General features: G+C 72.3%; 54 protein-coding genes and 1 pseudogene (1 of these 55 cut by a window edge). 27 read left to right on the top strand and 28 right to left on the bottom strand.

Annotation, left to right across the window (positions count from 1 at the left end):
* Positions 1-83 precede the first annotated feature (83 nt).
* The 4 genes from QJ852_04715 to QJ852_04700 all read right to left on the bottom strand — a co-directional run bounded on the left by QJ852_04715 (position 84) and on the right by QJ852_04700 (position 4,564).
* On the bottom strand, positions 84-608 hold the full coding sequence (locus tag QJ852_04715) for a hypothetical protein (GenBank protein WGX97740.1): 525 nt from the start codon (positions 606-608) through the stop codon (positions 84-86).
* Positions 605-2,614 (bottom strand): hypothetical protein, encoded by a 2,010-nt coding sequence (locus QJ852_04710; protein WGX97739.1) that lies wholly within the window; start codon positions 2,612-2,614, stop codon positions 605-607. The genes QJ852_04715 and QJ852_04710 overlap by 4 nt, the downstream gene beginning before the upstream one ends.
* A 69-nt stretch (positions 2,615-2,683) precedes the next feature.
* The gene (locus QJ852_04705; protein ID WGX97738.1) at positions 2,684-3,457 is read right to left on the bottom strand and encodes a DUF4143 domain-containing protein; all 774 of its coding nucleotides are present in this window, start codon (positions 3,455-3,457) and stop codon (positions 2,684-2,686) included.
* 24 nt (positions 3,458-3,481) lie between these two features.
* Positions 3,482-4,564, bottom strand: coding sequence for a glycosyltransferase (locus tag QJ852_04700; protein WGX97737.1), 1,083 nt, complete (start codon positions 4,562-4,564; stop codon positions 3,482-3,484).
* A gap of 200 nt (positions 4,565-4,764) precedes the next feature.
* On the opposite strand from QJ852_04700, the gene cysD reads away from it, so the two are divergent.
* Positions 4,765-5,679 carry a sulfate adenylyltransferase subunit CysD gene (gene cysD / locus QJ852_04695; GenBank protein WGX97736.1) on the top strand — a complete coding sequence of 305 codons (915 nt, stop codon included), beginning with the start codon at positions 4,765-4,767 and terminating at the stop codon, positions 5,677-5,679.
* Positions 5,679-6,938 (top strand): GTP-binding protein, encoded by a 1,260-nt coding sequence (locus tag QJ852_04690; protein WGX97735.1) that lies wholly within the window; start codon positions 5,679-5,681, stop codon positions 6,936-6,938. The genes cysD and QJ852_04690 overlap by 1 nt, the downstream gene beginning before the upstream one ends.
* Before the next feature lie 116 nt (positions 6,939-7,054).
* Here the strand turns inward: QJ852_04690 and QJ852_04685 are convergent, their stop codons facing one another.
* From QJ852_04685 to QJ852_04670, 4 genes and pseudogenes are all read right to left on the bottom strand, one after another.
* Positions 7,055-8,044, bottom strand: a complete 990-nt coding sequence (locus tag QJ852_04685) for a folate-binding protein (protein WGX97734.1) — start codon at positions 8,042-8,044, stop codon at positions 7,055-7,057.
* Positions 8,045-8,130: 86 nt separating this feature from the next.
* Positions 8,131-8,508: pseudogene (locus QJ852_04680) on the bottom strand (adenylyltransferase/cytidyltransferase family protein).
* The gene (locus QJ852_04675; GenBank protein WGX97733.1) at positions 8,505-8,948 is read right to left on the bottom strand and encodes a Fur family transcriptional regulator; all 444 of its coding nucleotides are present in this window, start codon (positions 8,946-8,948) and stop codon (positions 8,505-8,507) included. The pseudogene QJ852_04680 and the gene QJ852_04675 overlap by 4 nt, the downstream one beginning before the upstream one ends.
* Positions 8,941-9,435: an FABP family protein gene (locus tag QJ852_04670; protein WGX97732.1), complete on the bottom strand. Its 495-nt coding sequence runs from the start codon at positions 9,433-9,435 to the stop codon at positions 8,941-8,943. The genes QJ852_04675 and QJ852_04670 overlap by 8 nt, the downstream gene beginning before the upstream one ends.
* A gap of 89 nt (positions 9,436-9,524) precedes the next feature.
* Here QJ852_04670 and QJ852_04665 point away from each other — a divergent pair, with 89 nt between their 5' ends.
* The 4 genes from QJ852_04665 to QJ852_04650 all read left to right on the top strand — a co-directional run bounded on the left by QJ852_04665 (position 9,525) and on the right by QJ852_04650 (position 13,437).
* Entirely contained in the window at positions 9,525-11,402 is a 1,878-nt protein-coding gene (locus QJ852_04665) for a histidine kinase (GenBank protein WGX97731.1), read from the top strand.
* Positions 11,403-11,486: 84 nt separating this feature from the next.
* On the top strand, positions 11,487-11,849 hold the full coding sequence (locus QJ852_04660; protein ID WGX97730.1) for a DsrE family protein: 363 nt from the start codon (positions 11,487-11,489) through the stop codon (positions 11,847-11,849).
* Between the two features lies 1 nt (position 11,850).
* Positions 11,851-12,279: a D-aminoacyl-tRNA deacylase gene (gene dtd / locus QJ852_04655; GenBank protein ID WGX97729.1), complete on the top strand. Its 429-nt coding sequence runs from the start codon at positions 11,851-11,853 to the stop codon at positions 12,277-12,279.
* Positions 12,280-12,396: 117 nt separating this feature from the next.
* Positions 12,397-13,437, top strand: a complete 1,041-nt coding sequence (locus QJ852_04650) for a hypothetical protein (GenBank protein WGX97728.1) — start codon at positions 12,397-12,399, stop codon at positions 13,435-13,437.
* Between the two features lie 33 nt (positions 13,438-13,470).
* On the opposite strand, the gene QJ852_04645 is transcribed toward QJ852_04650, so the two are convergent.
* Positions 13,471-13,926: a DUF4395 domain-containing protein gene (locus QJ852_04645; GenBank protein ID WGX97727.1), complete on the bottom strand. Its 456-nt coding sequence runs from the start codon at positions 13,924-13,926 to the stop codon at positions 13,471-13,473.
* On the bottom strand, positions 13,926-14,354 hold the full coding sequence (locus QJ852_04640; protein ID WGX97726.1) for a thioredoxin family protein: 429 nt from the start codon (positions 14,352-14,354) through the stop codon (positions 13,926-13,928). Before QJ852_04640 ends, QJ852_04645 begins: the two co-directional genes overlap by 1 nt.
* A 245-nt stretch (positions 14,355-14,599) precedes the next feature.
* Between QJ852_04640 and QJ852_04635 the strand changes: the two genes are divergently transcribed.
* Genes QJ852_04635 through QJ852_04620 form a run of 4 tightly spaced genes read left to right on the top strand, consistent with a single transcriptional unit; the run spans position 14,600 to position 18,547 of the window.
* The gene (locus QJ852_04635; protein ID WGX97725.1) at positions 14,600-14,842 is read left to right on the top strand and encodes a hypothetical protein; all 243 of its coding nucleotides are present in this window, start codon (positions 14,600-14,602) and stop codon (positions 14,840-14,842) included.
* Complete coding sequence (locus tag QJ852_04630; GenBank protein ID WGX97724.1) at positions 14,842-16,365, top strand: sodium:solute symporter family protein; 1,524 nt, start codon at positions 14,842-14,844, stop codon at positions 16,363-16,365. Before QJ852_04635 ends, QJ852_04630 begins: the two co-directional genes overlap by 1 nt.
* Positions 16,366-16,404: 39 nt before the next feature.
* Entirely contained in the window at positions 16,405-17,730 is a 1,326-nt protein-coding gene (locus QJ852_04625; protein ID WGX97723.1) for an ArgE/DapE family deacylase, read from the top strand.
* A gap of 37 nt (positions 17,731-17,767) precedes the next feature.
* Positions 17,768-18,547, top strand: coding sequence for an SDR family NAD(P)-dependent oxidoreductase (locus QJ852_04620; GenBank protein ID WGX97722.1), 780 nt, complete (start codon positions 17,768-17,770; stop codon positions 18,545-18,547).
* A gap of 15 nt (positions 18,548-18,562) precedes the next feature.
* On the opposite strand, the gene QJ852_04615 is transcribed toward QJ852_04620, so the two are convergent.
* Positions 18,563-19,576, bottom strand: a complete 1,014-nt coding sequence (locus QJ852_04615; protein ID WGX97721.1) for a LuxR C-terminal-related transcriptional regulator — start codon at positions 19,574-19,576, stop codon at positions 18,563-18,565.
* A 114-nt stretch (positions 19,577-19,690) separates the two neighbouring features.
* Entirely contained in the window at positions 19,691-21,259 is a 1,569-nt protein-coding gene (locus QJ852_04610) for an APC family permease (protein ID WGX97720.1), read from the bottom strand.
* Between the two features lie 219 nt (positions 21,260-21,478).
* Here QJ852_04610 and QJ852_04605 point away from each other — a divergent pair, with 219 nt between their 5' ends.
* The 10 genes from QJ852_04605 to QJ852_04560 all read left to right on the top strand — a co-directional run bounded on the left by QJ852_04605 (position 21,479) and on the right by QJ852_04560 (position 29,368).
* On the top strand, positions 21,479-22,765 hold the full coding sequence (locus QJ852_04605) for an aminotransferase class III-fold pyridoxal phosphate-dependent enzyme (protein WGX97719.1): 1,287 nt from the start codon (positions 21,479-21,481) through the stop codon (positions 22,763-22,765).
* Positions 22,765-24,354: an aldehyde dehydrogenase family protein gene (locus QJ852_04600; protein WGX97718.1), complete on the top strand. Its 1,590-nt coding sequence runs from the start codon at positions 22,765-22,767 to the stop codon at positions 24,352-24,354. Before QJ852_04605 ends, QJ852_04600 begins: the two co-directional genes overlap by 1 nt.
* 3 nt (positions 24,355-24,357) lie before the next feature.
* Positions 24,358-24,960, top strand: a complete 603-nt coding sequence (locus QJ852_04595) for a BMC domain-containing protein (GenBank protein WGX97717.1) — start codon at positions 24,358-24,360, stop codon at positions 24,958-24,960.
* Positions 24,957-25,451 (top strand): hypothetical protein, encoded by a 495-nt coding sequence (locus tag QJ852_04590; protein WGX97716.1) that lies wholly within the window; start codon positions 24,957-24,959, stop codon positions 25,449-25,451. Before QJ852_04595 ends, QJ852_04590 begins: the two co-directional genes overlap by 4 nt.
* On the top strand, positions 25,451-25,699 hold the full coding sequence (locus QJ852_04585; GenBank protein WGX97715.1) for a EutN/CcmL family microcompartment protein: 249 nt from the start codon (positions 25,451-25,453) through the stop codon (positions 25,697-25,699). Before QJ852_04590 ends, QJ852_04585 begins: the two co-directional genes overlap by 1 nt.
* A gap of 43 nt (positions 25,700-25,742) precedes the next feature.
* On the top strand, positions 25,743-26,024 hold the full coding sequence (locus QJ852_04580) for a BMC domain-containing protein (protein ID WGX97714.1): 282 nt from the start codon (positions 25,743-25,745) through the stop codon (positions 26,022-26,024).
* Between the two features lie 45 nt (positions 26,025-26,069).
* Complete coding sequence (locus QJ852_04575) at positions 26,070-26,717, top strand: hypothetical protein (GenBank protein ID WGX97713.1); 648 nt, start codon at positions 26,070-26,072, stop codon at positions 26,715-26,717.
* Entirely contained in the window at positions 26,717-27,706 is a 990-nt protein-coding gene (locus QJ852_04570; GenBank protein ID WGX97712.1) for a phosphotransferase, read from the top strand. Before QJ852_04575 ends, QJ852_04570 begins: the two co-directional genes overlap by 1 nt.
* Positions 27,707-27,729: 23 nt before the next feature.
* Positions 27,730-28,500 carry a 3-oxoacyl-ACP reductase FabG gene (gene fabG, locus QJ852_04565; protein WGX97711.1) on the top strand — a complete coding sequence of 257 codons (771 nt, stop codon included), beginning with the start codon at positions 27,730-27,732 and terminating at the stop codon, positions 28,498-28,500.
* A gap of 79 nt (positions 28,501-28,579) precedes the next feature.
* Positions 28,580-29,368, top strand: a complete 789-nt coding sequence (locus QJ852_04560; protein WGX97710.1) for a GntR family transcriptional regulator — start codon at positions 28,580-28,582, stop codon at positions 29,366-29,368.
* Positions 29,369-29,436: 68 nt separating this feature from the next.
* Here the strand turns inward: QJ852_04560 and QJ852_04555 are convergent, their stop codons facing one another.
* The 6 genes from QJ852_04555 to QJ852_04530 all read right to left on the bottom strand — a co-directional run bounded on the left by QJ852_04555 (position 29,437) and on the right by QJ852_04530 (position 38,990).
* On the bottom strand, positions 29,437-29,745 hold the full coding sequence (locus tag QJ852_04555; protein ID WGX97709.1) for a DUF1416 domain-containing protein: 309 nt from the start codon (positions 29,743-29,745) through the stop codon (positions 29,437-29,439).
* Positions 29,745-30,608, bottom strand: coding sequence for a sulfurtransferase (locus tag QJ852_04550; protein ID WGX97708.1), 864 nt, complete (start codon positions 30,606-30,608; stop codon positions 29,745-29,747). Before QJ852_04550 ends, QJ852_04555 begins: the two co-directional genes overlap by 1 nt.
* A 467-nt stretch (positions 30,609-31,075) precedes the next feature.
* Positions 31,076-35,554 carry an Ig-like domain repeat protein gene (locus QJ852_04545; GenBank protein WGX97707.1) on the bottom strand — a complete coding sequence of 1,493 codons (4,479 nt, stop codon included), beginning with the start codon at positions 35,552-35,554 and terminating at the stop codon, positions 31,076-31,078.
* 11 nt (positions 35,555-35,565) lie between these two features.
* Positions 35,566-36,225 carry a hypothetical protein gene (locus tag QJ852_04540; protein WGX97706.1) on the bottom strand — a complete coding sequence of 220 codons (660 nt, stop codon included), beginning with the start codon at positions 36,223-36,225 and terminating at the stop codon, positions 35,566-35,568.
* Entirely contained in the window at positions 36,222-37,046 is an 825-nt protein-coding gene (locus QJ852_04535; GenBank protein ID WGX97705.1) for a cobalt transporter, read from the bottom strand. Before QJ852_04535 ends, QJ852_04540 begins: the two co-directional genes overlap by 4 nt.
* 105 nt (positions 37,047-37,151) lie before the next feature.
* Positions 37,152-38,990 carry a DUF4012 domain-containing protein gene (locus tag QJ852_04530; GenBank protein ID WGX97704.1) on the bottom strand — a complete coding sequence of 613 codons (1,839 nt, stop codon included), beginning with the start codon at positions 38,988-38,990 and terminating at the stop codon, positions 37,152-37,154.
* A gap of 35 nt (positions 38,991-39,025) precedes the next feature.
* On the opposite strand from QJ852_04530, the gene QJ852_04525 reads away from it, so the two are divergent.
* Positions 39,026-40,564: a polysaccharide biosynthesis tyrosine autokinase gene (locus QJ852_04525; protein ID WGX97703.1), complete on the top strand. Its 1,539-nt coding sequence runs from the start codon at positions 39,026-39,028 to the stop codon at positions 40,562-40,564.
* Between the two features lie 76 nt (positions 40,565-40,640).
* Here the strand turns inward: QJ852_04525 and QJ852_04520 are convergent, their stop codons facing one another.
* Together QJ852_04520 and QJ852_04515 are read right to left on the bottom strand one after the other, a co-directional pair.
* Positions 40,641-41,690 carry a class I SAM-dependent methyltransferase gene (locus QJ852_04520; protein ID WGX97702.1) on the bottom strand — a complete coding sequence of 350 codons (1,050 nt, stop codon included), beginning with the start codon at positions 41,688-41,690 and terminating at the stop codon, positions 40,641-40,643.
* A gap of 10 nt (positions 41,691-41,700) precedes the next feature.
* A complete protein-coding gene (locus QJ852_04515) occupies positions 41,701-43,029 on the bottom strand; it encodes a lipopolysaccharide biosynthesis protein (protein WGX97701.1) in 1,329 nt (442 codons plus the stop codon).
* Between the two features lie 100 nt (positions 43,030-43,129).
* Between QJ852_04515 and QJ852_04510 the strand changes: the two genes are divergently transcribed.
* A complete protein-coding gene (locus tag QJ852_04510; GenBank protein WGX97700.1) occupies positions 43,130-44,092 on the top strand; it encodes a hypothetical protein in 963 nt (320 codons plus the stop codon).
* 18 nt (positions 44,093-44,110) lie between these two features.
* Here QJ852_04510 and fabG (QJ852_04505) read toward each other — a convergent pair whose 3' ends face one another.
* Genes fabG (QJ852_04505) through QJ852_04495 form a run of 3 tightly spaced genes read right to left on the bottom strand, consistent with a single transcriptional unit; the run spans position 44,111 to position 46,478 of the window.
* On the bottom strand, positions 44,111-44,863 hold the full coding sequence (fabG, locus tag QJ852_04505; protein WGX97699.1) for a 3-oxoacyl-ACP reductase FabG: 753 nt from the start codon (positions 44,861-44,863) through the stop codon (positions 44,111-44,113).
* Complete coding sequence (locus QJ852_04500) at positions 44,860-46,230, bottom strand: class I adenylate-forming enzyme family protein (protein ID WGX97698.1); 1,371 nt, start codon at positions 46,228-46,230, stop codon at positions 44,860-44,862. Before QJ852_04500 ends, fabG (QJ852_04505) begins: the two co-directional genes overlap by 4 nt.
* Positions 46,231-46,247: 17 nt before the next feature.
* Positions 46,248-46,478, bottom strand: coding sequence for an acyl carrier protein (locus QJ852_04495; protein ID WGX97697.1), 231 nt, complete (start codon positions 46,476-46,478; stop codon positions 46,248-46,250).
* A 95-nt stretch (positions 46,479-46,573) separates the two neighbouring features.
* On the opposite strand from QJ852_04495, the gene QJ852_04490 reads away from it, so the two are divergent.
* Positions 46,574-47,251, top strand: coding sequence for a CatB-related O-acetyltransferase (locus QJ852_04490; protein ID WGX97696.1), 678 nt, complete (start codon positions 46,574-46,576; stop codon positions 47,249-47,251).
* A gap of 135 nt (positions 47,252-47,386) precedes the next feature.
* Here QJ852_04490 and QJ852_04485 read toward each other — a convergent pair whose 3' ends face one another.
* Genes QJ852_04485 through QJ852_04475 form a run of 3 tightly spaced genes read right to left on the bottom strand, consistent with a single transcriptional unit; the run spans position 47,387 to position 49,872 of the window.
* A complete protein-coding gene (locus QJ852_04485; protein ID WGX97695.1) occupies positions 47,387-48,007 on the bottom strand; it encodes a hypothetical protein in 621 nt (206 codons plus the stop codon).
* Positions 48,004-48,675, bottom strand: coding sequence for a methyltransferase domain-containing protein (locus QJ852_04480; GenBank protein ID WGX97694.1), 672 nt, complete (start codon positions 48,673-48,675; stop codon positions 48,004-48,006). The genes QJ852_04485 and QJ852_04480 overlap by 4 nt, the downstream gene beginning before the upstream one ends.
* Positions 48,676-48,717: 42 nt before the next feature.
* Complete coding sequence (locus QJ852_04475; protein ID WGX97693.1) at positions 48,718-49,872, bottom strand: hypothetical protein; 1,155 nt, start codon at positions 49,870-49,872, stop codon at positions 48,718-48,720.
* A gap of 90 nt (positions 49,873-49,962) precedes the next feature.
* Here QJ852_04475 and QJ852_04470 point away from each other — a divergent pair, with 90 nt between their 5' ends.
* A complete protein-coding gene (locus QJ852_04470; GenBank protein WGX97692.1) occupies positions 49,963-50,697 on the top strand; it encodes an FkbM family methyltransferase in 735 nt (244 codons plus the stop codon).
* Between the two features lie 167 nt (positions 50,698-50,864).
* Here the strand turns inward: QJ852_04470 and QJ852_04465 are convergent, their stop codons facing one another.
* Positions 50,865-51,956: a glycosyltransferase family 4 protein gene (locus QJ852_04465; GenBank protein ID WGX97691.1), complete on the bottom strand. Its 1,092-nt coding sequence runs from the start codon at positions 51,954-51,956 to the stop codon at positions 50,865-50,867.
* Position 51,957: 1 nt separating this feature from the next.
* Positions 51,958-53,241 (bottom strand): methyltransferase, encoded by a 1,284-nt coding sequence (locus tag QJ852_04460; protein WGX99529.1) that lies wholly within the window; start codon positions 53,239-53,241, stop codon positions 51,958-51,960.
* 192 nt (positions 53,242-53,433) lie between these two features.
* Here QJ852_04460 and QJ852_04455 point away from each other — a divergent pair, with 192 nt between their 5' ends.
* The 3 genes from QJ852_04455 to QJ852_04445 all read left to right on the top strand — a co-directional run.
* Entirely contained in the window at positions 53,434-54,336 is a 903-nt protein-coding gene (locus QJ852_04455; protein ID WGX97690.1) for an SGNH/GDSL hydrolase family protein, read from the top strand.
* Positions 54,337-54,526: 190 nt separating this feature from the next.
* Positions 54,527-55,369 (top strand): methyltransferase domain-containing protein, encoded by an 843-nt coding sequence (locus QJ852_04450; protein WGX97689.1) that lies wholly within the window; start codon positions 54,527-54,529, stop codon positions 55,367-55,369.
* Positions 55,370-55,431: 62 nt separating this feature from the next.
* Positions 55,432-56,289 carry the 5' portion of an SGNH/GDSL hydrolase family protein gene (locus tag QJ852_04445; protein WGX97688.1) on the top strand. It continues 54 nt past the right edge of the window, so the window shows 858 of its 912 coding nt (coding positions 1-858); the start codon lies at positions 55,432-55,434; its stop codon lies beyond the right edge, outside the window.

Here is a 56,289-nt window from a genome sequence, read left to right as displayed (position 1 = left end):
ACGGGCCACGACACACGGCGCCGTCACCGTGAGTCGACGGGTCCACCAACATCAGATTTCAGCTGGGCGAACGAGTCCACGGCTCATTCACCCGTCGGTTTCGAGACCGTCACCTCGATCGACGACGCGGGGCCGTACGCCTGGTCGTAGTCGCTGCTCAGCCTGAGGACCACTCCCGCAGACAGTCTCCGGACCAGACACTGGCCCCGTGACACCGGGGTCGGGCCGAGCGTGGTCCGACCGCCGGGAGTCCGGAGGTCGTGATCCCCGAGGTGGGCTGAGACCTTCCCGACGAGCCAGAGCTCACTCGTCACGTGGTTGAGGATCGCCGCCGAGACACGCCAGTCGGCACCCGCCGCCTGGCAGCGCCGGGTCGCGTCCGGGAAGTCCGCACTCCACCTGTCCAGCAGCGCGGTCAGGTCCGGGTCGCCATCCAGTCGGTGATGGAGGATCCCGGCCAGCATGAGCGCCGCCCTGCCACCGGCCGAGGGGGAGCATCCCTCGCAGGCGCAGAAGGCCGTCGGCGGGGCGGGGGCGATGACAGCAGCGAAGCGGTCCGTCCGCAGGACCAGGTCGTCCCGGCGGTCGCTGGACTCATCGGGGCTCATCGCGCACTCTTCTCTTCGTCCCTGAGGTTCGGCTTCGGCGCGGTCGGCTGCCGCGCGGCGGTCGCCGCCGACGCCGCGCCCCGCTCCGGCTCACAATCGCGGTCGAAGGCGTCGGCGCGGACGACGTGGCCCCAGGTGTTCTTCATCCATCTGTCGAAGATCTCCTCGTCCTCGAGCAGCGACCTCGGCTGCCTGCACACGCGCGACATCGACCCCGCCGCCTGCTCCGGCCAGGTCACCGTCCACAACGGCGAGCCATGGACCTGGGCCACGAACGCGTCCATCGTCGCCTGCGTCCCGAAGATCGTCGCCGACGCGTAGAGAGCAGCCACCAGCGCGGCCTGATCGAGGTTCCCCTGGATCGACTGCCGATCGCTCGGCACGGGGCGCTCGGTGGTCGCCGGGGCGGGCACCTCCTCCCCCACCACCTGCCAGGGCCTGGCCGCGCTCAGCGCCGCCGCATCATAGGTGCCCCACATCAGCGTCTCAGCGAAGGAGTCGGCCGACCGGCCCATCGGTACAAAGACGAGCCCCCGGGACTCGTAGAGACCGCGTCCCGGCGAGGCATCGAAGCGTCGTCGGGCGAAGTCCTCTGGCCCCAGGTGGGTGACGCCGACGGCGAGGACGGTCGCGACCAGCTCGCCGGTGTCGGGATCGAGACGTCCCGAACGGTCGGGACGTGGTCGCGTTCGCGAGGTGGCCAGGAAGACGGCTCGGGCGGCCGACTGCACCTCGGTCGTCCTGAGTCCGAGCTCCTCCCTGAGCTCGCGTCGGATGCCTGCCATGACGTCCACCGCACCGAATCTGTCCGCGTCCCGGGCGTCCCCCTCGACCGACAGCTCGACAACTCCTCCCGCGGCCGGTCCGAGACCCATCCGCCCGTTGGACACCTTGTCGGACCGCGCCATGAGGACGAAGAAGGGCTGGTCGTCGATGACGGAGATGATGCCGATCTTGCCGTTGAGGAGGACGGCTCGCCGCGGCCCGTCCTCGCGTGGGAGAGCCCGCGCTCCGACCGTTCGGCCATGGCCCGTCCCGTCCTCGGCGAGTCGGAATCTCTGCAGGTACGGGTCCTTGGCGGCCGGGAACAGCTTCTTGCACTGCCAGCCATCGGGTCGTTCCGGGGCCAGGGGCGGCTCCGTGCTCCGGTAGTCCGACTCGCCGGTCTCGAGGACGATGGCGACGCCGTCCGACCCCTCGAGCTGACAGACCTCGACGCCGATGAGAGTCGGTATGCGTCCGTTGTACTCGCCGAGCCGGGGAGCGTCAGCGGGATTCGCCGTCCCGTCCGACCGTCGCACTGCGAGGTCGTACGGGCGGCGCGCGCCCCGCGCACCTGCAGGCAGGCCCGCCCGCCCGTGCCATTCTCCCGTGTGCCAGGCCACGACCCGGTCGGCCGCATCCGTCTCCCCGGCGGCGAGGTCGGCCACGACGACGGCGCCCGTGACGGCCGACACGGCCTCGGCGAACCTCGCCTGGTCGGTTCGCTTCGGATAGCGCGCCTGGATCAGGTCCCGGAACTGATGGCAGTAGTCCCGGATGTCGATGAGCAACGCCCGGTTCTCCTGCCAGCGCTCGTTCAGCAGGTACCGGACGCGCAGGCCCTCGTGCCGGCGCTCGAGACCCTCGGCGACCAGGGCCCGGAGCGCCGAGTACTCCGTGGTCCGATAGGCGACCAGGTCACGACGGTCACTGCCACAGACGTACGCGACCACGAGCGCCACGTCATCGACCGCATCAGGATTCCTCATGATGAAGGTGAGCCTCCGGGCGACGGCATGACCGGTCCTGGCCTCGGCACTCCGCAACCGCTTCAGGCCGAGCGGGCCGAACAGCGCGCGTCGGGCGGACCGCCACGGCTGCAACGCATGCCGTCCGTCGAGGACGCGCGTGGCCACCACCACCCCAACGACCGCGAGACCGACCGGCTCAGCACTGACGACCTGCGCCGCCGCATCGCCGAGCGCCCCGAGCGCGCCGGACCAGTCGACCGACCTGCCCCACATAGGCGGTGATGCTAGTCCTCTGCCGGCGTCGCGACCTCCGAATCGAGAAGACACGACGACCTGTCCGGCTCACTCCCAGATCGTGGCGATCGGGAGGCTCCACAGCCGGGCGCCGTAGCGGTGTCCGCGCGGGGCCGTGTTGAGCACCACCCCGCCGCGGAACCGGCCGCCGGCGCGCCGGGCGAGCGCCTGCAGCGCGCTGAACTGGTGCGGTCGCAGGCTCGCGGCGGTGCGTACCTCGATGCCGAACAGGCTGTCGTCGGGGAGCTCGACGACGAGATCGACCTCGAGGCCGTTGCGCTCGCGCAGGTGGCTCACCCGGTGCTCGACCCGGCTGGTCCCGCGCTGACGCAGCAGCTCGGCCGCGACGGCGCCGCGCAGCAGGCCGGTGAGCAGGCGCCGGCCGCCGAGGTCCTCCAGCCCGGCGCTGGTGACGCCGGTGAGGTGGCGGGCCAGCGCCGGGTCCGCGAAGACCGCCGCGGGGCGGCCGATCGCCCGCTTGGCGACCGCCGCCCGGCAGCCGGGGAGCAGACGCAGCACGTCGAGGCGGACCAGCACGTCGACGTACGGCGAGAGGGTGGTGACGGGGAGACCGGCCGCCGTCGCGATGCGGGCCTTGTTGAGCTCGGCCGCCGGCGGGTCCGCGAGGGCCGCGAGGACGGCCTGCAGCCGGTCCGGGTCGAGGCGCCGGAGCCGGCCGGCCCGCCGGGTGATCGCGCTCGGCTCGTCGGCCAGCCCGGGCCGGTCGAGCAGGGCCAGGTAGTCGCCCAGCTCCCACGCGGACCGCACCTCGTCGGGCGCCGGGGCCCGGGAGCCCAGGCGGGCGACGAAGTCGGCGGACACGACGTGCAGCGTAGGAGATGCCGCTCAGGTGACCCGGCCGGGCGCCGGGCGCCGCGCCGCCTCCACCAGCACGCCCCGGATCCCGCGGGCCGTGTCGGCCCAGCTCGCGACCACGGCGGGCGGGCGCCTGCGCTCGGGCTCGGCGAGGAGCGCGGCCATCGCAGCGCCCAGGCCGTCGGGGGTCGCCGCGGCGGTCACGACGCGGTCGCCGTGGATCGCGGACAGGCCGCTGTCGTGCGTGGACAGGACCGGGATCCCGAAGTAGCGCGCCTCGGCGACCGGGAGCCCGAAACCCTCGTCGGACGACGCCAGGACCACGAGCCGCGAGCGCTGGATGAGCTCCTGGTAGACCGGCGTCGCGACGTAGCCGGGGAAGTCGATCGCGTCCTCCAGGCCGTGGGCCGCCGCGGTCCGGCGCAGCTGCTCGCGCAGTCCCCCGGCCGCACCCAGCACCACCAGGCGGGGCCGGGAGCCCAGCCGCTCGTGGGCCACCCGGAGCGCGCGAACGACCAGGTCGGGGCGCTTGTTGGGGTGGTGCCCGTAGGTCACCACGAAGGGGTCGGCGTCGGCCTCCGGACGCGCGACCGGCCAGGTCCGGGGGTGATCCTGGCCGTTCTCCACCGTCACCCGGCGCGCCCGCGGCGCGATCCGGGCGGTCTCGGCGTCGGTCTTGGAGGAGATCTGGATCGAGCGGGTCGCGTGGGTGGCTGACCATGCCCAGAGCCGGCGGTAGAGCCGCTGGTGCCGCGGGAACTCGTGCGGGTGCCTCACGTGGCGCCAGTCGTGCGCGATGCACACCTGCGGCCGCCTGCCCGCGAACGGGCTCACCAGCGGGCTGACCGACAGCAGCGCGTCCGCCCCGCACCGGCGCGCGACCAGGCCGGCGCGGACCCATTGCCCGAACGCCCGCGCCGCGAAGCCCTCGGGGACGACGTGCACGCTCGCCGACGGATGTCCGGCGAGGACCCCGGCCACCCAGGGGGCGCCGACGACGACGAGCTCGTCGTCGGGGGCGACCTGCTGCCAGGCGCGGAGCAGCTGCTCGGCGTACAGGCGCATGCCACCGGAGTCGGCGGGCGCGCCGAGCACGTCGATGACCAGCCTCACGCGCGGATCCCCACGCGCGGATCGTAGTGACGGCACGACCCCGGCGCAGGCGCTTTCGGCGTACCGAGGGGGACGACTCCGCGGCAAACTCGTCGATTTGTCTGAGAGGCGGCCACGAATGCCGCCGTACCCCGTCCGCCATGGCACGATGAGCGGGCCCTGAAGGCAGTGGAACCCCCGAAAGGACAGGTCGCCCAGGCATGACTCAGACGCACAGCGACTACCGCCTCAGCCAGCTGGACCAGCTGGAGGCGGAGTCGATCCACATCTTCCGCGAGGTCGCGGCCGAGTTCGAGAAGCCGGTGCTGATGTTCTCCGGCGGCAAGGACTCCATCGTGATGATGCGCCTCGCGGAGAAGGCGTTCTACCCCGCGAAGATCCCGTTCCCGGTGCTGCAGGTCGACACCGGCTACGACTTCCCGGAGGTCCTCGCCACCCGCGACAACTGGGTCGACCGCCTCGGGGTGAAGCTGATCGTGGCCAGCGTCGAGCAGGCCATCAAGGACGGCATCGTCGTCGACGACGGCAAGACCTCGCGCAACCGCCTGCAGATCGGCACCCTGCTCAACGCCATCGAGGAGAACGGCTTCACCGCCGCCTTCGGCGGCGGCCGCCGCGACGAGGAGAAGGCCCGCGCCAAGGAGCGCGTCTACTCCCACCGCGACGAGTTCGGCCAGTGGGACCCCAAGAACCAGCGCCCCGAGCTGTGGAGCCTCTACAACGGCCGCCTGCACGAGGGCGAGCACATGCGGATCTTCCCGATCTCCAACTGGACCGAGCTCGACATCTGGGACTACATCGGCCGTGAGGGCATCGAGATCCCCAGCATCTACTTCTCGCACCAGCGCCGCGTGTTCCAGCGCGACGGCATGCTGCTGACCGAGAGCGAGCACAACCCGCTGCGCGACGGCGAGGTCGCCGAGGAGCGCACCGTCCGGTTCCGCACCGTCGGCGACCTGACCCTGACCGGCTGCGTGGAGTCCGCCGCCAGCACGATCCCCGAGATCATCGAGGAGGTCGCGGTCGCCCGGGTCACCGAGCGCGGCGCGACCCGCGGTGACGACCGGTTCTCCGAGGCCGCCATGGAGGACCGCAAGAAGGAGGGCTACTTCTGATGTCCGCGACCAACATGGACCTCCTGCGCTTCGCCACCGCCGGCTCCGTCGACGACGGCAAGTCCACCCTCATCGGCCGCCTGCTGCTCGACTCGAAGTCGATCTTCGAGGACCAGCTCGAGGCGGTCGAGGCCACCAGCGAGGCGAAGGGATACGACTACACCGACCTCGCGCTGCTGACCGACGGCCTGCGCTCCGAGCGCGAGCAGGGCATCACCATCGACGTGGCCTATCGCTACTTCGCGACACCCAACCGCAAGTTCATCATCGCCGACACCCCCGGGCACGTGCAGTACACCCGGAACATGGTCACCGGCGCCTCCACCGCCGACCTCGGCCTGGTGCTGGTCGACGCCCGCCAGGGCCTCACCGAGCAGTCCCGCCGGCACGCGGTGATCCTCTCCCTGCTCCGCGTCCCGCACCTCGTGCTGGCCGTGAACAAGATGGACCTGGTCGGCTTCGACCAGGCGATCTACGAGAAGATCTACGCCGAGTTCACCCAGTTCGCGACCAAGCTGAACGTCCCCGATCTCGAGGTCATCCCGATCTCGGCGCTGCAGGGCGACAACGTGGTGACCCGCTCCGAGAACATGCCGTGGTACTCCGGCCCCACGCTCATGCACCACCTCGAGCACGTCCACGTCGCCTCCGACCGCGACCTGATCGACGCCCGCTTCCCGGTCCAGTACGTCATCCGGCCGAAGTCCGACGAGTTCCACGACTACCGCGGGTACGCCGGGCAGGTGGCCGGGGGCGTCCTCAAGCCGGGCGACGAGGTCGTCGTCCTCCCCTCGGGCATGACGTCGAAGATCGCCAAGATCGACCTCTTCGACACCGAGATCACCGAGGCGTTCCCGCCGATGAGCGTCACCGTCCACCTCGAGGACGACGTGGACGTGTCCCGCGGCGACATGATCGCCCGGGTCAAGAACGCCCCGTCGCCCAGCCAGGACATCGACGCGATGATCTGCTGGATGACCACCACCCCGCTGCAGCCGCGGCAGAAGCTGGCGATCAAGCACACGACCCGCACGGGCCGCGCGCTGGTGAAGGACATCCAGTACCGCCTCGACGTCAACACGCTGCACCGCGACCAGGGCACCAACGAGCTCGGCGTCAACGAGATCGGCCGGGTCACCCTGCGCACCACCGTGCCGCTGCTGTGCGACCCGTACTCCAAGAACCGCACCACCGGCTCGTTCGTGCTGATCGACGAGGCGACCGGCGTGACCGTCGGCGCCGGCATGATCAACGGCTGACCACCGACCCGGCGCATCTGAACGCCCAGATCGCATCGACCCGTCGCGTTTGAACGCGACGGGTCGATGCGTTGTGTGCGGGTCGAGTCCGTTGTGCGGGTCGAGTCCGCGGCGGGTCAGCGCTGGGGGCGGAAGTGCAGTCCGATCTCGGGGTCGACGAGGACCTCCTGGGCGGCGGGCAGGCCGTCGACGACCAGCGGGGCGGCCACGTCGGTGTTGCGCTTGACCAGGGCGAGGGCGATCGGGCCGAGCTCGTGGTGGCGCGCCGACGAGCCGACGACGCCGACCGCCCGGCCAGCGCCCTCGGGCAGCACCTCCGTGCCACGGGCGGGCAGCCGGTTCTCGGAGCCGTCGAGGTGGAGCAGGGTGAGCCGGCGCGGCGGACGGCCCAGGTTGTGCACCCGGGCGACCGTCTCCTGACCGCGGTAGCAGCCCTTGTCGAGATGGACGGCGGGCAGCCAGGCCTGGTCCGGGTCGGCGGTGAGGGCCAGCCAGCCGACCTCGTTGGGGATCGTCCGCTCGTCGGTGTCGAGGCCCAGGCGCGGCTCGCCCCGGGCGATGCGCAGCGCCTCGTAGGCCCACAGTCCGGCGGCCGGACCCGCCGCCTCGGCGTACGACGCCAACTGCTCGCGCGGCACCAGGTCGTGCTTGCCACCGGCGGCTGCCGGCCGCCAGGCCACGGCGAGCTCGGCGGTCACGTCGGCGACCTCGACCCGGAGCATGAACCGCATCCGGTCGAGGAAGTCGAGCAGCGCGGCCGCCCTGCCCGGCTCGGTGTGGGCGGTGAACGCCTCGCCGTCGTCGACGCCCGAGAAGGCGTGCTCGACCCGGCCCTGGGCGTCGAGCAGGAGGGCGGAGGTCCAGCGGCCGGGCTCCAGGCCCTCGAAGTACTGGGTCGTCATCGAGTGCAGCCAGCTCAGCCGGTCGGGGCCGCTGACCCGGATGACGTCGCGGTGCGAGAGGTCGACGAAGCCCTCGCCGGCCGCCAGGGCCCGCTGCTCGCCGTACAGGCTGCCGTAGTGGGCGGCCACGCCGGCGTCGATGCCCTCGCCGGCGACGGCGCCGGGGAGGGCGAGGAGGGGGCTGGTGCGCAGATCGGTGCTCATGTCAGGTCCCGGTAGTGCTCGAGGAGGCGGGTCAGGGTGCCGAGGGCTGTCTGCATCTCCTCGATGTGTGCCGGGTCGAGCGTGCGGAGCATCTCCTTGATCTCGGTGCTCGACACACCCGAGGTGCGTGGCAGGTACCTCACCTCGCAAACGTCGGACAGCTCGTCGAACTTCCCGGCCCAGTCGTCGCCCATCACGAACAGGTCGACGCCGTGCTCGACGATGTCGGCGCGCTTCTGCTCCCACGACCGCTCGGGGACGACCAGGTCGACCCCCTTGATCGCGGAGACGATGGCCGCCCGGTCGTCGTACGACACGACCGAGCGCTTGCCCTTGCCGGCGTTGAACTCGTCGGTCGAGACGCCCACGATCAGCCGGTCCCCCATGTCGGCGAGACGCTCGATGAGCCGGAGGTGGCCGATGTGGAACAGGTCGAAGGTGCCGTAGGTCAGCACGGTGGTCATCCGGTCTCTCCTTCGCACCGGGCGCAGCGCCCGAAGACGGTGAGGTGACCGAGGTCCGGCGTGAACCCCCGGTCGGCGAGGATCGCGACGAACGGCGCCGCCTCCGCGGCGTCGACGGAGATGATGTCGCCGCAGCCCCGGCACACCAGGTGGAAGTGCACGTGCCCCCGCGTCGAGTGGTACGTCGGGGAGCGGTCGCTGAGATGGGCGTGGCGGATCAGGCCCAGCTCCTCGAGCACCTCCAGGGTCCGGTAGACCGTGGAAGGGTTGACCGTGCTCACGGTCTGCTGGACGTGGGCCAGGACCTCGTCGGGCGTCGCGTGACCGAGCGCGTCGACCGCACCGAGGATCAGCTCCCGCTGGGGCGTCAGCCGGTAGCCCTTCTCACGCAGCGCCGCGCGCCAGTCGGGGTCGTGATCGTGATCGTGGTCGTCAGGCACGCTTGAGCCTCGCCCACAGGTGCGGCTGCAGGGCCTGGCCCATCGCGGCCATGTCGAAGGCGTAGAGCAGGTCGCCCTCGACGTTGCCGTAGAGGCGCTTGCCGGCGGCGTACTCCTTGGCGGTCTCGGTGCGCGCGACGGCGTCGGTGGTCCATTCGAACTTGCCGTTGTCGGCCTCGCCGTGCCAGATCTCCGCGATCCCCGTGTTGTGGGTCAGCAGGATCTCGAACCTCCCGTCGCCGACCCCGCGGATGAAGCCGGTCTCGATGGCGGCGTCCCGGACCTTCTCGCCCTGCTCGTCGACGATCCAGGCGCGCGCCATGTAGTGGAAGAACGGCCGTCCGTCGTGGGTGAAGATCAGCTCCTGGCCGAACTGGAACTTGTCGATGGTGGGGTAGTCGCCGTGGCCGTTGCCCCGCCAGGTGCCGAGCAGCCACGCGATGGGACCACAGTTGGGGTGCAGGTTGTCGGGGAGTTCGAAGGCCACGAGGGCCAAGTCTAGTTGGGCTCCGCGCGGACGTCAGCGGCTGCCGGCGCAACCTGTCACGGGAGCGCCCGACGATCTAGCATGCGCGGATGCAGTGGCGCCCGACCCTCGACGCGGTGGGCCTGGCGTCGGCGTTCGGCGGTTGGTCGGCCATCTTCCTGGCGCAGGTCGCGCAGCCGCTGCTCTGGGTGCTCCCGGCGGGGTTCGCCGTCGGCGGCCTGTGTGCGGCCCGATACCCGCTCGCCGGCGCGGCCGTGGTCGGCTGCACCCAGGCGCTCGGACTCCTGCTGGGCGCGCCCGCGGAGAACGCGGCCGGCCTGCTGCCGGCCCTGGCCTGCCTGTACCTGACCGGACGCCGGGTCGCTCCGTGGCCCGGTCTCGCGGTGCTCGCCGCCTTCATCGCCGTCATCGCCGGGACGGGACTGGAGGCGGTCCGCGCCGTGATCGGCATGCTCCTGTTCACCGGCACCTGGCTCGTCGGCCGCGTCGCGGCCGAGGGCGCCACCCAGGTGCAGGCCCGGCGGACGATCGCCCAGGACCTCGAGGAGCGCGACCACGCGAGCCTCACCGCAGCCGTCGTGGAGCGGGAGCGGACGCTGATCCTGGCCAACTCCCTGCGGGTGGTCGGCGACGCCGTCCGCGCGATGCACGCCGACACCGCCCGCGCCGCCGCGACCCTCGACCGCGACCTGCTGGAACGGGTCGGCACCCGCGGCGAGACGGCGGTCGCGGACCTGCGCCGGGTCCTCGGCCTGCTGCGCTCCCCGGCGGCGCCCGCCGAGACGCGCCGCGAAGCCGGACCGGGACACGCCGCCCGGGACGAGCCCGACGCCGGTGCGAGCCGGCTGCGGTCGAGTGACGCCCTGCTCGGCGTCGCCCTGGCCCTGCTCGGCCTCGGCGAGGCGATGCTGGCCGACGCGAGCACCCTCGCCCTCGCGCTGGCGGTCCTGATCCCGCTCACCCTCGCCGCGCGGCGAGCCGCGCCGGTGACGGCCACGCTGGCCTGCGCGGTGCCGCTCGCGCTCGCCTGGGTCCTCGACGTCGCCCTCCCCCACGGCGGCAGCGAGATGGCCACGCTGGCCCTGCTGGCCTGGACCGTCGGCTCGCTCCGGGACCGGCAGGGCGCGGCGACGGCGCTCGCGCCGGCCGCACTGGTGCTCACCGTCACCCTCTCCGCGCTGAGTCACACCTCGCTGACCCTGTCGGTGATCCCCTTCTGTGTCGGCATTCTCGCGTACGGCGCCGCCCTGGCCGGAACCGTCCGGCGGCGTACCCACCACCAGATCGACCGCCGCATCCGCGATGCGCAGACCCAGCTGCAGGCCAGCCTCGACCATGCCGTCGCCTCCGAGCGGCTGCGGATCGCCCGCGAGCTGCACGACATCACCAGCCACGCCGTGGGAGCGATGGTGCTCCAGGCCCGGGCGGCGGCCGTGCTCGCGGGCCGCAACCCGGACCGAGCGCGCTCCGCCATCGACAACGCCCTGCACGCCGGCGAGCAGGCGCTCACCGAGCTCACCCACCTCGACGCGATGCTCGACGACGCGCCGCTCGCCCTCGGGTCCGGCGAACTCGTCGCCGTGGCCGAGCGACTGGCGGGCACCGGCCTGCGGATCAGCATCACCGGCGAGTTGCCGGCGGACCCCGAGGTGGCGACCACCGCGCACCGCATCGTGCAGGAGGCGCTGACCAACGCCGCCCGGCACGCTCCCGGCGCCGCCGTCACCGTCACCCTCTCCCACGACGAGGACCGGCTCCGGATCCGGATCGAGGACTCCGGTGCCACCCGCGCCGGTCCCACCGCAGCCGGCTCCGGCTTCGGCCTCGCCGGGCTGAGCGAACGCGTCCGCCTCCACGGCGGCCGGCTCCGAGCAGGTCCGCACGGCGGCGGCTTCCTGGTGGAGGCCGCCATCCCGCTGCCCGCCGCCACTCCCCCGGCCGAGGTGCCCCCGACCCAGCCCGCGTGATCCGGCGGCGGTCGGCCGCCTTCGTCCACCGGACGTCGCTCGGGGGGCCGCACGCCCCAGGAATCGCTCATCTAGGCTCGACGCATGTCGCGCTCTCTGGTCGTGAAGGTCACCTGCGGTGCGGACGAGCCCGAGCGCTGCAACCAGGGTTTCACCGTGGCCGGCGCTGCGGCCGTCTCCGGGGTGACGGTGTCCCTCTGGCTGACCGGCGAGGCATCCTGGCTGGCGGTCCCCGGGCGGGCCGCCGAGTTCGAGCTGCCGCTGGCGACGCCGCTGCCCGACCTCCTCGACGCCGTCCTCGCCGCGGGGCGGGTGACGGTCTGCGCGCAGTGCGCGGCGCGGCGCTCGCTGACCGAGGCCGACCTGCTGCCCGGCGTACGGATCGCGGGAGCACCGGTGTTCGTCGAGGAGGCGCTCGGCGAGGGCGTCCAGGCGCTGGTCTACTGACGTGCGGGCGGTCCTGCAGCGGGTGTCGTCGGCGTCCGTGGTAGTGGACGGCGCCGTGGTCGGCGCGATCGACGCACCGGGGCTGCTCGTCTATCTCGGCGTCACCCACGACGACGAGGCGGCCGAGGTCGCCTGGATGGCCCGCAAGATCCGCGACCTGCGGATCCTCGACGACGAGAGGTCGGTCGGCGAGACCGGTGCCCCCGTGCTGGTCGTCTCCCAGTTCACGCTGTACGGCGACGCCCGGAAGGGTCGCCGCCCGACCTGGATCGCGGCCGCGCCGGGACCGGTGAGCGAGCCGCTCTACGACGCGGTGTGCGCCACGCTGTCCGCCGCCGGGACGCACGTCGAGCGCGGGGTGTTCGGCGCCGACATGGAGGTCAGGTCCGTCAACGACGGTCCGTTCACGGTCCTCCTCGACTCCCCCTGACCGTCGTACCGGACATTCCGGTCGTGAATTCGCCTGAATCACGACCGGAATGTCCGGTACGACGAGCCCTGTGGATGAGCCCGAGCACGAATCGGCCCCACGGCGGATCCTCTCCGGATGGACCTGCACCTCACCCGGCCGGGCGTCGTCGCGCCGACGCGGATCGATCCCCGCGGACTCACCGGGCCGACGCCCGGCCAGGCCCGCGGGCCGGCCTGGGACCGGGTCGGGCCCGGTCGCTACCGGCCGGCCGGAGCGCCGGACACCGTCGCGCAGCGGATCGTCGACGCCGTCGCCGCGCTGCCCGACGGAGGCGCCGCGACGGGCTGGGCGGCGCTCCACTGGCAAGGGGCCCGCTGGTTCGAGGGCCGCGCCGCCGACGGTACGCCGCTGCCCGTCCCCGTCGCGGTGGGCGACCGGCACGCGAAGCGCAGGCGCAGCGGCGTCCTCGTGTCGGAGGACTGGCTCTTCCCCGGTGACGTGACCGTCGTCGACGGCCTGCCCATCACCGTTCCGGTGCGGTCAGTGAGCTACGAGGCCCGTGTGGCTCGCGACGAGATCGGGGCGCTGCGCGCCATCGAGATGGCGGCGTACGACGACCTCGTCAGCGTCGCGGAACTGCGGTCCCACACCGCGCTCCTGGTCAGCCGGCCCGGGAAGAAGCGTCTCGAAGCGGCCCTGGACCACGCCGAGGAGAACGTGTGGTCGCCGATGGAGGTCGTCATGCGGCGGTTCTGGCAGCGACGCCACGAGCGCGCGCTGCTGTGCAACCGACCGGTCTTCGACCTGGCCGGCAATCACCTCTTCACGCCGGACCTGCTCGATCCGGAGGCGGGCGTCGCGGGAGAGTACGACGGCAGCGTGCACGAGGCCGGGCGCCGGCGGAGCCAGGACCTCGACCGGACGGAGCTCACCCGGCGCCTCGGCATCGAGGTGGTGACGATGATGGGTGGTGCCGGCGAGCAGCGCCGGTTCCAGCACCGCCTCGACGGCGCCTACCAGCGCGCCGGGAGCGGGACGCGGGCGTGGACGATCGAGCAGCCGGACTGGTGGGTCGACACCTCGACGGTCGCCCGGCGCCGCTCGCTCAGCCCCGCCGATCGCGAACGCTGGCTCGCGCATCGTCGTACCGGACAGAACGGTCGCGAAATCGCCTGAATCACGACCGGAATGTCCGGTACGACGATCACATCAGGCCGCGCTGCGACGGGAGAGCCGCAGTCCGACCAGGTACATCTCGCAGCCGAGGCAGAAGGCGAAGACGGCGTTGAGGAGGGCGGCGACGAAGGCGAACGCCGCCGCGACCTGACCGAGCAGCACCGCGCCGGTGGCGAAGCCGATGGTGGCGACGACGGCGAAGACCAGGCCGACCGCCTGGGCGAAGCGCGGCGGCGCGGGGTCCTCGAGCTCGGCCGGCGGGGCCAGCCGCGGGCGGACCAGGCGCCGGAACAGCAGGCCGGTGGGGGTCTTCTGGACGCCGAGGCCGGCGCCGATCGCGAAGAGCACCGCCTGCACGCCGGTGATCACGGCCGCGACGCCGGGAGCGGCGTCGGAGAGCAGGAGCGCGGCCGCGAACACCACGAGCGTGATCGCCGCGGTGAAGCGCGGGCCGCGCGGGTCGATCCCGCGGGGGGTGCTGTCGGTCATCAGGACTCCTGGAGCGCGGGAAGGGCGGCGAGCACCTGCTCGCGGCGCGGGGCGCCGGCGGCGCGGGTGATCTCGTGGCCGGCGCCGTCGAGGACGAGCGTCGTCGGCGTACGCCGGACGTCGAGCGTGCGGACCAGGTCGAGGTGCTGCTCGGCGTCGATCTCGACATGCGCGACGCCGTCGGTCCGGCCGGCGACGTCGGCCAGGACCACCCGGGTGGTGCGGCAGGGCGCGCAGAAGGCGCTGGAGAACTGCACGAGCGTCGCCCGCTCGCCGAGCGCCGCGTCGGGTACGGCGCCCGCGACCGCCGTCCACGTGGTCGGGGCGGCCGGGACCGCCGTCGCGAACCGGCCGTCGGTGCGGCGCCGGTGGAGGCCGAAGCCGACCGCGACGACGACGGCCAGCACGAGCAGCACGATTCCGGTCACGGTGTTCTCCAACGTCGGCGAGGGCGCACCCATTCCACGCCGGCCCGATCGGTCCGACCACGGGCGTCCGAGGCGTGGGCGGGTTTCCCAGGCGTGGGCATCCGTCAACTGACGGATGCCTCCCGACCCGCGGGCCCCGAGCTCGGGCAGATGAGCCGATACCGGACGTGACCTGGCGCACATAGTTTCGGGCCATCTCGGTCAGACCGAACCCTGGAGGACCCATGAGAAGCGCCATCCGTGCGATGTCGTCACGAACCAAGATGACGATCTTCTGGCTGCTGTTCGGCGCCAGCATCCTGCTCGCCGTCTTCCCGCCGCTCTACCTGGCGGGCAGCGGCATCGACAGTCCGATCCTCGGCGTCCCGTTCAGCGTCGCCTACTGGATCTTCGACGCCCTGCTCGCCACCGGCGCCGTCTGGCTGCTGTGGACCTTCGAGAACATCCGCGGCGAGGTGGGCGAGGAGCCCGAGGAGGTGGCGGCCTGATGACCTCCATGACCGGCTCCATGGCCGTCACCCTCGGGATGCTGACGGCGTTCTTCGCGCTCATCGTGTTCGTGCTCTACGCGACCAACCGCAACGCCAAGTCGTTCTCCGACTACGCCGTCGGCGGCCGCTCGTTCACCAGCTGGTACATCGCGATGTCTTACACCAACTCGTGGTGGCCGGGCGCGACGTACACCGCCTTCTTCGGCCTCAGCGTCAGTGCCGGCGTGCTCGGCTTCTACGCCCTGGCCTACTCGCTGCTGGGCGTCACCGCGATGTACCTGATGGCCGAGCGGGCCTGGCTCTGGGGCAAGCGCTACGACCTCAAGACCCAGCCCGACATGCTCGGCCTGCGCTTCGACTCCCAGGCCGTACGGGTGATCGCCAGCGCGATCGGCGTCGTGTGCCTGTTCCCGTGGATCGTGCTCGGCATGCAGGCGATGGGCCTGATCTTCCGCTTCGCCAGCTTCGGGCAATGGTCGGTGACCACCTGCCTGATCGTCGGCGTCGTGGTGATCGCGGTCCGCCAGATCTGGACCGTGCAGATGGGCATGCGCGGCCTGGTCATCACCGACCTGGTGCAGGGCATCGTGGCCTACGTGCTGGCCGCCCTGGTCTGCCTGGGCATCCTCTTCGGCCCCGCCGACTCCGGCGGCTTCACGGCGCTGAAGGACGTGCCGGACGCACTGCTCGTCGTCCCGGGCGACGGCGGCTCCTACGGTCCCTGGTACCTCTTCTCCCTCATCGTCACCGGCGTCATCGGCTCGCTGTGCTGGCCGACGAGCTACCAGCGGATCTACACGGCCAAGGGCGTCCGCAGCGTCAAGAAGGGCACCCTGCAGACGATGCTCGTCGCGGGCGGGTTCTACCTGATGCTCACCCTCGTGGCACTCGCCGCCGCGTCGATGACCGATATCGCCGGCGCCCCGCAGGACGGCTGGTTCACCCTGCTCTACGACCGCGGCGGCCAGTGGCTGCTCGGCATGGCGCTGGTCATCGTGCTCGCCGCGAGCATGGGCTGGATCGACGGCTGTGTGCAGGTCTGCGGCGCGCAGATCGCCAACGACATCGTGCACGTCATCTCGCCGCGCACCGACTTCCAGCTGAAGGTCGTCGCCAAGGGCTCGATGGTCGTCTACATGCTCGCCTCGGCCGTGGTCGCCTATATCGCCTTCGACTACCCACGGCTCCAGCTGCTGGCGCAGATGTCCTACCAGGGCATCGTCCAGCTCGCCGTACCGATGTTCCTCGGCATGTTCTGGAAGCGCGGGACCAAGACGGCCGCCCAGGTCTCCATGTGCACCGGCTTCCTCATCGCCGCGGTGCTCACCTGGCAGTACCCCGACGACATGCCCGGCCTCGGCAGCCTCACCGGCGGCGTCGTGGCGCTCGCGATCAACCTCGTCGTGTACGTCGTCCTGGCCTACGCGCTGCCCCAGCCGGAGCAGGAGCGCCGCCGCGTCGAGGAGCTGTTCGAGGCCGGCCGGTCGCGCCCCGAGCCGTCGCTCGCCCCGACCCACTGATCCCCGACCGACCCCCGATCCCCCCAAGGAGCTGTTCCCATGACATCGCAGGAGACCCACGACCGCGTGCTGGCGGCGGTGGACGCCCTCAAGGACGACCTCGTCGCCACCCTCTCCGAGGTCATCTCGATCCCCAGCGTGAACCCCAAGTACCCCGGTCAGGTGTACGACGACGTGGTCGGCCTGGAGGGACGGGTGTCGCGCCTCGTGGGCGAGATCTACGAGGACGCCGGCGCCGACGTGGAGTACTGGGCGGTCGAGAAGGGCCGGGACAACGCGGTCGGCACCCTCAAGGGCACCGGCGGGGGCCGGTCCCTCATCCTCAACGGCCACGTGGACGTCGTCCCGCCGGGCAATCCGGACCGGTGGACCTCGGGCGACCCGTTCTCCGGCAGGGTCGACGGCGACCGGGTCTGGGGCCGCGGCGCCAGCGACATGAAGGCCGGCCTCGTCGCCCAGGCGTTCGCGGTGAAGGCCCTGCAGCGCGCGGGCGTCGCGCTCGAGGGCGACCTCATCATCGAGGCCGTCGTCGGCGAGGAGGTGATGGACCACGAGTGCGGTGTCACCTCGACCATCGAGCACGGCTACCGTGCCGACGCCGCCGTCGTGGCCGAGCCGAGCGGGCCGACCAACCTCGGCGTGATCCCGGTGACGCCCGGACTGCTGTGGTTCTCGGTCACCGTGCAGGGCAAGGCGACGCACTCCTCGATGCGCGGGCAGACCATCCGCGCGGGCGGCGGCGGCAGCGCGGTCGGCGTCAACGCGATCGACAAGGGGATGCTCGTCTTCCAGGCCATGCAGCGCCTGGAGGAGGAGTGGGCGTTCACGAAGACCCACCCGCTCTTCGCGCCGGGCCACTTCACCATCCACCCCGGCGTCGTGCAGGGCGGGCCGCACGGCGTGCTCGTGCCGTTCATCCTCTCGGAGTACATGACCATCGAGTACTGCATCTGGTACCCGCCGCAGGACGACCCCGCGACCGTCAAGGCCGAGGTCGAGGCCCAGATCCGCGCGATCGCGCAGACCGACGGCTGGCTGCGCGAGCACCCGCCGGTGGTCGAGTGGAAGCTCAATTGGCCCGCCAACGACCCCGGCGAGGCGGCGCACGCGATCACCGCCGCCGTCTCGTCGGCCCACGAGCGGGTGTCGGGGCAGACGGCGTACCAGGGGCCGCCTCCGGTCGCCGGCTTCTGCGCCGTCGAGGACTGCTCCTTCCTCACCGCGGCGGGCATCCCGGCGATCAGCTACGGCCCGGGCGACCTGCGGGTCGCACACGCCGACGACGAGTACTGCCTCATCGACGAGGTCCACCTGGCCACTCGGACGTACGCCGCGCTGGCGCTCGACTGGTGCGGCGCCGAGTGACCCGCCCGACCACCCACCACTGAAGAAGGGACCGATCATGATCGACCTCACCGGCAAGAGTGCCGTCGTCACCGGAGGCTCCTCCGGCATCGGCCGCGCCGTCGCCACCACCCTGGCTCAGGTCGGCGCGCACGTCGTCGTCGCCGACCTGACCGAGCAGGCCCGCGAGGGCGGCGAGACCACCGCCGCGGTGATCGCCGCCGCGGGCGGCTCGGCCGAGTTCGTGAAGCTCGACGTCACGGCCAGCGCCCACGTGGCCTCGGTGTTCGCCGACCTCGACCAGCGCCTCGGCGGACTGGACATCCTGGTCAACAACGCGGGGGTGCTGCGTGAGGGCAGCGTGCACGAGACCGACGACGAGACCTGGCGCACCCAGTTCCTGGTCAACGTCGACGGCACCTTCCACTGCACCCGCGAGATGGTGCGTGGCCTGCTCGCCCGCGAGAGGCCGGGCAAGATCGTCAACATCAGCTCGATCAGCGGCTTCCGGGGCAATCCCGGCTTCGCGGCATACTGCGCCACCAAGGGCGCGATCGTGAACTTCACCCGCCAGGTCGCCCTGGACTACGCGGGCAGGGGGATCAACGTCAACGCGGTCGCGCCGGGCTTCGTGACGACCCACATGACCGCGCTCTACGACCAGGCCACCCACGACGCGCTCGCCGGCCAGACGCCGCGCGGTCGCTGGGCGAGCCCGCAGGACGTCGCCAACGCGGTGCTCTTCCTGGCCAGCCCGCTGGCCGACCACGTGGTCGGCGACAACCTGCTGGTCGACGGCGGCTGGACGATCGGCACGCCGGTCGCGCTGGACGCCTGAGGCCGCGCGAAGGCGTCAGGTGCGCGCGAGCAGGGGGGTGGACGGGGTGGAGACCGTGAGCGGCACGATGCCCTCGGCCACCGCCTTGCTCGCCGCGGCCACCCGGGTCGCACAGCCGAGCTTGGCCAGGATGTGCTCGACGTGGGTGGCGACCGTGCGCGGGCTGAGCGAGAGCGACAGCCCGATCCCGGGGTTGCCCAGGCCTGCGGCGACCAGGGTGAGCACCTGGACCTCCCGCGGCGAGAGCCGGTACGGCGCCGCCGCCTCGCGCAGCGTGACCAGCACGCCCGTCGCCAGCCGGGTGGTGCGCACCTCGTGGCACCGTCCCGAGGGCGAGACCCAGGCGAACCGGGCCGGCGGGCCGTCCGGGCGGGCCAGCAGCTCCGCGGTCAGTGGGGAGTCGTCGGCCAGCCAGCGGTCCCGGCGCAGCCCCGGCAGCGCCACCAGGCGGCGGTCGGCGGTGATCAGGCCGGCCTCGGCGGCGTCCTCGAGGAGCTCGGTCCAGCTGTGCCCTTCCGGTGGGCGCATCGCGTCCATCAGCGGCGCGATCACGCGCTGCAGCGCGATCAGGATCTCCACCGCGGAGTCGCTGATCGGCAACGGGGAGTCGGAGCTCAGGTGCAGCGCCCCGGTGTAGCGCCCGTCGCGGGTGAAGAGACAGGTCGTCGACCCCTCGGCGAAACCGCCGGGGATGAACACCTCGTGCGCGCTGAACATGTCGCGGTAGTTGGGGATGTCGCACCAGCGCAGCGGCCGGGGGTTGCGGAAGCGCATGGTGAGGAACGCCGGGTCGCCGTTGACGAAGCCGTCGTTGAGATAGGTCAGCACCGGATCGGAGTAGCCGATCTCGGCGATGGTGAGATGGCGCTCCTCGACCGGGTCGAAGGTCGAGAGCGCCGCCGCCTCGAGCGGGATGGCCTCGCCGATGCGCTGCAGGACGGCCGTGGCCCGGACGGTCGCGGGCGTGGGCTCGACGCAGATGGCAGCCACGTCGGCCACCAGGTCGAGCGGCGAAGGACGGCTGCTCATCGGTTCTCCCTGCTGACGATCGACCCAGACTACTCTCCCCGCGCCCTCGTCGTACCGGACAGAACTGCTGCGAATTCGACGGATCCACGACCGTTCTGTCCGGTACGACGGGGGTCAGCCGGACCGCTCCTGGGTGTCCTCGAGCACGATCCGGCCGATGGTGTCGTAGCGGTCGGGGGCGAAGCGCTTGGCCCACAGGGCGAAGCCGATGCCGGCCACGCCCACCGCGCCGACCACCCACGGCGACAGCTTGAACACGATGTCGCTGGCCGCGGAGCCCGCCGCGAAGCCGGCGTTCTCGATCAGCAGCCAGATCACGTAGATCATGCCGACGCCGCCGATGAGGGGCGCGGTGAGCGTGCGGAACCAGTTCGCCGTCTCCGGGTGCTTGCCCTGGACGTGGAAGTAGGCGATGCAGGCGAACGCCGCGAGGGCCTGGACGATCATGATCGCCGTCGTCCCCATGATCGCCATCAGTGCGTAGAGCTGGCCGTAGGGATCGCGGTCGGTGGCGAAGAAGAGCAGCACGATCGCGGTGGCGACGCCGGTCTGCACGAAGCCCGCGATGTACGGCGAGCCGTGTCGTGGGTGCGAGGCGCCGAGCGTCCTGCCGAAGCCGGGCACCAGGTCCTCGCGGCCGATCGCGTAGATGTAGCGCGAGGCGCAGTTGTGGAAGGCCATGCCGCAGGCGTACGAGCCGCTCATCAGCAGGAACTCGAAGAGCACGACCGCGCCGTGGCCGAGGTGCTGCTCGACCGGCCCGAAGAAGATCTGGCCGGCGGTGGCGCTGTCCTGGGCGAGCGCGACGGCGTTGTCCGGGCCGGTGCCGACGATCGCCGACCAGGACACGATGACGTAGAAGAGGCCGATGCCGAGCACGGACAGCATGGTCGCGAGCGGGATGATCCGCTTCGGGTTGCGCGACTCCTCGCCGTACATCGCGGTCGACTCGAAGCCCACCCACGACCAGAACGCGAAGAAGAGGCCGATGCCGGCCGAGCCGGCCACGACGAGCGTGGCGCCCGTGTCCGCGTTCGTCACGCTGCCCTCCAGGCCCTGGAAGGCGTTGAGCGGGTTGAGCGAGCCCAGCGACCAGCCGTCGGGACCACCGCCGGAGGCGAGGATCGAGACCGTCATCGCGCCGAGCATCACGATCTCGGTGACCAGGAAGACGCCGAGCACGACCGCGGTCAGGTTGATGTCGAAGTAGGTCAGCGCCGAGTTCACGCCGAGCATGAGCAGCGCGTACCAGATCCAGGAGATGTCCAGTCCGGTGTGCGTCGCGAAGAAGTTCGCCGCGAAGAACGAGAAGATCCCGACCAGGGCGGCCTCGAACACGACGTACGCGAGGGTGGTGAGGGCCCCGGCGCCCATCCCCACCACGCGGCCCAGGCCGTGGGAGATGAAGCCGTAGAAGGCTCCGGTCGAGGTGATGTGCTTGGCCATCGCGGAGTAGCCCAGCGCGAACAGACCGAGCACGATCGTGGCGACGAGATAGCCGGCGGGGGCGTTCGCCCCGCTGCCGAAGCCGATCGCGATGGGCACATTGCCGACCATCGCCGTGATCGGCGCGGCGGTCGCGACCGCCATGAACATGACCCCCACCAGGCCGACGGCGTTCGGCTTGAGGCGCTGGACCTTCGCGCCGGTCTCGGGTACGGCGCGCGTCTCCTCTGCAGACATGCGGACTCTCTCTCCCGTGCCGAGGCGGCACGTCCGGGTTGTGTCCTGGCTCACACCAGGCCACGCATGCTGGCACTACCGAACAGACCAAATCAAGGTTTTGGGTCAGACAATTTTCTTGAGTTTTGACCATTGACTTTTTCGGTCTGACCAAACAGGATCCTCAGCACACGGCTTCCGGTGTCCGCACGGGGCGGCCGCCGACACGTAGGGATGGCGATGCACGACTACGACGCGTTCAGCTTCGACTCGAAGGCAGAGATGCTGGAGAAGTCGGCGCAGTACTGGAACCCCGACAAGACGAAGTTCTGGTCGGACAGCGGGGTCGACCTGGTGATCGACCGCCGCGAGGGCTACCTGCTCTGGGACATGGACGGCCGCCGCCTCATCGACGTCCACCTCAACGGCGGCACCTACAACCTGGGGCACCGCAATCCCGAGGTGGTCGCCGCCGTCAAGCAGGCGATGGACCGCTTCGACGTGGGCAACCACCACTTCCCCTCGCTGGGCCGCACGGCGCTCGCCGAGGCTCTCGTGGAGTCGGCTCCGGCCGGACTGACCAAGGTCGCCTACGCCTCCGGCGGCGGCGAGGCGATCGACATCGCGCTCAAGAGCGCGCGTCACTCCATGCAGAAGCGCAAGATCGTCTCGATCGTGAAGGCGTACCACGGGCACACCGGCCTCGCCGTGGCCACCGGCGACGACCGCTTCGCCAAGCTCTTCCTCGCCGACCGGCCCGAGGAGTTCCCCCAGGTCCCCTTCAACGACCTCGACGCGATGGAGCAGGCGCTCCGGGGACGCGACGTGGCCGCCGTGATCATGGAGACGATCCCGGCGACCTACGGCTTCCCCCTCCCCCAGCCCGGCTACCTCGAGGCCGTCAAGGCGCTCTGCGAGAAGTACGACGCCCTCTTCATCGCCGACGAGGTGCAGACCGGCCTGATGCGCACCGGCGAGCTCTGGGGCATCACCAAGCACGGCATCGAGCCCGACATCCTGGTCAGCGGCAAGGGCCTGTCCGGCGGCATCTACCCCATCGCGGCGGTGCTGCTGAGCGAGCGCGCGGGCGCCTGGCTGCGCGAGGACGGCTTCGGCCACATCTCGACCTTCGGCGGTGCCGAGCTCGGCTGTGTGGCCGCGCTGAAGACGCTGGAGATCACCCGGCGCCCCGAGGTCCGCTCGATGGTGCACTACATCGCCGACCGGGTCGGCGCGGGGCTGCGGCAGGTCCAGGCGCAGTACCCGGACTGGTTCGTCGGCATCCGCCAGAACGGGGTCGTGCTCGGCCTGGAGTTCGCGCACCCGGAGGGCGCGAAGTACGTCATGCGCCAGCTCTACGAGCTCGGGGTGTGGGCGATCTTCTCCACCCTCGACCCCCGGGTCCTGCAGTACAAGCCGGGGATCCTGATGACGCCCGACCTGGTCGAGGAGCTCCTCGACCGCACCGCGCTGGCCATCGGCCGCGCGGCCGCCGATCCCGCTCTGTCGCGCCGGAGGGCCAGCTGATGTCCGACCAGCTCCACCAGACCGTCACCGCACCCGGCGCGGCCGGCCACCTGCTCGAGCGCGCGCGGTGGGCGGCGCGCGCCTACGCGTCGTACTCCGCGAGCGACGTGGACCGGATCGTGCGGGCCGTCGCGGACACCGCGCACGCCCACGCCGAGAAGTACGCCGAGTGGGCCGTGCGCGAGACCGGCTTCGGCGTCGTCGAGCACAAGGTCCGCAAGAACCAGGCCTGCTCGCGCGGCCTCCTCGACACCTACGCCGGCCAGGACCTCGTCACGCCGCGGGTGCGCGTCGACGACAAGATCGTCGAGGTGCCGCGCCCGGCCGGCGTCGTGCTCGCACTGACCCCGTCGACCAACCCCGTCGCCACCGTGTTCTTCAAGGTGATCCTGGCGCTGATGACCCGCAACGCCGTGGTGGTCAGTCCGCACCCGATGGCCAAGGAGTGCTGCCACGACGCGGCGCAGCTGCTCGCCCGGGCCGCCGTCGAGGCCGGTGCGCCCGACGGCATCGTGCAGAGCATCGCGGAGCCGACCATCCCCCTCGTCGAGGCGCTGATGGGCGACGCCCGCACCAACGTCATCCTCGCCACCGGCGGGACCGGTGTGGTCCGCGCGGCGTACAGCTCGGGCAACCCCGCGATCGGCGTCGGACCGGGCAACGTGCCGGTCCTGGTCGACGCGACCGCCGACGTCCGCGCCGCCGCGCAGCGCCTGGTCGAGAGCAAGGCCTTCGACAACTCGGTGCTGTGCACCAACGAGTCGGTGCTCATCGCCGAGGAGGCGGTCGCCGACCGCCTCGTGCGCGAGCTGGAGCGGGCCGGTGCGGCAGTGCTCGGCACCGACGACGCCCAGCGGCTGCGCGACTACATGTTCCCCTACGGCCGGCTCAACGTGGACGTCGTCGGCAAGGACGCCTCCTGGATCGCGCAGCAGGCCGGGATCCGGGTCGGCCCCCGCACGAAGGTGCTCGTCGCCCCCTTCGACACGGCCGTGCCGGAGGAGCCGCTCACCCACGAGAAGCTCTCGCCGGTGCTCGGCCTGATCCGCGTCCCCGACGCGACGGCGGGCATCGCCACCGCCCGGGCGATCATCCGGATCGCCGGGGCCGGGCACAGCGCGGCGATCCACTCCGCCGACCCCGCCACCGTCATGAGGTACGCCGCCGAGGTGCCGGTCCTGCGGGTGTCGGTCAACGTCGGCAACAGCACCGGCAGCTCAGGTCTCGACACCAACCTGGCCCCGACCATGACGATCGGCACCGGCTTCGTCGGCCGCAGCGCGCTCGGCGAGAACCTCCAGCCGAAGCACCTCGTCGACTGGACGCGGATCGCCTACAACAGCGACCCTGCCGAGGCGATGCCCGCCTATGCCGGGCTGAGCCCGTGGGCCGAGCACCGCACGCCGGTGCCGGCGTACCCGGTGCCGTCCAACGACCCGCGCGCCGTCACGGCCGTGCCCTCGCCCTCGACCCTGCCCTCGACCGTCGACGCGGTCGTCGACCGGCTCGGCGGCTCCTCGGACGCGGCCTTCCGCGAGCAGGTCCGTCGTCTCGTCGTCGAAGAACTCTCCCACCTCATCAAGGGCTGACCCATGGCTGAACTGCGTTCCTTCATCTTCATCGACCGGCTCCAGCCGCAGACCCTGTGCTACCTCGGCACCTGGATCAAGGGCACCCTCCCGCGCGCCCACATGGCCGCCCAGATCATCGAGGTGGCACCGGGCATCGACATCGAGCCGATCACCGACGTCGCGCTCAAGCATGCGGAGGTGGCCGCCGGCGTCCTCGTGGTCGAGCGGCAGTTCGGCTACCTGGAGTTCCACGGCGAGACCGGCTCGGTCAAGGCCGCCGCCGAGGGCGTGCTCGACGCGCTCGGCGCGGACGCCGGCAGCGCTGTGCGGCCGCAGATCCTCGCGAGCAAGATCATCAGCTCGATCGACCACCAGCACGCCTTCCTGATCAACCGCAACAAGATCGGGTCGATGGTGCTGCCGGGCGAGTCGATGTACGTGCTCGAGGTGCAGCCGGCGTCGTACGCGATCGTGGCGACCAACGAGGCCGAGAAGGCCGCCGACATCAAGGTCGTCGACTACCGGATGATCGGCGCCACCGGCCGGGTCTACCTGTCCGGCAAGGAGGCCGACGTCCGCCAGGCGGCCGAGGCGGCCGAGGACGCCCTGCGAGGGCTCACGTGACCTCTCCCGACCTGCGGGCCCTGATCGCGGACGTCGTCCGCGAGGTCGTCGCGGACCTCGCCGGTCCCGCGGGGGCGCCCGCTCCCCCGGCCGCCCCCGTCGCCGCGGTGCCGGCACCTCCCGCCGGCGTCGCCGGCACCGAGCACGTGACGCCGCCCGCGCTGCGCGAGCGCGTCGAGGCGGTCCGGATCGCCGACGACGCCGACCTGGACCGGTTCGCCCGCCAGCTGCTCGCCCTGTTCGAGAACCCCAAGAACCGCCAGGACCTGCGGGCGGGGCGCCTGCGCTTCCGGCTCGAGGGGGGCACCGCGGGCGCCGTACCGGAGGCCCGGCCGGTGCAGCGGATCGACACCGGCGCCGTCACCGAGCGTCAGGTCAAGGCGGCCGCCGAGGCGGGCCGCCGCCTGGTCCTCGGCCGCCGGGCCGTGCTGACTCCCCTGGCGCGCGAGAGGGCTCGCGCGCTGGGGGTCCCCATCGAGAAGGAGCGCTGATGCTGAGAGCAGTCGTGACCGGCAATGTCTGGTCCACCAAGAGGATCGACGGCCTGCCGAACGGCGCCTTCCTCGAGGTCGAGGTGGACGGCGGCAGCCGCCTGGTCGCCTTCGACGTCCTGGGCAGCGGGGTCGGCGAGACCGTCCTGGTCGCGCAGGGATCCGTCGCCGCCGCCTGGTTCCCCGGCACCCCACCACCCGTCGACGCGCTCGTCATCGGCTCGATCGACTCCCAGCCCACGGGCTGACACCCACCACCGCAACAACCACCGCACAACCAAGGAGCAGCACATGTCCAGCACCGCCATCGGCATGATCGAGACCAAGGGCTTCGTCGCCGCGCTCGCCGCCGCGGACGCCATGGTCAAGGCCGCGAACGTCACCATCACCGACCGTCAGGAGGTCGGCGACGGCCTGGTCGCCGTCGTCATCAGCGGCGAGGTCGGCGCGGTCAAGGCCGCGACCGAGGCCGGCGCCGAGACCGCCTCCCAGGTCGGCGAGCTCGTCAGCGTCCACGTCATCCCCCGCCCGCACGCCGAGCTCGGCAACCACTTCGACGTCAGCGCGAAGTAGCCCGATCGCCGTCGTCACGCCAGCATCCCGAGAAGAGGAGGTCCGATGACCGCCACCCACGCAGGCACCGAGCTGCGGGTCAACCTGATGGTCGAGGACCTGCAGCCGCAGTTCGCCGCCTACCTGGGCACGCCCACCCGGGCCCGCGGCTACCCGCCGTACGCCGGCGACCACGCGCTGATCATCGAGGTCGCCCCCGCGCTCGCCATCGAGCGCGTGATCGACCTGGCGCTGCGCGCGGTGCCCTCGGTCGAGCCCGGGATCCTCTTCGTGGAGCGGCAGTTCGGCGTGCTGGAGCTGCACGCGTCGTCGCTGGCCGACGTCACCGCCGCCGGCCAGGCGGTGCTCGACGGCACCGGCAGCTCGGCCAGCGACCAGCTCCGCCCGCGGGTGCTCTATCACGACATCATCGAGCACATCACCGACCAGCACGCGGTGATCCTCAACCGCAACCGATCGGGGTCGATGGTGATGCCGGGACAGTCGCTGCTCGTCTATGAGATGACGCCCGCCCTGTTCGCGGCCGTGGCCGCCAACGAGGCGGAGCGTGCGGCGCCGGGCATCACGATGGTCGACGTCCAGTTCATCGGGGCGGCGGGGCGGCTGTACCTCAGCGGCACCACCGAGGAGGTCGAGGTGGCCCGGGACCGGATCACCTCCGTCCTGGAGTCGATCGAGGGACGGGAGCACTGATGAGCGCCGTCGCCGCGGCCGTCGACACCCGGGTCGCCGAGCTGGCCCTGCCCTCCTACGGCTTCAGCCCGGCGCGCACCCTGCGGATGATCAACCTGTCCGAGAACGCCACCTTCCTGGTCGAGGAGCCCGGCCGCACCGCGATCCTGCGGGTGCACCGGGTCGGCTACCACTCCCGCACCGACATCGAGAGCGAGCTCGCCTGGCTCGCCGCGCTGCGGGCGGAGTCGGGCGTGGCGACCTCCGCGGAGATCCCCAACGACCAGGGCGAGCGGGTGACCACCGTCGTGGTCGACGGCCAGGAGCGGCACTGCGTCCTCTTCGAGCTGGTGCCCGGCATCGAGCCGGACGACGTCGCCCTCGGCACCTCCGACTTCGAGACGCTCGGCGCGATCACCGCGCGGATGCACGTCCACGCCCGCTCCTGGACCCCGCCGCCCGGCTTCCACCGGTTCCGGTGGGACTGGGAGCACTCACTCGGCGCCCGGCCCCGTTGGGGCCGCTGGCAGGACGGCTTCGGCGTCGGGCCCGCCGAGGAGGAGGCGCTCGGCGCGGCGGCCGCGATCGTGCGGGAGCGGCTCACGGCGTACGGCACGGGGGCCGACCGGTTCGGCCTGGTCCATGCCGACCTGCGCCTGGCCAACCTGCTCGTCGAGGGCGACCAGGTCACGGTGATCGACTTCGACGACTGCGGCCTGTCGTGGTTCATGTACGACTTCGGCACCGCCGTGTCCTTCATCGAGCACGACCCGCGGCTGGCGCAGTGGCAGGACGCCTGGCTGCGCGGCTACCGATCCGTCATCGCACTCGCCGCCGAGCACGAGGCGATGCTGCCGACCTTCGTCATGCTGCGCCGGCTGCTGCTCGTCGCCTGGATGGGCTCGCACGCCCACTCCCGCGAGTGCCAGGAGCTCGGCCCCGGCTACACGGTCGGCTCCGTCGAGCTGGCCCACCGCTACGTGGCGTCCGGCGGCGCCACCCTCGCCTGACCCCCATCCGAATCGGAGGACCCATGTTCACCTCACTCGCTGGACGCTCCGTCGTCGTCACCGGCGGCAGCAAGGGCATCGGCCGCGGCATCGCCACGGTCTTCGCCCGGGCCGGCGCCCGGGTGCTCGTCACCGGGCGCGACGAGACGGCGCTGCAGGCCGCGTGCGCGGAGATCGGCGGCGCGACGTCGTACGCCGTGACGGACGTGAGCTCCCGCGAGGACTGCGACCGGATGGCCGCGACCGCGATCGAGCGGCACGGCGGGATCGACGTCCTGTGCGCCAACGCGGGCATCTTCCCCGCGGCCCGGCTCGACGCGATGACGGCCGCGGATCTGCACACCGTGATGGCGACCAACCTGGACGGCACCGTGTTCGCCGTCCAGGCCTGCCTGGAGGCGCTGACCGCCAGCGGTCGCGGCCGGATCGTGGTGACCTCCTCGATCACAGGACCGCACACCGGCTACCCGGGCTGGTCCCACTACGGCGCCAGCAAGGCCGCCCAGCTCGGCTTCGTGCGCACCGCGGCGCTGGAGCTCGCGCCGCGTGGGATCACCATCAACGCGGTGCTGCCGGGCAATGTCGCCACCGAGGGCCTCGACGGGCTCGGCGAGGACTACCTGGCCGCGATGGCCGCCAGCGTGCCGCAGAAGCGACTCGGCAGCGTCGCCGACATCGGCAACGCGGCGCTCTTCTTCGCCACCGAGGAGGCCGGCTACGTCACCGGCCAGAGCCTCGTCGTCGACGGCGGCCAGGTCCTCCCCGAATCGCTCCAGGCGCTCGAGGAGATCTGAGCCCGGTCGGGTACCGTTTCATCCACCTGGTCAGACCAATCGGGCCGGACACCGGGACACGCCGGAGGAGGAGCGAGGCATGGCCAACGAGCACGCCGTCGCGGAGACCCTGCGGCGCCGGATGTTGACCGACATCGGCGCGGGCACCCTGCCCCCGGGCGCCCGCCTGGGCAGCGAGCGCGAGCTGTCCGAGCACTACGGCGTCAGCCGGGCGACCCTGCGCCAGGTGCTCGCCGCGCTCGAGGAGGCCGGGCTGGTCCGCCGCGTCGCCGGACGCGGCGGCGGCACTTTCATCAACCACGCCAAGGTCGAGCACGATCTGACCAAGGTCGTCGGCGTCCCCGCCTACCTCGCCCGGCAGGGCTACTCCGCCGGCACCCGCGTCGTCGCCACCAAGATGGGCGTCGCCGACGCGGCCACCCGCCGCGCCCTCCAGCTCGGCGAGGGCGACCTCGTCGTCGACGTACGCCGACTGCGGCTGGCCGACGGGACGCCGTTCTCGCTCGACCACGCCCGGCTGCCCGCCGACCGCTTCCCCGGCCTGCTCGAGCAGTCGCTGGGCGGCTCGATCTACGAGCTGATCGAGCACGACTACGGCGTCGTCATCGCCGACGCCGAGGAGGTCGTCGAGGTCGTGCACGCGACCGACGAGGAGGCGGCCCTGCTCGCCGTCGCCGTCGGCGACCCGCTGGTCTCGATCACCCGGACGACCTACGACACGACCGGAACGCCCTTCGAGTTCTCCCACGACCTGTTCCGCTCCGACCGGGTGCGGATCACCATGCGTACGCCGGGCCGCGGGCTGCGCGGCGTACCGGGTGGGGACACGCCGCACTTCGCGACCATCTCGTCGGTCCCCGCGAGCTGACCGGAACACACAGCGGCCCGGACGACCAGGTGAACCCGCCTGGTCGTCCGGACCGCTGTGGTGTGGGCTCAGAGGGTGATCAGGACCTCGGCCACCGAGCCGGTCTGCGCCTGGACGACGCGGTCGACCGGGTCGGCCTTCGGCGCGAGCGTGCGCAGCGTCCACTGGCCGTCGCCGGCGAAGAACCGGAAGTGGCCGGTCGCGGAGGTCGGGACCTCCGCGGTGAACTCGCCGGTCTGGTCGAGCAGCCGGACGTAGGCGCTCGCCACGGGCGCCGCGTCCTCTCCGCTGCCCCGCACGACCTGGCCCTGGATCACGGCCTCCTTGGCGACGTTGACGCCGTCAAGCGACAGGCCGCCGACCTTCGCGCCGCACATCAGGCGCGCGTCCCGTCAGCCAGTCCGGGCTCGTCGCCGAGCGCGATCGGGACGCCGACGAGGGAGCCGTACTCGGTCCACGAGCCGTCGTAGTTCTTGACGTTCTTCTTGCCGAGGAGCTCCTGCAGGACGAACCAGGTCAGCGAGGAGCGCTCGCCGATGCGGCACAGCGCGATGGTGTCCTTGTCCTCGTCGAAGCCCACCTCGGCGTACAGCGCCTGCAGGTCGGCGTCCGACTTGAAGGTGCCGTCGTCGTTGGCGTTCTTGCTCCACGGGACGTTGACCGAGGTCGGGATGTGGCCGGCGCGCTGCGACTGCTCCTGCGGGAGGTGGGCCGGGGCGAGGAGGCGGCCGGCGTACTCGTCGGGGCTGCGCACGTCGACGAGGTTCTGGGCGCCGATGGCGGCGACGACATCGTCACGGAAGGCGCGGATGGAGCGGTCCTGCTCCTGCGCGACGTAGGTGGTCGCGGCGCGCTGCGGCAGCTCGTCGGTCAGCTCGCGGCTGTCGAGCTCCCACTTCTTGCGGCCGCCGTCCATGAGCTTGACGTCCTGGTGGCCGTAGAGCTTGAAGTACCAGTAGGCGTAGGCCGCGAACCAGTTGTTGTTGCCGCCGTAGAGGATGACGGTGTCGTCGTTGGCGACGCCGCGCTCGGACAGCAGTGCCTCGAACTGAGCCTTGTTGACGAAGTCGCGACGGACCTGGTCCTGCAGGTCGGTGGTCCAGTCGAGCTTGATGGCACCCTTGATGTGGCCCTTGTCGTAGGCCGTGGTGTCCTCGTCGACCTCGATGACGACGACCTTGTCGGTGCCGAGGTTGTCCTCGACCCACTGGGTGGAGACGAGCGAATTCTCGCGGCTCATGATGATTCCTATCGGTGGTTGCGATGTGCGGTGGAACGGACGGTGCTGCTGCACGTGCTCCTGGCGGGCAGCACGACGTACGCACAGGACGAGCGCCTGGGCGCACGCGAGCGCCGCGGGAGGCGACGGGCGAGGTGGCAGAGAGCCGGGACCTCGGAAACCCTCAGGAAGGGAGACCCGTCAGCAGGGTCGACACAGCGCCGAGCTGACGCGGCAGTTGTCCACCGCGCGCCGCTTGGTCAGCAGCAGGGTCGTCGACATGGGCAAGAGCCTAGGCGGCTTTCCCCGATCCACGAACTCGGTGTTCCAAATCATGAGACGCACATCCACATATTGAGACCGCTCCTCCGGCCCCCGCCTCCAGGGGCCGGGCGGGCCCGTCGGGTCGTCACTCCTGGACACCGTCGCCTCGGCGAGGTGCAGAAGTGACGACCCGACGGGGTCAGAAGTGACGACTCAACGGCACCTCACCGCTTGCGGACGGTGAACACCGCCTTGTCCTTGGCGTACGTCGCGCTGCCGGCGTACTTCGCCCTGATCTTCCAGGTGCCCGGCCGAAGGCGCACCGTGCACCGCGCGACCCCGTCCTCGATCGTCGCCACACACAGCCGGCGCCCGCCGCTCCTGAACACGACCCGGCCGGTGGCGGCCGGCGCGACCTTGGCCTTGAGGACGACCTTCGCGCCGCGCGCGAGGGACGGCTTCGTGGCCTTCGCCCTGAGCCGGGGGTCGGTCCGGGCGCCGGCGGCCGGGTCCGCGACCTTCAGCACGAAGGACCTCTGCGACTCCTGGTGGTGCTGGTCGCCGACATAGGACGCGACGACGACATAGTCGCCCGGCGGCGGCAGCACGGGTACGGCGCAGCTCGCGGTGCCGCCGGACGCCGTCGCCTCGCAGAGGACCTCCTCGCCGTTGAGGAAGCGGACCAGGCCGGTGGCCGCGGACGGGCCGATCTGGGCCGTCAGCGTGAGGGCCCGGCCGAAGACCGCCGACGCGTTCCCGACCGCGACCGAGCTGACCGCTCGGCTGTCGACCGCCTCGACCACGCGGACCGCACGCGAGGCGATCGCCTGGTTGCCGTTCCTGTCGGTCACCACGTAGGTCAGCGGGTAGGTGCCCGCCGTGTCCGTGTCGACGTCGCCGACGACCTTCACCTCGGCGGTGACGTCCCCGTCGACGTCGTCGGTCGCGCTCACCCCGGCGAGCCGGTCGAAGGACTCCCCGACCGTCACCGTCGTCGCCTCCGGAACCCGGAGGGTCGGAGCCGTGACGTCGGTGCCGGCGGCGGTCGCCCGGAACACCGTGCCGAACTGGCGGATCGAGCCGATCCGCTCACCGGTCGCCGTCCGGCTCTCGGCGGTCCACGCGTAGACCTGGCCCTCCTTCAGGCCGCTCCAGGCGACGCTGGCCGGCCAGCCCGACGTCGCGGTGCGGGTGCCGATGACCGTGTCGGTCGGCGTGACCACGGTGAGCCCGTCGGTCGAGAACGTCGTGGTGCGGCTGGACAGGTCCACCGGGAGCACCAGGTTGTCCTCGGCGCCGTTGTAGCGCTTGCGGTCGTCGTACTCGGTCGCACCGAAGTTGTCGAAGTGCGGCGAGTAGGTGTCGATGCTGACCTCGGAGCGCTCGACGTCGAACTGGAGCAGCCGGAGCCAGCTGGCGCCGAACTGCAGCAGGTCGGTCGCCTTGTGGTCGGTGACGCCGTCGCCGTCGAGGTCGATATTGCCGCTGTCGTCGACCTTGTCGGGCCACAGCTCGCGCGCGGACACCTTGTAGAACTGGTAGTCCGCGAGCAGCTCGACCACATTGTGCTGGACCGTCGCGCCGACGCCCGTCTTCAGGTTGGTCCCGACACCGTGCTCGTGGCCGGCGAGGATCAGGAAGACGTTCGGGTTGGCGGTGACCACCTCGTCGTACAGCTTGGAGCCGTCACCGGAGAAGCTCGCGCCGCGACCGTCCTTGGCCGTGGAGGGCGCGATATAGGCGTGGGTCAGCAGGATGCCGTTGCGGTCGGGGTAGCGCTCGAAGATCGAGCTGGCCCAGTCCGCCTCCTCCTGGGTGACGCCGTAGGACAGGCCGACGGCGACGAAGTCGAGTCCACCGGCGGAGAACAGGATGTAGTTGTTCTGGTTGTCCCGGCCCGGGGTGCTGACCTCACCCTCGGTGTCGGTCGCTTCGTCCCAGGCGTGGTACGACGCGCCGTCCGGCCATCCCTTCGCCACCTCGTAGTAGCGGTCGGGGCCGTAGTACTGGTTGAACCGCGACGTCGGGCCGGTCTCGTTGCCGAGCTGGTTGTCGTGGTTGCCCGCGATCACCTGGTTGGGGATGCCCGACTCGTCCAGCGCCTTCTGGGCGTCGGAGGTGAAGGCGAACTCCCGGGTCACCTGCTCGTCGAGCCCGGGGTACAGCAGCTGGCCGGAGCCGTTGGTGGCGAGGGGGTTGTTGTAGTCGTTCTCGATGATGTCGCCGGTGTGCCCGGCCCAGGCGATCTTGCGGTCCTTGGCCTCCTCGGCGATCCACTCGGTCGTCGCGCGGTAGGCGCGATCCCAGATCGCCCGCTCCTCCTCCTTCATCACATCCGACGGCTCGACGTTGCCGTCCCAGTCGTCGTAGGTGCCGCCGGCGGCACCCTCGGCGAGGTACTGCGTGTCGGTGAAGTGGGCCAGCGAGAAGTCGTAGTCCTCCGGGTCCTCGAACCTGTCCTTCGACTCCGCGGCGCTCTCGTCGCGCGGGCCGAGGTCGTCGGCGAACGGGTCGGTGCCGAGCACCAGCAGGTGCACCGTGCCCTGGTCCACCAGCGCCGGGCGGACGACGGCGTTGAGGACGGTGTCCCCGTCACGTACGCCGCGCGCGGTGGCGAGCTCGACCCACGCGGAGGTCTGGGTGTTCCAGGCCCGCAGGGTGACCGAGCGCTCGGGGTCCACGACGCCCTTCCAGACCACCTGCTGGCCGGCGACCGCGGCGCCGACCTCGACGTCGAAGCGCTGGAACGGGATGTCGCCACTGGTCGCGCTGGCCTTCGCCTCGCCGTCGTCGGGCGTGAGGGCGCCCGCGATCGGCTGCTCGTCCTCGTGCTCGAAGTCGAGCGTCGTCGGGACCTGCTGGACGACACCCTGGACACCACCGTCGGCGACGGTCGCGGTGGCCTCGCGGAAGGTGGTGGTGACGTCGCTGCCGTCAGGACTGGTCGCGATCGCGGACAGCTGGACGACGCCCTTGCCCTCGCCGGACCCGGTGCCGCCGCCGGTCGGGATGGTGTCGGACCCGAACGGGATCGAGAAGGCGATGTCCTTGCCGAAGACGTCGACGGCCGAGGCCGTGAGGGTGTGGGGGCCCGCCTGGAGGCCGGGGCCCACCAGGTCGCCCTCGGCGATCGGCTTGCCGTCCAGGAGGTAGGTCCAGCCGGTGGCGTTGTCCTCGTGGGCGATGTCGAGATCGAGTTCGACGGGTGCGGAGAGGTGGTCCCCGGCCGCCGGCACCGACGAGCTCAGGCTGACGCCGGCGTCCGGGTGCTCGCCGAAGGCCGCTATGTCGAGCGCCTTGATCTCGGTGTCGTTCAGCGCGCGGCTGTAGATGCGTGCGTTCGCCAGCTTGGCCGGGGCGTAGAACTGGGCGCCGGCGTTCGGGGAGGAGTCGGCGCCGAGCGTCCAGGCCCGGGCCGTGGCGTTGGGCAGGGTCAGCGCACCGGTCGCGGGCGTCGTCGCGGCGAGCACGCCGTCGACGTACAGCTTGATCTCGGTGCCGGTCCACAGGCCGACGACGTGGTACCAGCGGTTGGCGCTGAAGGTGGCGCGGGCGGTCTTGTAGCCACCGCCGATGTGCGCCATCAGGCCGACCTTGTCCTCGTTGAGGTAGATCGAGAGGCCCCCGGCCTCCTTGCCGGAGCAGACCGCGGCCTCGGTGCTCCGGGGCAGCGTGCCCAGGTAGCGGAACGTGCACTCGAGGGTGACCGCGTTGCTGATCTCGCCCCAGTGCGGGGTGAGCGCGTAGCCATAGGCGTCGTTGCCGTCGAAGGTCACGGCGTCACGGCCGAGCGCGTTGTCGCGCGCGATCGTGGGGCTGCCGAAGGTCTTCACGGCGAGGTCGCGGACCCGCTCCTTCGGCGTACCGTCCGCGAAGTCGACGTCCAGGACGTCGGCATCGGGCGTGGGGACGGCGGTGTCCCACTCCGCGGCGAGGGCCTTCACCTCGTCGGCGGTGACGGCGCGGGAGAAGACTCCGGCGGCCGCGAAGGTGCTCGGCGGCGCCGGCTGCCCGATGCCGGTCGGGCTTGCGTCGGCGCCGACGACGAAGCGCTGAGCGGTCGCCACGGGGAAGGTGAGCGCGCCGCTGGCGGCCGCGGTCTGGGCGAGCTGGCCGTTGACGTACAGCTTGATCTGGCTGCCGTCCCAGGTCGCGACGGCGTGGTACCACCGGTCGCCCTCGATCGGGGTCAGGGCGCTCTTGTAGCCGCCGCCGATGTGGCCCATGAAGCCGAGGTTGCCGCCGGTGACGTACATCGAGAGGCCACCGGCCTCCTTGTCGGAGCAGAGGTCCATCTCGCGGACCACCGGCATCGAGGTGTTCACCCGGAACACGCACTCGATGCTGGCGCCGGTGGTGAGCTTGGGCCACTGATCCTCGAACGGGAAGCCGACCGCGTCGTCGACGCCGTCCACCGTCATCACCGGGCCCTGCCGGGCGTCGGTGCCGTACGTCGGGGTGCCGTAGGTGATCGGCGTCAGCGACTGGGCGGTGTCGGTGGGGACGCCGTCCGGGAAGCCGACATCGAGAATGTCCGGGGTGGGCGCCGCCTCGGCGGTCGCCGCCGGGGCGTCCGGCAGCAGCGTCGGGACTGCGGGAGGGGCAGCCTGGCTCGGCGTGGCCAGCAGGCCACCCGAGGCGACGGCCGCGGCGAGCACCGAGGTGGTGAGCAGCCGGAGCCTGCGCATCGGTCGTGCGGGCACGACATGTCTCCTTACGGGGTGGGGGTGGGAGTGACCCGGCGCCGGCGGCGGGCCACGGCGGCCCCGGCGACGGCGACGAGGAGGACGGCGCCGAGGACGCCGCCGATCTGGAGGGCGGCGCTGGTCCCGGTGTCCAGGGACTGCGCCCGCGTGGTGGTGCCGGCCGGGCCGACACCCGTGCCGACGGCGAGCGTCCAGTCATGGCTGGGCGCGTCCGCGCCGTAGACCTGGTGCTGGCCGTCGGGCCCGGTGGCCAGGGTGCGGTACGCCGGGTGCAGGTCGGTCAGCGTGTCGACCGCGACCGTGGCGACCTCGGGCGGGACGGCGCAGGAGAAGACGAGGTCCGCGCCGTCGGCGATCAGGTCGCCGGTCGCCTCGACCCGGCCGGCGCACTCCTGGCCGGCGGCACGGACCGTGACGTGCTCGAGGAGATAGGCCTGGACCTCCGGGGCCTGCTCGACGAGCGCTGCGTCGCCGGCGTCGTAGCTGATCGCCCCGTCGAGCATGACCCGGTCCTCGGGCAGCACCCCGAGGTGGATGCCGAGCAGGGTGAGATCGTCGGCCGCGCCGACCTTCCAGGTGACGTGGACGACGGAGGGGTCGTCGGCGCCGGCCGCGATCTCGACGGTCTGCGGATCGCCGAACGGATGCGCCGCGAGCGGGCCGGTCACGCGGCGCCCGCCAACTGCCCGACCGCGGTCGTCGTCAGCACGCCGCCGATCACCGTGATGCTGGCCGCCGCGAGCACCGGCGCGACCCGGGTGGCCGCGGCGACCAGAGCCCGCGACTCGGCGGCGCGCACCACCACGTTGCGGCCGGCCAGGGCGAGCAGGCCGACCCCGAACAGCACGGTGGCCAGACCGAGGCCGAAGGTGATCACCAGGAGCAGCGCGAACCCGGAGCGGCCGGTGAAGATACCGGTCACCAGCACCAGGAAGGCCGCCGGCGACGGCGTCAGGCCGCCGGACATGCCGAGCAGCACCAGCCCCGGCCGGCTGGGTCCGTGTCCGTGTCCGTGCCCATGTCCGTGTCCGTGCCCATGTCCGTGCCCGTGCCCATGCCCGTGCCCGTGCCCATGCCCGTGCCCGCCGACGCGGAGATGTCGGCGCAGCAGCCAGACGCCGACCCCGATCACCATCAACCCGGCGAACAGCTGCAGTGCGCTGGTGAGCCGCTCGAGCGAGAGCAGGTCGGACAGGGAGAGGAAGGTCCACGCCACGGCGACGACGAGGACCGAGACCGTGTGCATGACGGCCACGGAGACGCCGAGCCAGGCTGCGTCGCGCACCTTGCCGTCCGAGCCGACGAGGTACGCCGCGGCGAGGCTCTTGCCGTGGCCGGGTCCGACCGCGTGGGCGGCGCCGGCCGCGAAGGCGAGCAGGAAGGCCACGGGGACGAAGCCGGGCGCGCCGACCAGATCGATCAGCCGGTCATCGAGGGAGGGGACGAGAAGGGCATCGGCCAGTCGCGCCACCTGGGGGGTGGGGGGCACGGGCAGCCATGTTCACGATGCCGGGTGACCACCTCGCCCCCGCTCCGTGGCGCCGCGGTGTCCCGAAGGTAAAGAGATGGGGCCGGCCCGCCGTCCGGGGTCAGCTCAGCGGACGGCGCAGGCCGACGGCACCGTCGCGTTGGAGCTCACCGGGCGCGCGCCCGGGCTGACCTCGACCTCGATGTCGCCGTCCTGGCCCGGGCCGCCGCGCATGACGAAGGAGAGCCGGTGCCGCGCCTGGGGCGCGAGGGAGACCGCGACCCGGACCAGGTCGCGGCCCTCGAACGGGACCGCGTCGATCGACTGCGGCCGTCCGTCGACCGCCACCTCCTCGAGGCTCCCGCCGACCGGGGTCGTCAGGTAGACGACCAGCAGCTGGTGACCGGGCGCGACCCGGACCCCCGGATAGGTCGCCCCGGTGATCGCCGGCGGCAGCTGCCCGACGTCCGGCGGGGTGTCGCTGTGGAACTCGACCTCGCCGGCGATCGCCTGGCGCCCCTCGGTGCAGGAGCGGGCGAAGACGCGCGCGTCGTACGCGAGGTAGTACTGCATCTTCGTGGGTCCGGCATCGTTGAGGTACACGCCGACCTGAGGCTCGGTGCCGCCCTCCGGGGTGAACTCGCCGGCGATCGTGGTGCCCGCGATCTCCGCCTGCGCCTCGGGCTCGGTCAGGGCGAGCCGGACCCGGCCCTCCTGGACGCCGCGCACCAGGCCGGTCAGGACGGCGACCGAGTCGCCCGTGCCGTCGGCGAAGGCGTCGAAGACGGCCTCCGCCACCGCCTGCTGGTAGTCGCTGTGCACGTCCCGGTCCTCGCTGAGCCGGTAGATCTGGTTCTCGACGGCCGCGACCACCGTGTCCGCGGTGACCGCCGGGTAGCCGGGCACGGGCACCGCGCCGGTGCCGGTCAGCAGGTAGCTCACGGCCACCGGGTCGACGAAGATGACGCCGTCGACGCGGCCACCACGGGCCTGCTGCCACCGGGTGCGGAGCAGGTCCGCGGCCCGGCCGAAGTCGGGGGTGAGGGTCGCGTCGACGGGATAGACGCCGAGCAGGTCGCCGAAGGCCTCGCGCTCCTCGGCACTCAACGGCAGGATCGGCTGGTCCGAGCTCCCGAGGTCGGCGGCATCGGCCTGCTCGACGACCTCGACCTCACCCCGGTCGGCCCGGACCAGGGTCAGCGCTCCGGGGAGGCCGCCGCTGCTGCGCGCCTCGGCGTTGTTCTGCAGGACCAGCAGGAAGTGGCGCGGCCGGTCGTCGCCGATGAGCCGGGGGATCAGTCGAGCGGCACGGTAGGTCGTGCCGAGGGTCCGGCGCGCGTCCACGACCAGGTCGCGCAGCTCGTCGAACCGCTGCCGCACCGGCCCCACGAAGGAGCTCGGGTCGACCTCCGCCAGCGTGGCGTCCGCGCGGTCGAAGGCCGCCTCGCTGCGCTCGGCGGGGTCGGCCAGCCCCGCGATCGCGTCGACCGGGAAGGTGTGGCCGTCGGGACGGAACGCCTCCCCCGACACCTCCTCCGCGGCGTCGGCCAGGGGCGGGAGCCCGTCGCGTCCGAGATCGGCGAGCACGTCCGCGACGACGGCGATGCCGTCGAGGTCGTCGCCGAGGACCGGCAAACGCTCGAGCGCCGCCCAGGTCAGGCCGCCGGTGCGCGAGCGCGCGGTCTCGGCGGCGTCGCGGTACTCCGCCATCGCCCGCCGGGCGCCGTCGGCGTCGCCGCGGACGAGCGCGGCTCGCATCACCTCGGCCCGGGTGGACACCTCCGCCAGCGCCCGGCTGGTGGACCACAGGGTCCAGCCCACCCAGGTGCCCGCCGCCAGCAGCACCGCCGCCAGGACCAGCAGGCCGCGGTGCCGGCTCCGCGTCAACCGGCGCAGCCGGTGTCGCACGCGCTCGATGGGTGTCCGCGGCCGGCTGCGGCGCCGGCGGCGCCGCTCGGTCGACATGGAGGCGAGCATAGTGCGACTTCGGGCGCCGACGTGTGGCGTCCTGCGCCATCGGGCGCAGTGACCGCTTACACTTTCGACCGCCGGCCGCGTGCCGGATCACACTGCCCCCACACGCGAGGACGAGGGTCGACACTTTGGACTTCAAACAGTTCGTCGGAGTACTCCGGCGAAGGTGGCTCAGCGTCGTGGCACTCATGGTGGTCGGAGTCGGTGTCGCCTCCCTGCTGAGCTTCGTCGTCCTCACGCCGAAGTACGAGTCGAAGTCGACCGTCTTCCTCAGCGTCGACGTGCGGGAGAGCACCGACGCGATCACCGCGCTCTACTTCGCGCAGACCCGGGCCACGGCGTACGCCGACCTGGCGCGCAGCGAGGAGCTCTCCCAGCGGGTGATCGACGCGCTCGACCTGGACATGACGCCGGGCCAGCTCGCGGGCGAGATCAGCGCCGAGGTCGTCGAGACCACCTCCCTCATCCAGCTCAAGGTGACCGACACGTCGGCCCGCCAGGCCCAGACGATCAACGACGTCCTCACCGACCAGTTCACCCGCTACATCTCCGAGCTGGAGACCCCGGGTGGGACGTCGTCGGGCGAGTCGCCCCAGATCACGGCCCAGATCACCGACAAGGCGAGCTACAACCCCTCGCAGGTGAGTCCCCGCACGGCGCTCTACCTGGTGGTGGCCGGCCTCGTCGGCCTCCTGCTCGGCATCGCCCTGGCGCTCGTGCGCGAGCTGCTGGACCGGACGATCCGGACCGCCGACCACGTCAGCGAGATCACCGAGGCACCGGTCCTGGCGAGCGTCGGCTTCGACACCGACATGCGCAACGCTCCCCTGCTGACCGACCTCGGCGGCTTCGCCGCGCGCACCGAGGCGTTCCGGCTGCTGCGCACCAACCTGCAGTTCATCGACCTCGACAACCAGCCGCGCTGCCTGGTGATCACCAGTGCCGTGCCCGGCGAGGGCAAGACCATGACGGCCACCAACCTCGCCGTCGCCCTCGCCCAGACCGGCCGCAACACGCTGATCATCGACGCCGACCTGCGTCGGCCCCGGGTCGCGACGACCCTGGGCCTCGACCCGGCGATCGGTCTCACGACGGCTCTCATCGGCCGCACCGAGATCCACGACGCGATCCAGGTCCACGAGGCCAGCGGCCTCCACGTGCTCGCGTCCGGCGCCAAGCCGCCGAACCCGACCGAGATCCTGCAGTCCCGGATCACCCAGGACCTGCTGCAGCGGCTGCGGGCGTCGTACGACATCGTGATCATCGACGCGCCGCCGCTGCTGCCCGTCGCCGACACCTCGGTCCTGGCCACCATCGGCGACGGCGTCATCCTGGTCGTCCGCCATGCCGAGACCACACGCGACCAGGTGGCCGAGGCGGTCAAGCGGCTCAACCAGGTCGGCGGTCGGCTCTACGGCATCGTGGTCAACATGGTCGCCAAGCGCGCGATCGGCTCCTATTACTATTACTACTACGAGGAGACCAGCCCCGAGCGCGGCAAGTCCGGGCGCTCCGGCGGCTCCGGCGGCTCCGCATCGGGAGGCAAGCGCGCCGCGCCGCGCTGACCTCACGCACCCGGACATGACACAGGCCCCGCCACGGCGGGGCCTGTGTCGTTCGCGGGCTGTGTCGTGCGAGTCCTCAGCCGACCCGGCGCAGCCAGAGGGACGACGGCGGGTTGGGATCGTCGGCCAGCGGCACGTAGCGCGGGTGGCCGCGGCGCAGGGCCGCCTCGTCGTCGTGGCGCAGCATCGGCACCGACAGCTCGATCGGGAACTCCTTGTTGAAGGCGAGGAAGGTCTGCACCACCATCGCCTCGTTCCAGTAGACCGGCCACCGCTCGCCGAAGAGCCAGGTGTCGGCGGGATAGGGCGTGTTGAACGGGAACGGCACGTCGTGGATGTGGACGATCACACCCGGCTTGACCCGCGGCAGCACCTCGAGGAAGAGGTACGCGACGTCGCTGTCGATCTTGAGCGAGTGGGAGGAGTCGATGAACAGCAGGTCGCCCGCCTCCAGCTCCTCGAACCGCGCGGTGGGGACGTCCTGGACGAAGCCCTCGACGAGCTGGAAGTTGGGCAGCGAGCGCAGCGCGTCGAACGGGTACGGCTCGACGCAGGTGATCTGCAGCGGCGCGCCCTCCGCGGCGTTGCGGCGGCCGGCGAGCGAGGCGTAGTAGGTCGACAGACCGGATCCGACCTCGAGGTAACGGGCCGGCTTGTGCTCGCGCAGCATGTAGTAGAGGGTCCGCGCGTCGAACTCCGGGTAGCCCGGGCCGAAGCCCCGCCGGGTGTTGGCGAGGTAGTCGCCGGTCTCGGCGACGAACTCCGCCTCCCACCGCGCGGCGAGGCCGTCGAGGCGCTCCCGCATCGCGGGGAGGTCGACGTCGAGGCCCGGGAGGCCCGAAGGGCGGTCCCAGCGGGCCCGGGTCTCCTCGATCTCCTCCAGCACGGGCAGCGTCGAGTAGTAGTCGGCCCGGTGGGCGACGTTGTAGCCGAGCCAGCCGAAGACCCGGCGTACGCCGCGGATCCGGGCCCGGCGGACCCGGAAGACCACGCGGTCGAGGAAGGAGATCAGGAAGCCCGGCGCGAACCGGGAGAGGAGGCGCTTGACCCGGCCGGTGAACGGCACATGGGTGGTGCGCTCCGCCGCCGTCGGGGCGACCTCGGGAGCAGTTTCGACACTCGACATGGCCGGGATCCTACGCACCGGCGGCACCGTCGGCGGCAGACTTCGCGGACCCGGACTCCGTGACGCGCCCGGACGCCGTCGTGACCAGCACCCCGAAACCCAGGAGCAGGCAGGCGGCGACCGCCACGGCCGTCAGCAGGATGCCGACCAGCACGATGCTGTCGTTGAGTGCCGCGACCACGATGCCGGCCGCGAGCGCGGCGGCGAGGACGAACTCCACGACGGAGGCGTACCGGGCATGGTCGCGGGCCTGGAGCACCGCGATCAGCACCCGGCGGGTGCCCAGCAGGCACGCGGCGAGCACGACCCAGCGGGCGCACTCGACGGCGCCGAGGAACTCCGCGCCGAAGGTCCAGCGGACCAGCGGCTCCATCGCCAGCTCCAGCGGCACGGTGATCACGAGCATCAGCACGACCGTCAGGGTCAGCGTGCGCCGGACGTACTCCCGCTCTGCCGGCGGGTCGGTCTGCAGCACCGCCAGCCGCGGCAGCGCGACGCCGGCCAACGACATCCCCAGCACGTTGTGCAGCGCGGAGAGGGCCGAGGCGACGCCGTACAGGCCCAGCATCGTGTTGCCGAGCAGGGAGCCCACCAGGAAGCGGTCGAGCTGGAGGCCGTCGATCGGTCCGACGCTGCTCACGTGCCCGCGGCGCGCGAGGCTGCGCAGCTCGTCGCGGTCCAGGCGCGGCGCGTCCGGGCCGAGGGAGGGACGCAGGCTCCGGATCCGGGCCAGCAGCACGCCACCGCTGAACGCCAGGATGACGAACGGGACACCGACCGGTCCGAGGTTCCAATCGAAGGCCAGGCAGACGCCGAAGGCGACCACCACGGCCGCCTGGGGCAGCACCCCGGTCAGCGCGATCCGGATCGGCTCGGTCCCCTCCCCCAGCATCGCCCCCATCAGGATCCGCGCCGCCATCGCGTTGACCGCGGTGAGCACGACCGCGACGGCGAGCAGGGCCGTGTCGACCCCGAGCCGGTCGCGGTCGACGAACACGAAGTACGCCGCCGCCACCGCGCCGGCCGCCAGGCCGATCACCAGCCAGGAGCGCGCCAGTCCGCGCAGTCCGTCGCGGGCCGGGATGCCGCGCTCCGCGAGCTGCTTGGTGATCGCGTTGGGCAGGCCGCCGCCGAGCGTCAGCTGCGCGGCGACCGCCCCGAGGGTCGCCACCAGCAGGACCTGGCCGCGGCCCTCGACACCCAGCATCCGCGCGGCCATGATGCCGCTGGCCATGGTGAGCAGTTGGGTCAGCACACCCGCCCCGGCGAGCAGCCACCACGGGACCGGTCGGTGCCGGTCGGCCGCGGACACGGACGTGGCGGGGGAGGACGTCGACACGGGTGCAGGATACGGGTAACGCCGGGCCCAGGACGGTCGTTGGAGAACCCGGGCCCGATGGGTGCGCGGCGAACGCCGCCGGGCCCGCGAAAGGAGTTCCGTGAGCGCGCCGTCCCCCCAACGACCTCTCATCTTCAACCACATCCCGAAGTGCGCCGGCACCTCCGTGCGCAACGCGATCGTGGCGGCACTGCCCGCGGACGCGACGACCGTCTACCGCGTCGACCTCTCCCTCGTCGGCGGCTACGACCGGTTCGACGCGCTCCGCCCGCAGGCGGCCGCGACCTTCGTGCGCAGCCCGGAGGAACTGCCCGAGGACGGCGACTTCATCACCGGCCACGTCGCGCCCGGCACCACCCGCGCGCGGTACGACGACCGCCAGGAGGTCACGATCCTGCGGCACCCGCGGCTGCGGGTGCTCTCGCAGTGGGTGCACAGCCGCGCATTGTCCGACTTCGACCTGCGCCACTTCGGGCATGCGGGCTCGGTGGCCTTCCGGGTCGCCCGCGGCCGGCTCGGCGACTACCTCGACCACGCCATGATCGCGCCCAATATCGACAACACGATCACCCGCTTCCTCGCGTGGCCGCACCCGCTGCTGACGCCGACGTCGTTCATCGAGGACCGCCACGAGGAGGAGGTCCTCGGCGCCGCACTCGACTCGCTCGACCGCTTCGACCATGTCGGCCTGGTCGAGGACCCGCGCTTCCTGGAGCACCTGGGCGAGGCGATCGGGCTCGAGCTGCCCGACATCCGGCTCAACGAGCGGGTCTCGGTGCCGCGCCGGCGCCGCCCACGTCTCGGGCCCGAGCTCGACGGGCGCACCGAGGAGCTGCTCGCCCGGCGTACCCGCCTCGACGAGCAGCTGTGGACCCACGTCGCCCGCCGGATCCGGCCCGACTCCGATCCCGCGCAGACGCTGCAGGTCGCCTGGGAGCAGGCCCTGACGCGGTACGACGCCGCGCTGGCCGCGCCCTACGAGACGCGTCGGGTCCGGCGGGCCGCCGAGCTCGCCTACGGCACCTACGCGGCCGCCCGGGGGCTGCGCCGCCCCTGGTACTGACCCGGGCGGCGGGCCCGGTCAGCCGGTCAGGCCGCCGTCGACGACGAGCACCTGGCCGGTGAGGTAGGTGTTGCGTGGGTCGGTGAGGAACTGGCAGGCGCGGGCGATGTCCTCGGGGTCGCCGAGCCGCCCGGCCGGCGTACGACGGACGATCTGCTGGAGCTGCTCCTCGTCGAGACCGTGGCTCATCTCCGTGCGCAGGTAGCCGGGCGCGATCGCGTTGACCGTGATGCCGCGGGTGCCGAGCTCGCGGGCCAGCGCGCGGGTCATGCCCTCCAGCGCGGCCTTGGTGGCGCTGTAGACGGCGAGGCCGCGGTAGCCGGAGCGGCCGACGACCGAGGAGATGTTGACGATCGTGCCGCTGCGCCTGACCATCATCCGGCGGCTCACCTGGCGGGCCATGTAGAGCGAGCCCTTGACGTTGAGGTCGACCACGACGTCGATGTCCTCGTCGGACGTCAGCCCGATCACGCCGTCGCGCGCGACGCCGGCGTTGTTGATCAGCACGTCGATGCGGCCGTACCTCTCGATGACGGCGTTGACGAAGGCCGCGCAGTCCGCCGAGCTCGACACGTCGGCCGGCCGGAACAGGAAGCGGTCGGCGACGGCGGGGTCGCCCTGCCACTTCTCCACCTCGGGCGTGCTGCTGCGGGCGCAGGTAGCGACGATGTCGCCGTCGTCGAGATAGGCCTGCACGATGCCGGCCCCGAGTCCCCGGCTGCCGCCGGTGACGACGACGACGCGCGGCTCGGCGGTGCTGGTCTCGCTCACGGTGCTTGTCTCCTGACGATCTTGCTCCCGGTCGTGCTGACCTCGTCGACGAACCGGATGCTGCGGGGGCGGGACGCCGACGGGAGGTCGGCGCACGCCGCCCGGATGGCGGCGTCGATCGCGGTGGTGTCCGCGCCTGCGGACGCCACCACCTCCACCGCAACGATCTGACCCGTCATCGGGTTCCGCCTCCCGTAGACCCGGGCCACGTCGACGCCCGGCACGGCGCCGATCCGCTCCTCGATGACGAGCGGGTGCACCTTCACCCCGCCGACGTTGATGATCTCCGAGGAGCGGCCGAGGAACACCAGGCGGCCGTCCTCGACGGCGACCAGGTCGCCGGTGGGCCGCCACTCCTCGGGGTCGATGTCGGGCTCGCCGTAGTACCCGACCATGCCGGTCCGCGAGCGGATCCACAGCTCGCCGTCGACGACCTTCAGCGCGATGTCGGCGTCCTCGCCGCGCTCCAGCACCGCGGTCGACAGGCCGGCGCGGCGGTCGCGCATCGACCCGGTGGAGCCGAACTCGGACGCGGCGTAGACCTGGGAGACGTGGGCGTCGGGGAAGGTCGTCGCGAGCTCGCCCAGCAGCGGGCCGGGGATCGCCTCGCCGCCCAGCGTGATCTGGCGCAGGCCGGGGACCGGTCCCCCGTCAGCGCGCAGCTCGGCGAGCAGGAAGCGCCAGTACGTCGGCGTGGCGCTCGCGTGGGTCACGCCGAGCTCCCGCATGGCCGTGAGACCCTCGCGCGGACGGCGCGGCGCCGGAGCGACGAGGGTCGCGCCGGCGGCGAAGACATGGAGCAGCACCTGGAGCCCTGCGAACTGGTGCAACCCGAACGCCAGCAGCCAACGCTCGTCGGCGGCGGGCCGCACGTGCGCGGTGGTGCGGACCAGGCGGCCCCAGTCGTGCCGGACGCCGCGCGGTGCGCCGGTCGTGCCGGTGGTGAGCACCAGGTGCGGCCGGTGCGCGGGCAGGTCGCCGGGAGCGCTCTGCGCGGGAGTCGCGAGCAGCTCGGCGAGGCCGACCCGACGTACCCCGTCGGGCAGTGCGGCCCCCGGCAGGTCGTCGCGATCGGTGAGGACCACCGGGTGGTCGAAGCGCGCGACCAGCTCGAGCACCTGCTCCGCGTCGTCGGGCGGCAGCAGGCAGACCTCCACCCCCGTCGCCGCGCCGGCGGCCATCATCGCGACGACCGGCGCCGCCTCGTGGTCGGCGAGGGCGATCCGGTCGGCGCCGAGCGCCGCCAGCCCGGTCGCGGCCCGCTCGGCCATCGCGAGCAGCTCGGCGTACGAGACGCTCCGCTCGTGGGTGACCACGGCCGGCCGCTCCGGCCCGGTCTCCGCGCCGCGGCGCAGGAACTCGATCACGCGGGTCCGGGCCCGGCTCAGGCGGTCGCGTAGAACGAGACGATGTCGCTCAGCGTCTCGGGCATGGTCTCGCCCTGGAAGGGGTCGGTGCCGAACTCGTCCTCGAGGACGGCGGAGAGCTCGGCGGCCTCCAGGGAGTCCAGACCCACGCCGTCGGCGTACAGCGGCGTCTCGACGGTCATCTCACCGGCCTCGGGCTTCACCCGCGCGACGAACTCTCGAACGACCTGCTCGACCCGATCCTGCATGCCAGCGTGCTCCTCGTCTCGCCCGGAAATGGCGGGCCAACCATAGCCGCAACTCGGACGTCACGACGGGCGTTCCACCGGTAGCCTCCTCTCCCATGACCGCCGACATGCGCGTCCCTGCTCCCAGGACCGTCCGCGAGAAGATCGCCGCCCGGCTCAGGCGAAGCGTCCGACGCTGGGTGGACGGCCCCCAGCTGCGTCACTTCGACGAGCTCGACGAGCGGCTGCTCACCTTCGAGTACCCGTCCTACCCGTGGATGAAGATCGTCGAGACCGTCGAGAACGACGGCCAGCCCGTTCACGTGAAGAGCTACGCGGGCGTCAACCCGACGGCGATCTTCATGCCGGGCGGCCTGCACCACGCGAACTGGGTCACGACCGTCCACGCGCACGTCGAGAACGGCGAGTGGGTCCAGGCTCCGGACGCCATCCACAACAAGGGGCCGATCACCGTCGGGCACGACGCGTTCGTCGCCTACGAGGCCATCGTCTCCTCCGGCGTGACCATCGGCGACGGCGCGATCGTGGCCACGCGTGCCGTCGTGGTGCGCGACGTCGAGCCCTACGAGATCGTCGGCGGCAACCCCGCCAAGCACATCAAGTACCGCTTCGAGCAGCCCGTCCGGGAGGCGCTGCTGCGGATCAGGTGGTGGGACTGGGACGTCGACAAGGTCGCCGCCCACAAGGGCATCATCCACTCGCCGCGCGTCGAGGAGTTCGTGGCCGCGCACGACCCGCAGCTCGGGCCGCCCTCCTGCGAGATCTGCCGCTGACTGACTTGTTGGGCCGAGCGTGTCGCAGACGGCGCTCGCCGCCCGGGGCCTCGCTTCGCTCGCCCCGCGGGCTTCACACCGTGCCGCTTCGCGGCCGTGCGCCACGCTGCCGGCCGTGCGGCCGACCTCGGTCGGCTACTCGATCCGCTCGTACGAGCCCGGGATGATCGCCTCGCGGACCGCGACCTTGCGGGCGGGCACCCCGAACATCACCGCGCGCTCCGGGGCGTCGGAGAGCAGCACGGAGTTGGCGCCGACCTGGGCGTAGCGGCCCACGGTCACCTTGCCGACCAGGACCGCGTTCGCGAGCACGATCGCTCCGTCGCACACCGTGGGGAAGCCGTCCTCCTCCGGTGGCGTGTCCGGCTGCTTCACGCCTGCGGTGACGCCGCCGCCGAAGGTGACGTTCGCCCCGACCCGCAGGCCGTTGCCGATCACGACGCCGTTGGGGTGGGGCATCAGCAGGCCCGGGCCGACGTCCATGCCCGGCACGAAGTCGGCGCTCACCAGCATCATCCCGATGGAGCGGAGCAGGAAGGCCAGCCGGGTCCGGCCGCGGCGGACGGCGATCTGCTGGGCCCGCAGGATGACCGAGGCGACCAGGCCGGGGTTGGACACCGCCTTCATCGCGACGGCCGGCCACGACGGTCGCACGTCGGGCCGGTAGCGCAGCAGGTCGGAGAACACCAGGTCGCGGAAGCCGAGGCCCGCCGACGTGGTGAGACCCGCCACCGGACCGTCGGCCGGGGAGCTCACCGGACCGCCTCGATCGCCATCTGCGCGCCGCCCTCACCGGTGCGCTTGTCGAGTCCGCGCAGCGCGTCGTGCCGGCTGTCGGACAGGGAGCACTCCTGGGCGTCGGCGAAGCCCGCCTTGGTGAGCTCGGCGCACAGCGACGCGACGTCGTACAGGTAGCCGGTGTGGTGGCCGAAGGAGGCGATCGGCACCCGGACCAGGTCGGTGGGGTGCTCGACGGTCAGGCCGAGCGAGCGGTAGAAGCCGCCGACCTCGTCCTCGACCGAGCGGCTGCCGGCGAGGTAGAGCTCGACGTGCTTGCCGAGGTCCGGGGTCACGAGCCGGATCACGCCGCCGGGCCGCAGGCAGCGGTAGGCCTCCGCGAACATCCGGCGGCCGGCCTCCAGCGGGACGTGCTCGATCATGTTGTCGGCGTACACGACGTCGAGCGCGCCGTCCTCGAACGGCCACGGCCCGGTGGCGTCGAGGTAGTTGCGGGTGCGCGCGTTGACGTTGACGACCAGCCAGCCGGCCCGGTCGGAGAGGCCGCCGATCTCGAGCTTGATCGGGCGCTGGGCCGCCGCCGCGGCCTTCCCCATCCGCCGCTTGGCGATCGGGGTGTTGACCGCGTGCGCGGTCGCGCGGGCGGCGGCGTAGAGCCGCGGGTGCTCGGACGGGTGAAGCCTCATCGGGGGAACGCCTCCTGGGGGATCGTGGGGGCCGCTGCTCGGTCAGGCGCGCTGGCGCGAGCGAGGACGGCGTACCCGTCCCAACGAGTCGACGCCCAGCAGGTTCTCCGCGAATTCCTCGGCGGTCGCCGGCGGGATCGTGTTGGCGCGCTCCCGGTCGGGCGGATAGGCGAACACCCGGGCGATCGCGGCCCCGATGCTCGGCGCGTCGAGCTCGGCGACCTCGCCGGCGTCGGTCGCGACCAGCTCGCGCGCCCGCACCCGCGAGCCGGCGGTGACGACCGGGACCTCGGCGGCGAGCGCCTTGCCCATGATCCCGGAGGGCCCGTTGTTGGTCAGGATGATCGGTGCCACGTCGACGGACGCCACGAGCCGGTCGAGCACGTCGCCGGCCAGGAAGCCGTCGCGCACGATCACCCGGCCGCGCTCCTGCGCGGGCAGCGCCTCGGCCCAGGCCAGCACCTCGGGCGCGATCGGGCCGGCGAGCAGCAGGTCGGCGTCGAGGCCGGCCTCCCCCATCGCCTCCCAGACCAGCCGGGCGTTCTTGCGCTCGTTGATCACCCCGAAGATGCCCGCGATCCGGCGCTCCGCCGGCAGGTCGAGCTCGGCGCGGTGCCGGGCGCGGTCGCGGGAGTGCGCGTCGCACAGGTCGGGGTCGCGGGTGCGCTTCACGATCCAGCCGGGGGTCAGGTCGTCACGACCGGCGAAGCCCGCCGTGCGGTCGAGCGTGCGGGTCGCCATCGCCGCGACGGCCAGCGTCGCCTTCGGGATCCGCAGCTTCCAGCCGGTCGTGTCGCCCAGGCCCAGCTTGGCCGGGTAGCGGGTCAGCATGAACACCACGCGCGGGCGCGGGGTGATCCCGCGCAGGATGCGGGGCGCCTCGAACCACCAGCGCTTGAGCGCCTGGTCGGCGTCCATCACCACGATGGTGTGCCGCTCCCCCGGCGCGGCCGGCGCACGCCGGCACACCTCGGCCGCCGCGGCGGCCATCACGCGGGTCGCCGGCAGGACGCCATCGAACACCTCCTCGACGCGGACGTCGAGGTCGCCGAGATAGTCGCCGAAGGCCTCGTGCTCGGTGGCCCCGCGCGAGGTCAGCAGGACGACGTCCCCGCTGCGGAGCGCGACCCGGGCGACATTGGCGACGGCCTGGAACCGGTGTCCGACCGGACTCGGCTCGACGAGAACGGTCGTCATCACACCTCTCCACACCCCACGGTCGCGATCCAGGAAGGGCCGCAGCATAGCCGCACGCCGGACGGCGGACCACCGCTACGGTGTGCACCCATGGAGCAGAACCTGGGACGGCAGCTCACCTCGCGCGCCCTGCGCTCGGCGATCCAGGTCGTCGCGGACCGCGGCTTCGTCGTCCGCCGTCACCCGGCGGTGCGCCTGCAGACCCAGCTCGACGCCCGCGACGTGGACCTGGTCTTCGACGTCGGCGCCGCCAAGGGCACCTACGGCACCGAGCTGCGCCACTTCGGCTACCGCGGCCCGATCGTGTCCTGCGAGCCGATGAGCGCGCCGTACGCGGCCCTCTCGGCCGCCGCGGCCACGGATCCGCGCTGGCACACCGTCCAGGTGGGCCTGGGCGCCGAGAACGGCACGGCCGACATCCACGTCGCGTCCAACAGCGACAGCAGCTCCTTCCTGCCGATGGGCGAGCGCCACGCCGCGGCCGCCCCGCACGTCGGGTACGTGGGCACGGAGACCGTGCGCGTGCGCCGCCTCGACGACCTGGTGGAGGAGCTCCCGGTCCGCGGGGAGCGGATCTTCCTCAAGGTCGACACCCAGGGCTTCGAGCGCCCCGTGCTCGACGGCGCGGCCCGGACCCTGGCGCACTGCGTCGGCGTCCAGCTGGAGCTGTCGTTCACGACGACCTACGAGGGCGGCATGCTCGTCGACGAGGCGATCACCCGGATGTACGACGCCGGGTTCGTCCTGACCGGGCTGGAGCCCGGGTTCGCCGCGGCGTCGGGCGCGGTGCTCCAGGCCGACGGGGTCTTCTTCCGGGAGCGCTGAGCGGGCTCAGCCTGGATCCGTGGATGGGCGCCGTCGCGAGCGGCACTCCAGGGGTGCGGGCGCAAGGCGCGGGCGCGAAGGCATCCTGGTTGGCTGTCGAGCGTCCGCAACGCCGCGAACGCGCCGCTGGAGTGTCGCGTAGTAGGTGGCCATCCACGGATCGAGGCTCAGCAGGAGCGCAGGAAGTCCTCCACGTTGCGGGCCCAGGCGGCCGGGGAGAGCCGCATCGACAGCGCCTTGCTGACCGCCGACATCTCCTCGAGCCGCGCCGGGCCGGCCGTGCTGATGCGGGCCATCCGGTCGGCGAGCGCGACGGCGTCCCCGGTCGGGTAGAGGTAGCCGTTGACGCCGTCCTGGACCATCGTCGGCGCGGCGCCGACCATGTCGGAGGTGATCACCGGCAGGCCGGCCGCGGTGGCCTCGTGCAGCACGACGCCGTAGGGCTCGGCCAGGGACGGGTTCACGTAGGCGCTGCTGCGGTGGAACAGGCCGGCCAGGTCGCGCGGCTGCACGAACCCGTGCCGGACCACGCCGGGCACGCCGTCGAAGTCCGCCTCCAGCGGCCCCACGCCGGCCAGGTGCAGGTCCCACGGCTCTGTCACGGCGGCGCGGTAGCGACGGTAGGCGTCGGCGAGGACGTCGGCGCCCTTGTGGTGCACCATCCGCAGCGCCGCCAGGAAGGCGCCGCGGCCGGCCAGCTCGGCGCCGGGCCACGGGCCGGCGCCGTACAGGTCGGTGTCGGCGCACAGGCTGCCGCGCAGGATCGTGTCCGGCGCGAAGCCCAGGTGGCGGGCGAAGGTCTCGGTCCGCTCGCACGGCACCATCGCGGCGTCGAACATCGGCCGCAGGAACCAGCGCGAGGTCGCCCGGCCGACCCATTGGCGGGGGGTGCCCAGCCAGTTGTTGTCCATCCAGCAGACCCGCAGGCACCGGTCCTGACGGCCCTTGAGCACCTCGCGGTAGGGCGGGATGTGCCAGGAGTGCACGAGGATCGCGTGCGGCGCGAAGTCGTCGACGAGGCGGTTGAGCTCCTCCCCCGTCGGCAGCTCGTGCCACGCGTGCACCCGGGCGACGTCCTCGAGCGGGAACCGCTCGTAGGCGACATTGTCCCGCTTGGCCTGGGTGATCACGAACAGCTCGACCCCGCGCCCGACCAGGGCACGGAACTTCGCATCGAGGTAGCCCGTCAGACCGGTGGCCAGCATGACGACGCGCAGGGGCTCGGCGTCCCTGCGCGCCGCCGCGACGGCGAGCGCCACGTCAGCCGCCCGTGCGCCGCGCGTACAGGACGTGCCGGTCCCGCTCCGTGCGCAGGACGACGTCGACCCGGTCGAAGCCGAGCGAGTTGAGCAGCGCGATCTCGTCGGGGAGCTCGTCGTGGCCCTCGTAGAGCAGCTCGGCGTGCTGGGCGAGGAAGCGCAGCACCCGGTCGCGGTCCGGCAGCCAGTGCACGACGGACAGGGCGGTGACCAGGTCGTAGCCCGACAGCCGCTCCTCCCACTTCTCCGCGCCCATCAGGTCGAGCTGCTCGAAGGTGGAGCCGGTCTGGAAGGCGTCGGCGACGGCGCGCGCCGCGTCGACGATGGTGTGGTCGTGGTCGACGCCGTGGGTCTCGACGGCGCCGTGCATCTTCGCGAAGTTCGAGAGCAGGCCCATGTTGCAGCCCAGCTCGAGCATCCGCTTGCCGGTGAAGTCGACCGAGGCCGCGATGGGGTCCCAGCGCAGCGGCCAGGCGCGCTCACCCGAGAGGTGCCGGCCGCGGTAGCTCAAGGCGTAGTAGGCCAGACCCTGACCGCGCGCGTTGGCGGCGGACTGCTCGGCGAGGTGCCAGGCGTCGCGCAGTCGCGCGACGTCGCGCGGCTCGCCGGGGACCGTGGCCGCGGGCCGGTTCTTGACCAGCTGGTAGCGCAGCCGACGGGCCGCGGTGAGGCTCTTCGGCGCGAGGGAGACCGCCGCGAGCTTCCAGAACGGCGTCGGGCTACCGCCCACCCCCACCCAGTCGCGCAACGCCGCGCGGCGCGGCGACGTGCGGGCCGCGCGGTCGAAGTCGACGAGGCGCACCGCCTCTCCCTCGACCAGGATGTTGTCGGTGCGCAGGTCGCCGTGGGAGATGCCCTGCCGGTGCAGCGCCCGCAGCTCGGGCACCAGCGAGCGCAGCACCCGCATCCGGTCGCCGGTCGTGAACGACGTCTCCTGCTGGTCGAACAGGTGGCTGCTGAAGGTGCTGCCCGGCAGCACCTCCTGCAGCGAGACCTCCCAGCCGTCACGCTGGGTGTAGTCGACCTGGCGACCCAGCGAGCGCAGGAACCCGGCCTCGACCTCCATGCCCGCGTCCGCCGGCCACGCCGGGTCGATCCGGCGGATCTTCGCCAGCCTGTCGGCGGTGCGATAGGTCCGGCTGTCGGTGATGTACCGACTCACCGAGACCAGCTCGGCCCCGTCGCCGAGGACGTCGGCGACGATGGCGCGCCACGCCGCCTCCTCGTCCTGGACGTGCTGGGCGGGGGTCGACTGGGCGACCTCGTCGGGTTCTGCGGGGGCCATGTCCACGTGCCACTTCCTCCTGGGGGTCCGGCGAATCCTAGGAGCTCGCGCCCCTCGGTGTCGCCTCTGCGCGCCGCTCGCGACGCCGTCGCCTACGGGCGAAATCTCTAGGGACAACGTCCGGACGCCGACCAGGTTCCGTCGGGACGCGGATGGCGGCCCGCTGGGCCGCGGCTCGTATCATCGAGCCCCATGAGTCGTCGGCGAGCCGCCTCCGTCAGCCTCGCCCTCCTCGTGGCCGGTGGCCTGCTGGTCGCCTGCGGCGGTCCCGACGAGGAGCCCCGCCACGACGCCGCGGCCAACAAGGGCCGGAGCATCGCGGCCGGTGACCGCTACGTCGCGCTGGGCGACTCGTACACCGCGGCGTACCTCACCGGCGAGACGGACCCGGCGTCCGGGGCCTGCCTGCGCTCGCTGGCGAACTACCCGAGGCTGGTCGCCGAGCGGCTCGACCTCGACCTCGTCGATGCCAGCTGCGGCGGCGCGACCAGTCGCGACGTCCTCTCCCCGCAGGAGAAGGACGGCGGGACGGAGATCCCCGCGCAGATCGGGGCGGTCACCGAGGACACCGACCTGGTCACCCTCAGCGTCGGCGCCAACGACATCGACCTGTACGGCATCGTCATCGGCACCTGCGTCAGCCTCGCCGAGAGCGATCCCGACGGATCGCCGTGCACCGACCTCGCCGAGGGCACCGAGGACAAGGGCGAGCGGAACCTGGCCGCCGTCGGCGACGCGCTCGCCCGGATCGTCCGCACGGTCGCCGCGAAGGCGCCGAGGGCCCGGGTGATCCTCATCGGCTACCCGCAGACCTTCCCGCCGGCGCGGCCCTGCCCGGACCTGCGGATCGCCAAGGGGGACGTCGACTTCGCCTACGGCGCCGCGCGCGAGGTCACCGAGACGCTGCGGACGGCGGCCGACACCATGGGCGTCGAGTACGTCGACGTGTGGTCGGCGACCGACGGACACGACATCTGCGCCGAGGAGCCGTGGATCGCCGGGGCCGAGCCGGAGCGGGGCGACGCCTTCGCCTATCACCCCTTCCCCGAGGAGCAGCAGGCCGTCGCCGACCTCCTCACCGACACGCTGGAGTGAGCCGCGCGCAGCACGCGCAATGCGAGCAATGCGGGCGCGACCCGCGAGGTCGTGCCCTAGGATCCGTCCCGCCGACGAGGCCGTGCCCCACCCGGCGCCCACCCGGCACCCGCCCGGCCCATTCGCGCGAAGGAGCCCCATGCCCGACGTCCAGCAGTGCCCGGCGTGCCGATCCCAGCGGATTCGCAGGATGCCGGCCTCCCGCGCTACCGGCCGCACGATCGTGACCTGCCCGGTCTGCGGGATGTCCGCGCACGGCGAGTTCGACGACGCACCGCCGCAGGTGGTCGACGAGGAGCAGATCACCCCGGAGCTGTACGCCGCATACGTCGCCGCCAAGCGCGACGGCGGCCGGCCGGAGATCTGGCGCGAGATGCTCGGGGCCAGCCTCGACCTGGTCGGGTCGGGACGCGGGACCCGGGTCTTCGACGTCGGCGCCGGCGACGGCGGCTTCCTGCAGCTGGCCCGCGACGAGTTCGGGTGCGAGGTCTTCGGCAACGAGACCTCGGCGGCCGCCGTACGCCTGGCCGAGGAGCGGCACGGCGTCCGGCTCGAGCTCGGCGACATCGGCACCCTCGGGCACCGCGACGAGTTCGACATCGTCACCATGTGGTGCGTGCTGGCCCACGTGCCGAACGGCGACCACCTGCTCGCCGACGCCCTCACGTTGCTCCGCCCGGGCGGCTGTCTGGTGCTGCAGACGCCGCACCGGACCTTCGCCGACAAGGCGGCGCTGGGGGTGGCCAAGGCGACCGACGGCCGGGTCACCAAGGTGTCCGACCGCCGGCTGCCGACCCACCACCGGATCCTGCACACGCCCGCCAGCATGGAGCTGCAGCTCACCCGGCTGGGCTACACCGACGTCGTGGCGACGCCGAAGGCCCGCTACAGCCTCTCCTCGGAGCTCTACCTCTACTTCGCCGGCCTGCGCGGCCGGGCGCTCAAGGCCGGCAGCAAGGTGATGGACCAGTTCGTCGACCGCGGGCTCGCCCCCCGCATCGTCCTCGACGTCACCGCCCGCAAGCCCGTCTGAACCGAGCCCAAGCCGACCGCCGGGGCCGCGCCGCCTGTACGGGCCGACGTAGGTTGTCCGGCATGCATCGCCACGCACGACGTCGAGGCATCCCGACGCGCGGCGGCAGCGCGGCCGTCGTCGTCGCGCTCGCCCTGCTCCTGGCCGGATGCCCGACGGCCCGGCGCGTGCCGGAGGGCAATCCGGACCGGCCGATCGAGGCCGGCGACCGGTACGTCGCACTCGGGGACTCCTACACCGCCGGCTATCTGACCGGCGAGCTCGATCCCGCCTCCGGCGGGTGTCTGCGCTCGCTCGACAACTACCCCCACCGCATCGCCCGCGCGCTCGACCTCGAGCTGACCGACGTCAGCTGCGGCGGCGCCACGACGGAGAACGTCACCGCTGCGCAGCAGCCGTCGCGCGGCGACGCGGTGCCCCCGCAGCTGGACGCGGTCGGCGAGGACACCGCGCTCGTCACCATCGGGCTCGGCGGCAACGACTTCAACGTGTTCGGCGTCCTCGTCGTCAACTGCGTCCTTGCCGGCCAGCAGGACCGGACCGGGTCTCCGTGCGCCGATCTCGTGGCGGAGAACCCGGAGTCCCTGGACAACATCGGCACGATCCGGGACCGGCTCGTCGACGTGGTCACCGCCGTCCGCGACCGGGCCCCCGACGCCCGGATCCTCCTGGTCGGCTATCCGCAGACCTTTCCCGCGACCACGGGCTGCGCGCAGCTCCCGCTCGCGGCGGGCGACGTCCCCTTCGCCTACGACGCCCTCGTCTCGCTCAACAGCGCCGTCTCCTCCGCGGCCCGCAAGAGCGGCGCCGCGTACGTCGACGTGTGGACGGCCAGCGAGGGGCACGACATCTGCTCCGCGGATCCGTGGATCGCCGGGGCCGTCCCGCCCCGACCCGACGGCGCGCCGTACCACCCCTAC

It is taken from the genome of Nocardioides sp. L-11A, from assembly GCA_029961745.1.
Taxonomy (GTDB): Bacteria; Actinomycetota; Actinomycetes; order Propionibacteriales; family Nocardioidaceae; genus Nocardioides.
Note: the sequence above shows the minus strand (reverse complement) of the source record. Positions and strands in the feature narration are given on the sequence as shown.

What these genes read in the sequence shown, in the direction of transcription:
- QJ852_04715 (WGX97740.1), bottom strand. Translation starts at nt 608, where the DNA reads ATGAGCCCCGATGAGTCCAGCGACCGCCGGGACGACCTGGTCCTGCGG.
- QJ852_04710 (WGX97739.1), bottom strand. Translation starts at nt 2,614, where the DNA reads ATGTGGGGCAGGTCGGTCGACTGGTCCGGCGCGCTCGGGGCGCTCGGC.
- cysD (WGX97736.1), top strand. Translation starts at nt 4,765, where the DNA reads ATGACTCAGACGCACAGCGACTACCGCCTCAGCCAGCTGGACCAGCTG.
- QJ852_04690 (WGX97735.1), top strand. Translation starts at nt 5,679, where the DNA reads ATGTCCGCGACCAACATGGACCTCCTGCGCTTCGCCACCGCCGGCTCC.
- QJ852_04685 (WGX97734.1), bottom strand. Translation starts at nt 8,044, where the DNA reads ATGAGCACCGATCTGCGCACCAGCCCCCTCCTCGCCCTCCCCGGCGCC.
- QJ852_04665 (WGX97731.1), top strand. Translation starts at nt 9,525, where the DNA reads ATGCAGTGGCGCCCGACCCTCGACGCGGTGGGCCTGGCGTCGGCGTTC.
- QJ852_04660 (WGX97730.1), top strand. Translation starts at nt 11,487, where the DNA reads ATGTCGCGCTCTCTGGTCGTGAAGGTCACCTGCGGTGCGGACGAGCCC.
- QJ852_04650 (WGX97728.1), top strand. Translation starts at nt 12,397, where the DNA reads ATGGACCTGCACCTCACCCGGCCGGGCGTCGTCGCGCCGACGCGGATC.
- QJ852_04645 (WGX97727.1), bottom strand. Translation starts at nt 13,926, where the DNA reads ATGACCGACAGCACCCCCCGCGGGATCGACCCGCGCGGCCCGCGCTTC.
- QJ852_04635 (WGX97725.1), top strand. Translation starts at nt 14,600, where the DNA reads ATGTCGTCACGAACCAAGATGACGATCTTCTGGCTGCTGTTCGGCGCC.
- QJ852_04630 (WGX97724.1), top strand. Translation starts at nt 14,842, where the DNA reads ATGACCTCCATGACCGGCTCCATGGCCGTCACCCTCGGGATGCTGACG.
- QJ852_04625 (WGX97723.1), top strand. Translation starts at nt 16,405, where the DNA reads ATGACATCGCAGGAGACCCACGACCGCGTGCTGGCGGCGGTGGACGCC.
- QJ852_04620 (WGX97722.1), top strand. Translation starts at nt 17,768, where the DNA reads ATGATCGACCTCACCGGCAAGAGTGCCGTCGTCACCGGAGGCTCCTCC.
- QJ852_04615 (WGX97721.1), bottom strand. Translation starts at nt 19,576, where the DNA reads ATGAGCAGCCGTCCTTCGCCGCTCGACCTGGTGGCCGACGTGGCTGCC.
- QJ852_04610 (WGX97720.1), bottom strand. Translation starts at nt 21,259, where the DNA reads ATGTCTGCAGAGGAGACGCGCGCCGTACCCGAGACCGGCGCGAAGGTC.
- QJ852_04605 (WGX97719.1), top strand. Translation starts at nt 21,479, where the DNA reads ATGCACGACTACGACGCGTTCAGCTTCGACTCGAAGGCAGAGATGCTG.
- QJ852_04600 (WGX97718.1), top strand. Translation starts at nt 22,765, where the DNA reads ATGTCCGACCAGCTCCACCAGACCGTCACCGCACCCGGCGCGGCCGGC.
- QJ852_04595 (WGX97717.1), top strand. Translation starts at nt 24,358, where the DNA reads ATGGCTGAACTGCGTTCCTTCATCTTCATCGACCGGCTCCAGCCGCAG.
- QJ852_04585 (WGX97715.1), top strand. Translation starts at nt 25,451, where the DNA reads ATGCTGAGAGCAGTCGTGACCGGCAATGTCTGGTCCACCAAGAGGATC.
- QJ852_04580 (WGX97714.1), top strand. Translation starts at nt 25,743, where the DNA reads ATGTCCAGCACCGCCATCGGCATGATCGAGACCAAGGGCTTCGTCGCC.
- QJ852_04575 (WGX97713.1), top strand. Translation starts at nt 26,070, where the DNA reads ATGACCGCCACCCACGCAGGCACCGAGCTGCGGGTCAACCTGATGGTC.
- QJ852_04570 (WGX97712.1), top strand. Translation starts at nt 26,717, where the DNA reads ATGAGCGCCGTCGCCGCGGCCGTCGACACCCGGGTCGCCGAGCTGGCC.
- fabG (WGX97711.1), top strand. Translation starts at nt 27,730, where the DNA reads ATGTTCACCTCACTCGCTGGACGCTCCGTCGTCGTCACCGGCGGCAGC.
- QJ852_04560 (WGX97710.1), top strand. Translation starts at nt 28,580, where the DNA reads ATGGCCAACGAGCACGCCGTCGCGGAGACCCTGCGGCGCCGGATGTTG.
- QJ852_04555 (WGX97709.1), bottom strand. Translation starts at nt 29,745, where the DNA reads ATGTGCGGCGCGAAGGTCGGCGGCCTGTCGCTTGACGGCGTCAACGTC.
- QJ852_04550 (WGX97708.1), bottom strand. Translation starts at nt 30,608, where the DNA reads ATGAGCCGCGAGAATTCGCTCGTCTCCACCCAGTGGGTCGAGGACAAC.
- QJ852_04530 (WGX97704.1), bottom strand. Translation starts at nt 38,990, where the DNA reads ATGTCGACCGAGCGGCGCCGCCGGCGCCGCAGCCGGCCGCGGACACCC.
- QJ852_04520 (WGX97702.1), bottom strand. Translation starts at nt 41,690, where the DNA reads ATGTCGAGTGTCGAAACTGCTCCCGAGGTCGCCCCGACGGCGGCGGAG.
- QJ852_04495 (WGX97697.1), bottom strand. Translation starts at nt 46,478, where the DNA reads ATGCAGGATCGGGTCGAGCAGGTCGTTCGAGAGTTCGTCGCGCGGGTG.
- QJ852_04490 (WGX97696.1), top strand. Translation starts at nt 46,574, where the DNA reads ATGACCGCCGACATGCGCGTCCCTGCTCCCAGGACCGTCCGCGAGAAG.
- QJ852_04480 (WGX97694.1), bottom strand. Translation starts at nt 48,675, where the DNA reads ATGAGGCTTCACCCGTCCGAGCACCCGCGGCTCTACGCCGCCGCCCGC.
- QJ852_04475 (WGX97693.1), bottom strand. Translation starts at nt 49,872, where the DNA reads ATGACGACCGTTCTCGTCGAGCCGAGTCCGGTCGGACACCGGTTCCAG.
- QJ852_04470 (WGX97692.1), top strand. Translation starts at nt 49,963, where the DNA reads ATGGAGCAGAACCTGGGACGGCAGCTCACCTCGCGCGCCCTGCGCTCG.
- QJ852_04460 (WGX99529.1), bottom strand. Translation starts at nt 53,241, where the DNA reads ATGGCCCCCGCAGAACCCGACGAGGTCGCCCAGTCGACCCCCGCCCAG.
- QJ852_04455 (WGX97690.1), top strand. Translation starts at nt 53,434, where the DNA reads ATGAGTCGTCGGCGAGCCGCCTCCGTCAGCCTCGCCCTCCTCGTGGCC.
- QJ852_04450 (WGX97689.1), top strand. Translation starts at nt 54,527, where the DNA reads ATGCCGGCCTCCCGCGCTACCGGCCGCACGATCGTGACCTGCCCGGTC.